This is a genomic window from Pseudomonas sp. (genome assembly GCF_017744435.1).
GTDB lineage: Bacteria > Pseudomonadota > Gammaproteobacteria > Pseudomonadales > Pseudomonadaceae > Aquipseudomonas.
Map to the genome: position 1 here is coordinate 1 of NZ_JAGIBG010000041.1, position 55,222 is coordinate 55,222.

General features: G+C 62.1%; 59 protein-coding genes and 2 tRNA genes (1 of these 61 cut by a window edge). 24 read left to right on the plus strand and 37 right to left on the minus strand.

The window, feature by feature from the left end:
* Positions 1–38: 38 nt before the first annotated feature.
* Positions 39–839, minus strand: a complete 801-nt coding sequence (locus J7573_RS22705; protein ID WP_294340539.1) for a LuxR family transcriptional regulator — start codon at positions 837–839, stop codon at positions 39–41.
* Between the two features lie 193 nt (positions 840–1,032).
* Here J7573_RS22705 and J7573_RS22710 point away from each other — a divergent pair, with 193 nt between their 5' ends.
* Both J7573_RS22710 and J7573_RS22715 read left to right on the plus strand, forming a co-directional pair.
* Positions 1,033–2,382 carry an APC family permease gene (locus tag J7573_RS22710; protein WP_294340542.1) on the plus strand — a complete coding sequence of 450 codons (1,350 nt, stop codon included), beginning with the start codon at positions 1,033–1,035 and terminating at the stop codon, positions 2,380–2,382.
* Between the two features lie 30 nt (positions 2,383–2,412).
* Positions 2,413–3,516: a P1 family peptidase gene (locus J7573_RS22715; RefSeq protein WP_294340543.1), complete on the plus strand. Its 1,104-nt coding sequence runs from the start codon at positions 2,413–2,415 to the stop codon at positions 3,514–3,516.
* 46 nt (positions 3,517–3,562) lie between these two features.
* On the opposite strand, the gene xenA is transcribed toward J7573_RS22715, so the two are convergent.
* Positions 3,563–4,654 carry a xenobiotic reductase XenA gene (gene xenA, locus J7573_RS22720; protein WP_294340545.1) on the minus strand — a complete coding sequence of 364 codons (1,092 nt, stop codon included), beginning with the start codon at positions 4,652–4,654 and terminating at the stop codon, positions 3,563–3,565.
* Positions 4,655–4,702: 48 nt separating this feature from the next.
* Between xenA and J7573_RS22725 the strand changes: the two genes are divergently transcribed.
* On the plus strand, positions 4,703–5,038 hold the full coding sequence (locus tag J7573_RS22725; protein WP_294340546.1) for a helix-turn-helix domain-containing protein: 336 nt from the start codon (positions 4,703–4,705) through the stop codon (positions 5,036–5,038).
* 121 nt (positions 5,039–5,159) lie between these two features.
* Here the strand turns inward: J7573_RS22725 and J7573_RS22730 are convergent, their stop codons facing one another.
* The 3 genes from J7573_RS22730 to J7573_RS22740 all read right to left on the minus strand — a co-directional run bounded on the left by J7573_RS22730 (position 5,160) and on the right by J7573_RS22740 (position 7,448).
* Positions 5,160–5,777 (minus strand): MarR family transcriptional regulator, encoded by a 618-nt coding sequence (locus tag J7573_RS22730; protein WP_294340548.1) that lies wholly within the window; start codon positions 5,775–5,777, stop codon positions 5,160–5,162.
* Entirely contained in the window at positions 5,777–6,421 is a 645-nt protein-coding gene (locus J7573_RS22735) for a hypothetical protein (protein ID WP_294340550.1), read from the minus strand. The genes J7573_RS22730 and J7573_RS22735 overlap by 1 nt, the downstream gene beginning before the upstream one ends.
* Before the next feature lie 157 nt (positions 6,422–6,578).
* Entirely contained in the window at positions 6,579–7,448 is an 870-nt protein-coding gene (locus tag J7573_RS22740; RefSeq protein ID WP_294340551.1) for a LysR family transcriptional regulator, read from the minus strand.
* 204 nt (positions 7,449–7,652) lie between these two features.
* On the opposite strand from J7573_RS22740, the gene J7573_RS22745 reads away from it, so the two are divergent.
* Genes J7573_RS22745 through J7573_RS22765 form a run of 5 tightly spaced genes read left to right on the plus strand, consistent with a single transcriptional unit; the run spans position 7,653 to position 10,332 of the window.
* Positions 7,653–8,399 carry a 2OG-Fe dioxygenase family protein gene (locus J7573_RS22745; protein WP_294340553.1) on the plus strand — a complete coding sequence of 249 codons (747 nt, stop codon included), beginning with the start codon at positions 7,653–7,655 and terminating at the stop codon, positions 8,397–8,399.
* Positions 8,383–8,865: a GNAT family N-acetyltransferase gene (locus tag J7573_RS22750; RefSeq protein ID WP_294340554.1), complete on the plus strand. Its 483-nt coding sequence runs from the start codon at positions 8,383–8,385 to the stop codon at positions 8,863–8,865. The genes J7573_RS22745 and J7573_RS22750 overlap by 17 nt, the downstream gene beginning before the upstream one ends.
* Positions 8,862–9,563: an AzlC family ABC transporter permease gene (locus J7573_RS22755; RefSeq protein WP_294340556.1), complete on the plus strand. Its 702-nt coding sequence runs from the start codon at positions 8,862–8,864 to the stop codon at positions 9,561–9,563. Before J7573_RS22750 ends, J7573_RS22755 begins: the two co-directional genes overlap by 4 nt.
* Entirely contained in the window at positions 9,542–9,862 is a 321-nt protein-coding gene (locus J7573_RS22760; RefSeq protein ID WP_159411700.1) for an AzlD domain-containing protein, read from the plus strand. Before J7573_RS22755 ends, J7573_RS22760 begins: the two co-directional genes overlap by 22 nt.
* A gap of 26 nt (positions 9,863–9,888) precedes the next feature.
* Complete coding sequence (locus tag J7573_RS22765; protein ID WP_294340558.1) at positions 9,889–10,332, plus strand: hypothetical protein; 444 nt, start codon at positions 9,889–9,891, stop codon at positions 10,330–10,332.
* 48 nt (positions 10,333–10,380) lie between these two features.
* Here J7573_RS22765 and mqo read toward each other — a convergent pair whose 3' ends face one another.
* Positions 10,381–12,018 (minus strand): malate dehydrogenase (quinone), encoded by a 1,638-nt coding sequence (gene mqo, locus J7573_RS22770; protein ID WP_294340559.1) that lies wholly within the window; start codon positions 12,016–12,018, stop codon positions 10,381–10,383.
* Between the two features lie 350 nt (positions 12,019–12,368).
* Here mqo and J7573_RS22775 point away from each other — a divergent pair, with 350 nt between their 5' ends.
* On the plus strand, positions 12,369–13,421 hold the full coding sequence (locus J7573_RS22775) for a proline racemase family protein (RefSeq protein WP_294340561.1): 1,053 nt from the start codon (positions 12,369–12,371) through the stop codon (positions 13,419–13,421).
* 61 nt (positions 13,422–13,482) lie between these two features.
* The gene (locus J7573_RS22780) at positions 13,483–14,352 is read left to right on the plus strand and encodes a LysR family transcriptional regulator (RefSeq protein WP_294340563.1); all 870 of its coding nucleotides are present in this window, start codon (positions 13,483–13,485) and stop codon (positions 14,350–14,352) included.
* Positions 14,353–14,428: 76 nt separating this feature from the next.
* Here the strand turns inward: J7573_RS22780 and J7573_RS22785 are convergent, their stop codons facing one another.
* Positions 14,429–14,620 carry a DUF4223 family protein gene (locus J7573_RS22785; protein WP_027918621.1) on the minus strand — a complete coding sequence of 64 codons (192 nt, stop codon included), beginning with the start codon at positions 14,618–14,620 and terminating at the stop codon, positions 14,429–14,431.
* A gap of 260 nt (positions 14,621–14,880) precedes the next feature.
* Between J7573_RS22785 and J7573_RS22790 the strand changes: the two genes are divergently transcribed.
* The 4 genes from J7573_RS22790 (at position 14,881) to J7573_RS22805 (ending at position 18,753) form a co-directional block, all read left to right on the plus strand.
* Positions 14,881–15,225 carry a hypothetical protein gene (locus tag J7573_RS22790; RefSeq protein ID WP_294340566.1) on the plus strand — a complete coding sequence of 115 codons (345 nt, stop codon included), beginning with the start codon at positions 14,881–14,883 and terminating at the stop codon, positions 15,223–15,225.
* A 109-nt stretch (positions 15,226–15,334) separates the two neighbouring features.
* Entirely contained in the window at positions 15,335–15,952 is a 618-nt protein-coding gene (locus J7573_RS22795; protein WP_294340568.1) for a LysE family transporter, read from the plus strand.
* A 126-nt stretch (positions 15,953–16,078) separates the two neighbouring features.
* Positions 16,079–16,528, plus strand: coding sequence for a DUF2846 domain-containing protein (locus tag J7573_RS22800; protein WP_294340569.1), 450 nt, complete (start codon positions 16,079–16,081; stop codon positions 16,526–16,528).
* 473 nt (positions 16,529–17,001) lie between these two features.
* A complete protein-coding gene (locus tag J7573_RS22805; RefSeq protein ID WP_294340571.1) occupies positions 17,002–18,753 on the plus strand; it encodes a hypothetical protein in 1,752 nt (583 codons plus the stop codon).
* Between the two features lie 71 nt (positions 18,754–18,824).
* Here J7573_RS22805 and J7573_RS22810 read toward each other — a convergent pair.
* The 5 genes from J7573_RS22810 to dapA form a co-directional block, all read right to left on the minus strand.
* Positions 18,825–18,914: transfer RNA gene (locus tag J7573_RS22810), tRNA-Ser, on the minus strand.
* A gap of 91 nt (positions 18,915–19,005) precedes the next feature.
* Positions 19,006–19,716 (minus strand): phosphoribosylaminoimidazolesuccinocarboxamide synthase, encoded by a 711-nt coding sequence (gene purC / locus J7573_RS22815; protein ID WP_011535129.1) that lies wholly within the window; start codon positions 19,714–19,716, stop codon positions 19,006–19,008.
* Positions 19,717–19,745: 29 nt separating this feature from the next.
* Positions 19,746–20,504 (minus strand): MBL fold metallo-hydrolase, encoded by a 759-nt coding sequence (locus J7573_RS22820; protein WP_294340579.1) that lies wholly within the window; start codon positions 20,502–20,504, stop codon positions 19,746–19,748.
* Complete coding sequence (bamC, locus tag J7573_RS22825; RefSeq protein WP_294340580.1) at positions 20,505–21,623, minus strand: outer membrane protein assembly factor BamC; 1,119 nt, start codon at positions 21,621–21,623, stop codon at positions 20,505–20,507.
* A gap of 15 nt (positions 21,624–21,638) precedes the next feature.
* A complete protein-coding gene (gene dapA / locus J7573_RS22830) occupies positions 21,639–22,526 on the minus strand; it encodes a 4-hydroxy-tetrahydrodipicolinate synthase (protein ID WP_294340581.1) in 888 nt (295 codons plus the stop codon).
* A gap of 260 nt (positions 22,527–22,786) precedes the next feature.
* Here dapA and J7573_RS22835 point away from each other — a divergent pair, with 260 nt between their 5' ends.
* Together J7573_RS22835 and J7573_RS22840 are read left to right on the plus strand one after the other, a co-directional pair.
* Complete coding sequence (locus J7573_RS22835; protein WP_013973793.1) at positions 22,787–23,347, plus strand: glycine cleavage system protein R; 561 nt, start codon at positions 22,787–22,789, stop codon at positions 23,345–23,347.
* 11 nt (positions 23,348–23,358) lie between these two features.
* A complete protein-coding gene (locus J7573_RS22840; protein WP_110637178.1) occupies positions 23,359–23,832 on the plus strand; it encodes a peroxiredoxin in 474 nt (157 codons plus the stop codon).
* Positions 23,833–23,949: 117 nt separating this feature from the next.
* On the opposite strand, the gene J7573_RS22845 is transcribed toward J7573_RS22840, so the two are convergent.
* Positions 23,950–25,020, minus strand: coding sequence for an AI-2E family transporter (locus J7573_RS22845; protein WP_294340587.1), 1,071 nt, complete (start codon positions 25,018–25,020; stop codon positions 23,950–23,952).
* 19 nt (positions 25,021–25,039) lie between these two features.
* Complete coding sequence (locus J7573_RS22850) at positions 25,040–25,279, minus strand: sulfurtransferase TusA family protein (RefSeq protein ID WP_294340588.1); 240 nt, start codon at positions 25,277–25,279, stop codon at positions 25,040–25,042.
* Between the two features lie 118 nt (positions 25,280–25,397).
* On the opposite strand from J7573_RS22850, the gene J7573_RS22855 reads away from it, so the two are divergent.
* On the plus strand, positions 25,398–26,834 hold the full coding sequence (locus J7573_RS22855; RefSeq protein ID WP_294340589.1) for a M48 family metalloprotease: 1,437 nt from the start codon (positions 25,398–25,400) through the stop codon (positions 26,832–26,834).
* Between the two features lie 130 nt (positions 26,835–26,964).
* Here J7573_RS22855 and nadA read toward each other — a convergent pair whose 3' ends face one another.
* Both nadA and J7573_RS22865 read right to left on the minus strand, forming a co-directional pair.
* Positions 26,965–28,023 carry a quinolinate synthase NadA gene (gene nadA / locus J7573_RS22860; RefSeq protein ID WP_016711984.1) on the minus strand — a complete coding sequence of 353 codons (1,059 nt, stop codon included), beginning with the start codon at positions 28,021–28,023 and terminating at the stop codon, positions 26,965–26,967.
* Positions 28,024–28,257: 234 nt separating this feature from the next.
* A complete protein-coding gene (locus J7573_RS22865) occupies positions 28,258–29,766 on the minus strand; it encodes a YdgA family protein (protein WP_294340594.1) in 1,509 nt (502 codons plus the stop codon).
* Positions 29,767–30,217: 451 nt separating this feature from the next.
* Between J7573_RS22865 and J7573_RS22870 the strand changes: the two genes are divergently transcribed.
* The 3 genes from J7573_RS22870 (at position 30,218) to J7573_RS22880 (ending at position 34,809) form a co-directional block, all read left to right on the plus strand.
* Positions 30,218–31,570 (plus strand): APC family permease, encoded by a 1,353-nt coding sequence (locus J7573_RS22870; protein WP_294340595.1) that lies wholly within the window; start codon positions 30,218–30,220, stop codon positions 31,568–31,570.
* 66 nt (positions 31,571–31,636) lie between these two features.
* On the plus strand, positions 31,637–33,703 hold the full coding sequence (locus tag J7573_RS22875; RefSeq protein WP_294340597.1) for a methyl-accepting chemotaxis protein: 2,067 nt from the start codon (positions 31,637–31,639) through the stop codon (positions 33,701–33,703).
* 146 nt (positions 33,704–33,849) lie between these two features.
* A complete protein-coding gene (locus J7573_RS22880; protein WP_294340599.1) occupies positions 33,850–34,809 on the plus strand; it encodes a cation transporter in 960 nt (319 codons plus the stop codon).
* Positions 34,810–34,899: 90 nt separating this feature from the next.
* Here the strand turns inward: J7573_RS22880 and J7573_RS22885 are convergent.
* From J7573_RS22885 to J7573_RS22970, 18 genes are all read right to left on the minus strand, one after another.
* Positions 34,900–34,975 (minus strand) — tRNA-Lys (locus J7573_RS22885).
* 61 nt (positions 34,976–35,036) lie between these two features.
* Positions 35,037–35,711, minus strand: coding sequence for a 7-cyano-7-deazaguanine synthase QueC (gene queC, locus J7573_RS22890; RefSeq protein WP_079229346.1), 675 nt, complete (start codon positions 35,709–35,711; stop codon positions 35,037–35,039).
* Between the two features lie 16 nt (positions 35,712–35,727).
* Positions 35,728–36,375 (minus strand): 7-carboxy-7-deazaguanine synthase QueE, encoded by a 648-nt coding sequence (gene queE, locus J7573_RS22895; RefSeq protein WP_079229347.1) that lies wholly within the window; start codon positions 36,373–36,375, stop codon positions 35,728–35,730.
* 159 nt (positions 36,376–36,534) lie between these two features.
* Positions 36,535–37,350 (minus strand): tol-pal system protein YbgF, encoded by an 816-nt coding sequence (gene ybgF / locus J7573_RS22900; RefSeq protein ID WP_294340604.1) that lies wholly within the window; start codon positions 37,348–37,350, stop codon positions 36,535–36,537.
* 6 nt (positions 37,351–37,356) lie between these two features.
* Positions 37,357–37,854, minus strand: coding sequence for a peptidoglycan-associated lipoprotein Pal (gene pal / locus J7573_RS22905; protein WP_023381906.1), 498 nt, complete (start codon positions 37,852–37,854; stop codon positions 37,357–37,359).
* Between the two features lie 55 nt (positions 37,855–37,909).
* Positions 37,910–39,190, minus strand: a complete 1,281-nt coding sequence (tolB, locus tag J7573_RS22910; protein WP_177334267.1) for a Tol-Pal system beta propeller repeat protein TolB — start codon at positions 39,188–39,190, stop codon at positions 37,910–37,912.
* Between the two features lie 17 nt (positions 39,191–39,207).
* Entirely contained in the window at positions 39,208–40,284 is a 1,077-nt protein-coding gene (gene tolA / locus J7573_RS22915; RefSeq protein WP_294340609.1) for a cell envelope integrity protein TolA, read from the minus strand.
* Positions 40,284–40,736, minus strand: a complete 453-nt coding sequence (gene tolR / locus J7573_RS22920) for a protein TolR (protein ID WP_008090221.1) — start codon at positions 40,734–40,736, stop codon at positions 40,284–40,286. Before tolR ends, tolA begins: the two co-directional genes overlap by 1 nt.
* Positions 40,737–40,750: 14 nt before the next feature.
* Positions 40,751–41,446 carry a protein TolQ gene (gene tolQ, locus J7573_RS22925; RefSeq protein ID WP_054883398.1) on the minus strand — a complete coding sequence of 232 codons (696 nt, stop codon included), beginning with the start codon at positions 41,444–41,446 and terminating at the stop codon, positions 40,751–40,753.
* A 2-nt stretch (positions 41,447–41,448) separates the two neighbouring features.
* Positions 41,449–41,901, minus strand: coding sequence for a tol-pal system-associated acyl-CoA thioesterase (gene ybgC, locus J7573_RS22930; protein ID WP_294340610.1), 453 nt, complete (start codon positions 41,899–41,901; stop codon positions 41,449–41,451).
* A 125-nt stretch (positions 41,902–42,026) separates the two neighbouring features.
* Positions 42,027–43,073: a Holliday junction branch migration DNA helicase RuvB gene (gene ruvB / locus J7573_RS22935; RefSeq protein ID WP_103445278.1), complete on the minus strand. Its 1,047-nt coding sequence runs from the start codon at positions 43,071–43,073 to the stop codon at positions 42,027–42,029.
* A complete protein-coding gene (gene ruvA, locus J7573_RS22940) occupies positions 43,070–43,687 on the minus strand; it encodes a Holliday junction branch migration protein RuvA (RefSeq protein WP_027919956.1) in 618 nt (205 codons plus the stop codon). Before ruvA ends, ruvB begins: the two co-directional genes overlap by 4 nt.
* Before the next feature lie 109 nt (positions 43,688–43,796).
* Complete coding sequence (ruvC, locus tag J7573_RS22945; protein ID WP_060510186.1) at positions 43,797–44,321, minus strand: crossover junction endodeoxyribonuclease RuvC; 525 nt, start codon at positions 44,319–44,321, stop codon at positions 43,797–43,799.
* A gap of 140 nt (positions 44,322–44,461) precedes the next feature.
* Positions 44,462–45,208 (minus strand): YebC/PmpR family DNA-binding transcriptional regulator, encoded by a 747-nt coding sequence (locus J7573_RS22950; RefSeq protein WP_103445279.1) that lies wholly within the window; start codon positions 45,206–45,208, stop codon positions 44,462–44,464.
* 109 nt (positions 45,209–45,317) lie between these two features.
* Positions 45,318–47,093 (minus strand): aspartate--tRNA ligase, encoded by a 1,776-nt coding sequence (gene aspS / locus J7573_RS22955; protein WP_294340611.1) that lies wholly within the window; start codon positions 47,091–47,093, stop codon positions 45,318–45,320.
* A gap of 94 nt (positions 47,094–47,187) precedes the next feature.
* Positions 47,188–47,409, minus strand: a complete 222-nt coding sequence (locus J7573_RS22960) for a zinc ribbon domain-containing protein (RefSeq protein WP_027919960.1) — start codon at positions 47,407–47,409, stop codon at positions 47,188–47,190.
* 92 nt (positions 47,410–47,501) lie between these two features.
* Positions 47,502–47,828 carry a ribbon-helix-helix domain-containing protein gene (locus tag J7573_RS22965; RefSeq protein ID WP_294340612.1) on the minus strand — a complete coding sequence of 109 codons (327 nt, stop codon included), beginning with the start codon at positions 47,826–47,828 and terminating at the stop codon, positions 47,502–47,504.
* Positions 47,829–47,978: 150 nt separating this feature from the next.
* A complete protein-coding gene (locus J7573_RS22970; protein WP_110637208.1) occupies positions 47,979–48,452 on the minus strand; it encodes a Dps family protein in 474 nt (157 codons plus the stop codon).
* 277 nt (positions 48,453–48,729) lie between these two features.
* Between J7573_RS22970 and J7573_RS22975 the strand changes: the two genes are divergently transcribed.
* On the plus strand, positions 48,730–49,323 hold the full coding sequence (locus tag J7573_RS22975; protein ID WP_294340613.1) for a cold shock domain-containing protein: 594 nt from the start codon (positions 48,730–48,732) through the stop codon (positions 49,321–49,323).
* A 39-nt stretch (positions 49,324–49,362) separates the two neighbouring features.
* On the opposite strand, the gene J7573_RS22980 is transcribed toward J7573_RS22975, so the two are convergent.
* Positions 49,363–49,569, minus strand: a complete 207-nt coding sequence (locus J7573_RS22980; protein ID WP_294340614.1) for a SlyX family protein — start codon at positions 49,567–49,569, stop codon at positions 49,363–49,365.
* Position 49,570: 1 nt separating this feature from the next.
* The gene (locus tag J7573_RS22985; RefSeq protein ID WP_294340615.1) at positions 49,571–49,990 is read right to left on the minus strand and encodes an HIT domain-containing protein; all 420 of its coding nucleotides are present in this window, start codon (positions 49,988–49,990) and stop codon (positions 49,571–49,573) included.
* A 739-nt stretch (positions 49,991–50,729) separates the two neighbouring features.
* On the opposite strand from J7573_RS22985, the gene J7573_RS22990 reads away from it, so the two are divergent.
* The 3 genes from J7573_RS22990 to J7573_RS23000 all read left to right on the plus strand — a co-directional run bounded on the left by J7573_RS22990 (position 50,730) and on the right by J7573_RS23000 (position 54,854).
* On the plus strand, positions 50,730–52,004 hold the full coding sequence (locus J7573_RS22990) for an OprD family porin (RefSeq protein WP_294340616.1): 1,275 nt from the start codon (positions 50,730–50,732) through the stop codon (positions 52,002–52,004).
* A gap of 160 nt (positions 52,005–52,164) precedes the next feature.
* On the plus strand, positions 52,165–53,880 hold the full coding sequence (locus tag J7573_RS22995) for a proline--tRNA ligase (protein ID WP_294340617.1): 1,716 nt from the start codon (positions 52,165–52,167) through the stop codon (positions 53,878–53,880).
* Positions 53,881–53,900: 20 nt separating this feature from the next.
* Entirely contained in the window at positions 53,901–54,854 is a 954-nt protein-coding gene (locus J7573_RS23000; RefSeq protein WP_294340618.1) for a hypothetical protein, read from the plus strand.
* A 33-nt stretch (positions 54,855–54,887) separates the two neighbouring features.
* Here J7573_RS23000 and dinB read toward each other — a convergent pair whose 3' ends face one another.
* Positions 54,888–55,222 carry the final stretch of a DNA polymerase IV gene (dinB, locus tag J7573_RS23005; protein ID WP_294340619.1) on the minus strand. It continues 724 nt past the right edge of the window, so 335 of the gene's 1,059 nt are visible here — the last part of the coding sequence; its start codon lies off the right edge, out of view; the stop codon is at positions 54,888–54,890.

A 55,222-nucleotide genomic window follows, 5' to 3' on the forward strand; every position in this document is an offset into this window, starting at 1 on the left:
GCCGGCAAGCGCGGCTCCCACAGGGGCATGCGCAGCAATCAGGGGTGTTGGGGATCGTGCCCCAACGATTGCAGGAACAGTGAAAACAGCTCTGGCTGTGAAGAGATATCCAGCTTGGCATACAGGTGGCGACGATGAACCTTGATCGTCTCAGGTGAAATCGCCAGGCGCTCGGCCATGGCCTTCGAGGAAAACCCGCGCAAGATCAACCGGGCAATCTCCAGCTCGCGTTCGGACAACACACCCGCGCCGAACTGGCTCAGGGCATCGCGCACCTGCACCGCCACCGGTTCGTCCTGCGCCAGCACGCGCTTGCTACCGGCCTGCCAGTGTTGCTGCATCAGCGCCAGCACCCACGGGCAGAGCATCGCCAGCAGGCCGCACTGCTCGGCATCGAAGGCCTCCCCCCGCCCCAGCGACAGGCTCAGCGCGCCCTGGCCCGGGAGCTGCAGGATGAACTGCACCTCATCCGCCAGCACATGGGCCTGGAACCAGCTGATGTAGTACTCGCTCTGGTGAAACTGGTCCGGCGCCACCTCGTCGAGCCGATACAAGCCACTGCCCACACCGTCCTGGCACGCGAGGTAGAACGGGTCGAGCTGATACAGCCCGCTCAGGTACAACGACATCGCCACCGGCCCTGCCTGCGGCGTTGCATCGTGCTCTTCCAGCACCACCGGGGTACCGCTGCCGGGGTAGTACGCCGCCAGGGCGTTATCGAACGGCAACCAGCGATGCAGCAACAGGATCAGTTGCTTCCAGAAGCGTGGCTGACCGATCTGTTCGATGGTGCGGCCAAGATTGGCATGCATGCCGACTTCATGAAAAACGTTGTGCACCGTGCCGGCTCCCCTGAAAAGGTGATGCGATTTCCCTCCTTTGCAGCGCCCACGTCAAGGGGCGTAACCCCAAATGGTAATTGGCCGGCCACTGCGCCAGGCCTAGATTGCAGCCCATGCAGCACCCCATCCGCAGGGTGTTCGCGCCCTTCGTCACTGCCTCAACCCCCAATAACAATTCGAGGAAAACGACATGCACGACAGTGCGCTAAAGCCCAGCCTGGGCATGCTCGATGTGGTTGCGATCACCGTTTCGGCGGTGACCCCGGCCAGTTCCGTGTTCGTCATTGCGCCATTCGCCATTGCCCAGGCCGGCAGCGGCGCGGTGCTGGCTTTCGTGCTGGCGGCAGTGCTGGCGCTGATGTTCGCCTGGTGCTATGCCGAGCTGGGCCGGGCCCACAGTTCTGCTGGCGGCGAGTATGTGTATGCCAAGCGCGTGTTCGGCGGCCTGGCCGGCTACGCCACCTTCCTCACGGTGCTGGTCTCGCTGCTGTTCATTCCACCGGTGCTGGCCACCGGGGCCGCCACCTACCTGAACAGCGCCCTGGGCACGGCCTTCGATACCCAGACCGTGGCCCTGGCGATCGTCGCCGGCAGTTACGCCCTCGGCATCCTCAACATCCGCCTCAACGCCTGGGTCACGGGCGTGTTCCTGTTGTGCGAAATGGCGGCAGTGCTGGTCATCGTGGCGCTGGGCCTGGGTAACGTGAGCCAGCCGCTGAGCGTGTTGATTACGCCCCAGCACATGGACCACGGCCTGCTGAGCGCCGCCCCCTGGACGCTGGTATTCGCCTCGATCGGCACGGCACTGTTCGCCTACAACGGCTTCGGCGCCGCCGTGGTGCTGGCCGAAGACATGAAGGACGGTGGCCGCAGCACCCATCGGGCAGTGCTCTGGTCCCTGGCGCTGGTGGTGGCCATCGAACTGGTGCCCATTTGCGCGCTGTTGCTGGGCGCGCCATCGCTGGAGGCGCTGCTGGCCAGCAGCGACCCGATCGGCTACCTGCTCACCGCCCACGGCAACCCGACGCTGTCACGGCTGGTGAGCGCGGGCATTTTCCTCTCGGTGTTCAATGCCATCATCGCCATCGTCATCCAGTCCGGCCGGGTGATCTTCAGCAGTGGCCGCGATCAACTGTGGACGCCTACCTTGAACCGCCTGTTCACCCGCATCCACCCTCGCTGGGATTCGCCCTGGCTGGCCACCCTGCTGCTGGCCATACCGTCTGCCGCCCTGAGCTTCAGCTCCGATCTGGAAGAGATGACCTCCTTCACCGTGCTGCTGCTCCTGATGGTGTACCTGGCGGTCGCGCTGTGCGCGCTGTTCAGCCGCGTGCTGCGCAGCGACCGCGAACACCCCTATCGCATGCCCTTGTGGCCGTTGCCAGCGTTGCTGGCGGTGGTCGGCGCGGGTTATCTGCTGCTCAGCGGCCTGCTTGGCGCGCCCCTTCGCGACATCCTCATCATTCTTGCGTTGCTGGCCGTCTCGGTGATGCTCTACAGCACCTACGGCAAGTTCAGCCCAGCCTTCCAGAAACTCTGACCCACAACGCTCTGACCCACAGGAGTCCCTATGCGCGCTCGTCAACTTGGTATCACCCTGGGCCATGGCTTGCCCGGTCAATTCAACGCCATCACCGATGTACCCGGCATCCGAGTCGGCCACAGCACCTTGATGGCCGACAGTGCCGACAAACAGGTCCGCACCGGCGTGACGGTGATTCAGCCACGCCCGGCAGCGGCCCGCCTGGCGCCTTGCTTTGCCGGGGTCCACGTACTCAACGGCAACGGCGATGCCACGGGCCTTGAGTGGATCCGCGAAGCCGGCCTGCTCACCACCCCGATTGCCATCACCAACACCCACAGTGTCGGGGTGGTGCGCGACGCGCTGATCGCCGCAGAACGCGACACCCTGGCCGACCCGTCGGTGTACTGGTGCATGCCCGTGGTGCTGGAGACCTACGATGGCCTGCTCAACGATATCTGGGGCCAACACGTAGGGCCCGACCAGGTGAACGAAGCGCTGGCCCGCGCCGAGTCCGGGCCGGTTGCCGAAGGTGCGGTGGGCGGCGGCACCGGTATGATCTGCCATGAGTTCAAGGGCGGTATCGGCACGGCTTCACGGCGCCTGCCACCTGACCAGGGGGGCTGGACGGTGGGCGTGCTGCTGCAGGCCAACCACGGCCAGCGGCAGGAGCTGCGGGTCGATGGCTACCCGGTCGGCCGGGTGCTCGACGATATCCCCTCACCCTTCGCCGAACGGGGTGAGCCGGGCATGGGCTCGATCGTGGTGATCATTGCCACCGATGCACCGTTGCTGCCCCACCAGTGCCAGCGTCTGGCGCAGCGGGCCTCGATCGGCATCGCCCGGACCGGGGGCGGTACCGAAGATGCCAGCGGCGATCTGTTCGTGGCGTTTTCCACTGCCGACCAGCAACTGCCGCCTGCGGCCTATGGGCGCAAGGGGGTGCCATTCAGTCAGCCGGTGCAGATGCTCGCCAACGACCATATCACGCCGCTTTTCATGGCGGCGGCGGAGGCGGTGGAGGAAGCCATCGTCAACGCGCTGGTAGCAGGCGAAGACATGCTTACAGCGGATGGCGTGTTGGTGCCGGGGCTGGGTGGGCAACGCTTGCTGAGCGCGATGCGCCAGGTGGGCTGGCGCATCGGCGAGTAACCTGCGCCCCACAGGCGCGCTAGCGTCTGTGGGGGCGGCTCAAGGCTCAGCGATAACGTTCGAGCCAGTGCGCATAGGGTGCCGGCAAGGTCCAGGAGGCCTTGTCCACGCCCAGCTCCTTGGCTGCGAAGTACGCCCAGTGCGGGTCGGCCAGGTGCGCACGGCCAACCGATACCAGGTCCAGCTGACGTGACTGCAGTGCTTCCTCGGCGAGTTGCGGTGTACCAAAGCCCCACGCCGAAGTCACCGGCAGCCCTGCCTCACGACGAACGCGCTCGGCAATCGGGCCCATGAATGCAGGGCCCCATGGAATGTTGGTTTCGGGAATGGTGAAACCGACACTGACGCTCAGCAGGTCCAGCCCGCCCGCTTTGAAGCGGCGCGCCAGCTCGATCGATTCTTCCAGGGTCTGCTCATCGCGACCGTCATATTCCAGCACCCCAAAGCGCGCGGTCAGCGGCAGGTTCTCCGGCCAGACTTCACGCACGGCGGCCAGGGTTTCGAGCAGGAAACGGCTGCGGTTGTCGAAGCTGCCCCCATAGGCATCGGTGCGCTGGTTGGAGTGCTCGGAGAAGAAGCTCTGCCCCAGGTAGCCGTGGGCGAAGTGCAGCTCGATCCACTCGAAGCCGGCATCACGCGCACGGCGCGCGGCGTCGACGAAATCCTGCTTGACCCGGGCGATGTCGCCCAGGGTCATCTCGCGCGGTACTTTCGGCAGGTGTGCGCCAAAGGCGATGGCCGACGGCGCGATAGTGTCCCAGCCGCGGGCATCGTCGCCGGCGATGTGGTCGTCACCTTCCCACGGGCGGTTGGCGCTGGCCTTGCGCCCGGCGTGGGCAATCTGGATACCCGGCACCGAGCCGGCAGCCTTGATCGCCTGCACCACCGGCACGAAAGCCTGGGCATGGGCGTCGCTCCAGATCCCGGCGCAACCGGGGGTAATGCGCCCTTCCGGCGCCACCGCGGTGGCCTCGACCACCAGCAGGCCGGCACCGCCCCGGGCCAGGCCGGCCAGGTGCACATGGTGCCAGTCGTTGATCATGCCGTCCTCGGCCATGTACTGGCACATCGGCGGGATGGCGATGCGGTTGCGCAAAGTGACATCTTTGAGGGTGTAAGGTTGGAACAGGGCAGACATGGGCAGCTCCGGATCATCTGGATACGATTGTTCGATCATAATCGAACTATGGCAATTGATGAAACCCCCGTTATCATGTCGGCCATGCGAGCCTACCAACACCCCAACCCTGAAGACCTGATTCTCGAGCGCGTGCTCTACGCACTGAGCGACCCGGTGCGCCTGGGCATCGTCCGCCACCTGGCCGGCGTGGCCGAGGCCAGCTGCGGCGAGCTCGATGGCGGGCGGCCGAAGTCGAGCATGTCGCACCATTTCCGCGTGTTGCGTGATGCGGGGTTGGTGCATACCCGCAATGTCGGGACCACCCACATGAATTCGCTGCGCAGCGAAATGCTGGGCGAGCGGTTTCCCGGGTTGCTGGACTGCATTCTGAAACAGATCTGATTTCGGCCTGTGCCGGCCTCTTCGCGGGCACGCCCGCTCCCACAGGTACGGCGTCGCCCGCAGGCTTGGTGCTATCCCTGTGGGAGCGGGCGTGCCCGCGAATGGGCCGGTACAGGCAACCTCAATGCTGATCCTTGCGCAGTGCAAAGCGGCACACCTGCCCTCCCCTGAGCATGCACTCCTCATGGCTGACTTCAGCGCCGCCGAGCGTGCCGATCAAGGCCAGGTCCAGCTCACACACCACCGGATGCGCCTTGGCCAGATGATGGAACACGCAATTGTGCGCCACGATCTGCGGCTCGCCTGAAGAACGGAAGAACACTTCGGCCTCATACCCTGCCGCATTCATGTGCTCGACGATCCGCCCCTCATCCACCACCTCAGCCTCCAGGTCCGTCGCCAGCTTGCGCCCCAACTGCCGCATCAGCGCCAGCAACGCCTCCTGCCCCATCAAGCCCGCCACTTCACCAATCAGCAAATTGGCCAGCAGTGGATACTGCCGAGGGAACAGTTCGCGGCCATGCTCGGTCAGCTGGTGCAGTTGCTCCGGCCGACGCCCGGTGGGACGGGTAGCGCCGCGCTTGACCAGGCCGTCACGTTCCAGCGCGGCCAGGTGCTGGCGCACTGCCGTACGGGTAACGGCCAGGGCCTGCGCCAGTTCGTCGATGCTCATGCCGGCCGGCTGATGCAGCAACGCGTGGAGCAGGTCCTGTTGGGTACGGCCAAGGCCTTCGAGCATCAGAACTTGTCCGGGAACTGCTTGACCAACGCCGCCGTGAGGGCGTCGGACAAAGTCAGGATATGCTCGCGCATCATCGCCCAGGTGCGCGCCTCACCCGCGTAGTCACCGGCCGCCAGCTGGTCGATCTGCGCCACGTGATGGCCACCGTGGGCGCTGAGCAAGGTCAGCAAGGTCTGCTCCGGCAGGTTCGGGTTGGCCTTGGCCAGGAACGCGGCGATGGCCTTGGCATTGCTGCCCAGGTCGTTGACGGCGGCTTGCTGCCCCTTCTTGTCCTTGGCCACGGTGGCATCGCTGTAGTGCTTGATCGCGCCCCAGTGGCCGGCGAGCAGCTTGAGCAGCTGATCGGCGGCGGGCTGGCCATACAGCGGGGCGATGCTATTGGCGATTTTGGTGGCGTCGGTCACCACCTCATTGGCCGCGACTGCGGCTTGCTTGGCGTTGCCGGCCTGGTTGGCGACGGCATAGTTGCGAACCCAGAAAATGTGCTCGACCCACAGGTCGCGCAAAGCCATGCGCGTGGTCATTGCACCGGATTCGGCGGGTTTGGCGGCGGGGGTTGCAGAGGAGTAGGAGTAGCTTTGGCTCCATGCCGGCTGGGCGCACAGGGCGAGCAGCAACAAGGCGGCAATCTTGATGTTCATGACGGCACCCTCCTGGAGGGGATCGGCTGACAAGATTAATTTAAGCATCAAAATATGTTTTTATTCGGCCGCCGTCGGAATTCCGATCAATGGTTTGCCCATTGAAAACAGCAGCCACGGGAGGCTTCCCGTGGCTTATGCGCCCGGCGCTGCAAGGTCAGGCGCTGATGGCGTCCAGGCTGCGGATGGGCGTGGGGACCGCGCAGAACAGCGGGAACTCTTCCTCGATGATCCACGGCTCCTTCATGACCAGGTAAACATCGAGAAAGTCGGAGAAACCCGGCCAGATGCACAGGTCATTGGCCTCGGCAACCGCCCGCGACAGCACGCCCACGCCGCCGAAACTCTTGATCATCGATACGCTGACGATCTCGCTGCCGGAATGGAACACGGTTGCCGCGTCCAGCATGCCTGGCCGGCGCTCGGCGAAGCGGGTAAAGATCGAATGATACGGGCATTCAGGCAAAGGCTTGATCACCGCGCAGGGCGCTGAGCGGTCATTGCTGGTTGACGAGGCAACGACTTCGATACGCAAGCCCTTCAGCGGCACCGAATGATAGTTTTCGCCGATGCTGTCGCCGAGCACCACCACCATGTCCGCTTCGTCCTTGGCCAGCTTGACCAGGTTGTCGGGCGACTCCGAGCAACTGAAGATCGGGTTGTAGCCGGACAACTTGCTGACCACGGCGCCCATGATCTGCTGGTTGATTTCCATCGACAGCGTGCTGTTCAAGGCAACCCGCAACGGCAGGCGCTGGTTGCGGCTCTGGCGCAACTGGTTGATCTTCAGCTGCATGCGCTCGGATGAACGCACGATTTCCAGGACATGCGGCAGGATGCCCATGCCCTCCTGGGTCAGCGATACCCCTTTGTTGGTCCGGTCGAACAATTTGAAGCCGCAATGATCTTCGAGCTTTTTCAACTGAGCAGCCAAGGCCTGGACCGTGACGTGTACCTGTTCGGCCGCATCGGTGATCGAGCCCGTGCGGGCTACGGTCACGATGTTTTTAAGCACCTTGATGTCCATTCACTTCCCCTCCCCGTTCCGTTGACGCAGGCCGTCAACGAAAGGCATGAGGATATCGCACAACCGCCGGCACTGTCTGCCCGATAACGGTGCATGCCGTCTGGGTAGCAAGCAACGGTTGAGGCACGTCAAAAAAAAGTGAAGTTTCGGCGGACGATTCAACTGTTAGATTTTTGTCAGCGTTTACATAAAAAGAGATTTGCCATGCTGACACTGAATAGAAATATCGATACTGCCCTGCGGCAAAACAAGACGGTCAATGTCATGGGCAGTGATTATGCGTTGAACGGCGGCTTCAAAGAGTTTGTCGAGTTTTCCAAAAGTTGGGAAACCATGGGCGTCGACCGCTATTACGGCCAAGCCGACAAGGGCACGCGGTACCGCCGTTACAGTGACTTCGACTTCAACCCGGTCACCGGCGAACTGTGCCAACTCAATCACCGCGCCTACGAACAGTCCGAGGCGCACAACAACTATGTCGGCGGCATGGCGCGTCATTTCGAAGACATCAGTGCCGATGTGTTCAACTCACCGATTCTGCGCGCGTTGATTCGCCTGGATTTCGACGTGTACAAGGCGGTATTGCCTGAAGAACTGCACACGGTCACCTGGCAGTGCCAGGTGCACCAGATTCGTATCGAAATCAAACCGGGGGCGCAGATCGAGATAACCCCTGAAGGTATTCACTGCGACGGTTATCCGTTCAGCGGCGTGCACTTCTGGGGCCGTCACAACGTCGAGGGTGCTACCAGCAACATCTACGACAAACAGTCGAATGTGATCGACTCCGGCACCTACCTGAACATTCTCGACACCACGTACTTCCTCGACCGCGAACTGCAACACTATGTCACTCCGGCGATCAACCCAAGCCCTTCGGAAATGGGCTATCGGCAGATCATTGCAATTTCCTTCTCTCGACCGGGCAGCGAGCATGACATTATCGACTAGTTACATCGGCCCGGCGCCGAAGTTGTTTCCGCGCGAACACATCAACGGCCTGAGCATCAAGAAAGCCACGCCCTTCCATGCCCGCAAGATCGTCGATTTCTTCCGTCGCTTCGAGGAGACCTCGTTCTGCGACTGGCAGGACGAAGGGCTGCTCAAAGGCTTGCTCGGCTCGGAGCATACCTATTGCTACATGGCCGAAAACAACACCGGCACCATCGTCGGCGCGGTTGCGGGAGGCTTGATGGGCACACGCGGCACCATCAATCACATGGCGGTGGCGCCGGACTATCGGCAGAGCCGGATCGGCACTTCACTGGCCAATTCGATCCTCAGCGATTTCCGCCAGCATGGCATTCGCCGGGTGTTTCTGTTCGTTGAGCATGACAACGCCAACGCACTGAGCTTCTGGAAGAAACAAGGCTTCCTGCAAACCCGCGGTGAAATCACCTGCGAGGTCGACCTGTGACCTCGTCGGTGCTGCTAACCACCTCGCGCAAGGAAAGCCTGGTCGATGCCCTGCCGATCGTCACCGGCTACTTCGTCGTCAGCTTCGTGTTCGGCGTCATGTGCATCAATGCCGGCCTGCCCTTGTGGCTGCCGGCTGCCATGTGCCTGTTCGTCTATGCCGGGGCGGCGCAGTTCGCCGCACTGGCACTGATGACCAGCAGCGCGCCGCTGATCACCATTGCGTTGTCGACATTGCTGATCAATTCACGGCACATGCTGATGGCGATGTACATGTCCAAACGCAGCGCGCAACTGCCGATCAGCAAGCCGCAGAAGTTGCTGTACGCATTCGGCCTGACCGATGAGTCCTTTGCCTTTCACAGCCAACGCCTGGAGAACGGCAGGCCGACCTCGCCTGGCTATCTGCTGCAGTTCAATACCTACTGCCATGCCAGCTGGATCGCCGGTGCGGTGTTTGGCGCGGTGGCATCGGATGCCTTGAACCGGTTTTCCCAGTTCAAGTTGGACTATGCCCTGACGGCCATGATGATCTTCGTGCTGATATCGCTGTGCAGCACCTTCACCAAAGCCGTCATCGCCCTGGTGGTGATCGTCACCACCTGCCTGTTGAACCTGTATGCGCCCTCGCCCTTGAACGTATTCATCGCAACCGCCGTTGGCTGTGGAGCAGGGTTATGCCTGAAAAGAACTACCTGATCGCAGCGGTGATGCTGATGGCTGCCATCACCTACCTGACCCGCGCGACACCGTTTCTGCTGAAGATGGAGAAGTCCCCCAAGTGGTTCAATGACGTCATTGAATACCTGCCGGTGGCAATCATCGCCAGCATCACCGTACCCGCCCTGCTGGTGGCCAAGGACGGCTCGCTGCTGGGCCTGAATGCCGACCTGCTGGCAGCGATTCCGGTGGTCATTGTCGCGTACTGGTCGCGCAGCCTGATCTACAGCGTATGTGCCGGTGTCGCCGGGCACGTGGCGATCACGCTGCTGGCTTGAGGCCCGGATCTGAGAAGGAAACCGCTATGAGCCTTGCCCGCCGGAAAATCACCCTGACCAACCTGAGTGAGTTTTCCCGCCTGATGCCCCAGGTTCCACGTGACCGGGTGATCGACGAAATGGCTGACCTGTCGCTGGAATGCTCGCTGGCCTATGCCTTGAGCAAGACGTTTCTGCGCGATGGCTGGATTGCCGAGTATCGCCACCTGCATGCGGCTGCACACTTGAGCCCGGGCAACGACCTGCTGCTGTTCGCCACCTCGGGCAGCTTGAAGCTGGAAATGGCCGATGGCTCGGAACTGCACGTCATGCACGGCGACCAAGTGGTGCTCAGGGCCGCCACCGAGGCGAAGATGTTTCCCGTCAGTGACGAGGGAGACGTGAGTTTCCTGGCGCTGGCGGTGGACCTCGACCTGAGCGAGGTGTTGCAGGAGTTTGCCTTCGACAGCGAGCTGCCGAAACAGCAATAAAAAAGCCACGGGGGTTACCCGTGGCTTTCTCGAACCCACATCGCCTGGTTACAGCGCCATGTCGTTCTCTGGCTTGCTTTCAACCGGCTTGCTCGGCGCCACGGTGGTGCCGACGCTGTCGTCGATCACCGGTGGCTTCTCCAGCTGCAGCACTTCAGCGGTGTAGTTCCACTCTTTCTGGGTGGCCGCCGCCGAGTCGTTCAGCTTGGTACCGTAGCTCGGTACGATTTCCTTGATCTTGGCCTGCCACTCAGGGGTAGCGACCTTTTCCTTGAACACGGTTTCCAGCACGTTCAGCATGATCGGCGCGGCGGTCGAAGCACCTGGCGAGGCGCCCAGCAGGCCGGCGATGGTGCGGTCCTGGGAGGCCACCACTTCGGTGCCCAGCTTCAGCACGCCGCCCTTCTCTTCGTCACGCTTGATGATCTGCACGCGCTGGCCAGCCTGCCACAGTTTCCAGTCTTCCTTCTTGGCGTTCGGGAAGTAGGTGCGCAGGGCTTCGAAGCGATCGTCATCCGACAGCATCAGCTGGCCGGCGAGGTACTCGACCAGCGGGTACTGGTCGATACCGACCTTGGTCATCGGCCACACGTTGTGGGTGGTGGTGCTGCTCAGCAAGTCCAGGTACGAACCGTTCTTCAGGAACTTGGTCGAGAAGGTGGCGAATGGGCCGAACAGGATCACGCGCTTGCCGTCCAGCACGCGGGTGTCCAGGTGCGGTACCGACATAGGTGGCGCGCCGGTCGAGGCGATGCCGTAGGCCTTGGCCATGTGCTGCATGGCAATGGTCGGGTTTTCGGTTACCAGGAACGAACCGCCCACCGGGAAGCCTGCATATTCCTTGGCTTCAGGAATGCCCGACTTCTGCAGCAGCTTCAGCGCGCCGCCGCCGGCACCGATGAACAGGAACTTGGCGTCGGTGGCCGACTCGGTACCGTCCTTGAGGTTCTTGTACTCGACGTGCCAGGAGCCGTCTTTGTTGCGGGTGATGTCCTGCACTTCGCTGGACAGCTTCAGGTCGAAGCCTTTCTGGGTCTGCAGGTGGCCAACGAACTGGCGGGTGATTTCGCCGAAGTTGACGTCGGTGCCGATCGGCGTCCAGGTGACCGCGAGCTTCTGGTTCGGGTCACGGCCTTCCATCATCAGCGGGACCCACTTGGCGATCTGCGCGTGGTCCTCGGAGTACTGCATCGGGCGGAACAGCGGGCTTGCCTGCAGCGCGTCGTAACGTTTCTTGAGGAACTTGATGTTGTCATCGCCCCAGACGAAGCTCATGTGCGGGGTAGTGTTGATGAACGAGTGCGGGTTCTTCAGCACGCCCTGGCGAACCTGCCACGACCAGAACTGGCGGGAGATCTGGAAGGCTTCGTTGATTTCGATGGCCTTGGAGATGTTGACGTTGCCGTCTTTGTCTTCAGGGGTGTAGTTCAGTTCGGCCAGCGCGGAGTGGCCGGTACCGGCGTTGTTCCAGCCGTTGGAGCTTTCTTCGGCGACGCCGTCCAGGCGCTCGACCATTTCCATCGACCAGCTTGGCTCCAGCTCGTGCAGCCACACGGCCAGGGTGGAGCTCATGATGCCGCCGCCGACCAGCAGCACATCGACTTTCTTGGTTTCTGCGGCGTGCGCTTGCATGAAGCTCGCAGCGACAGCCAGACCCAGCAAGGTCTTGCCAGCTTTCTTGAACATTGATCAATTCCAGTCAGTAGAACGGAGGGTGGGCCTGTGGCTGGCCCAGCGTATTCCTTGTTCTTCAGCGCAGGCTTGTTGTAGATGATTGTTCAGCAGCCAGAGAACCAGAAAACGACCCAGGCTTTTGTCGAATTGACCGACAAGGCTGAATCGTTTCGCCGATTGTAACCGAAATGCCAGCACAAACAAATTGCTGGGCGGGGGTCAACGCGGCGGGTTGTCTCAGTTTGTTTCTCCATTCAGAAAGCCGATCACCCGATCGGAATTATTCGCCTTACAGCCCCGCCCAGCCCCTTTATCCTGCGCCCCAGACCCCGCTCAAACACCACAATAGAGGGCCGCCCCGCATGTCATTCAAACGCACTATCCACGCCGTCGACACCCACGCCGGCACGCCCATGCGCGTGATCACCGGCGGGGTGCCGCACATCCCCGGCGACAGCGTGCACACCAAGATGAAGTGGCTTGAAGCCAACGACGACCAGCTGCGCAAGCTGATGCTGCGCGAACCCCGCGGCTACCCGGCGCACTGCTGCAATATCATCGTCCCGCCCAGCCACCCCGAGGCCGACGCCGGTTACATCATCATGGAACAGATCGAGTACCCAGTGATGTCCGGCGGCAATACCATCTCGGTGGTCACCGTGTTGCTGGAAATGGGCATGCTGCCAATGCGCGAGCCCCTCACCGAACTGGTGCTGGAGGCGCCAGCCGGGCTGATCCGCATCCAGGCGCAATGCGAAGGCGGCAAGGTCAAGGCAGTCACCTTCCAGAACGTGCCGGCGTTCGCAGCCCATATCGACGCCGAAATCGATGTGCCGCACCTGGGCAAGGTACGCGTGGACGTGGGCTGGGGCGGCATGTTCTACGTGATCGCCGACGTGCGCCAGTTCAAGGGCTTGCAACTGATCCCCGAGCACGGTGGCGAGATTGCCCGGGTATCGTCGATGATCCGCCAGGCCGCCATCGAGCAGTTGCCGGTTGCCCACCCTGACTACCCTGGCATTGGCATCACCATTTCCCAGTTGTCCGGCCCCAGCGAAGACCCCAACGCCGACTGGAAGAATGCCGTGACCATGGCCAGCGGCGCGTTTTCCTGGGACGACCCGAGCACCTGGACCGGGGCCCTGGACCGCTGCCCCTGTGGCACCGGCACCTCGGCAAAAATGGCCACGCTGCACGCCAAGGGCGAACTGCCGCTGCACCGCGACTTCCGCCACCAGGGGCTGCTGGGCAATGTCTACACCGGCCGCCTGATCGACGAAACCCGTATTGGCGACAACAAGGCGGTGGTGCCGACCATCACCGGCAAGAGCTGGATCTACGGCCTGAACACCTTCGTCCTCGACCACGACGACCCGTTCCCGGAAGGCTTCACCATCGGCGACATCTGGGCCTGAGTGCAGCTAGTATCGGCGAGTCGGGCCAGCCGGCTCGCCCTCTGACGACGGTCGCATTTTCATGAACATCGAGCACCTGCGAGCTTTCATCGAAGTGGCCGCCAGCGGCAGCTTTCACAAGGCCGCCGAACGCCTGCATATCACCCAGTCTTCGGTCAGCGCACGGATCAAGGCCCTCGAAGATCGCCTCAATCGCCCGCTGTTCAGCCGCAGCCGCCACGGCGTCACCCTGACCTCCGGCGGCAATCTGTTCTACCGCCATGCGGTGTCGGTGATCAGTGCCTGGGAGCGCGCCCAGCATGACGTGGCCTTGCCGACCGATGTACGCAGCTCGGTCAGCCTGGGGTTACCGATGAACCACTGGGGCAACATCACGGCCGACTGGGTGGCGTGGATGGAGCGGCACCAGCCACGTGTCGCCACCCAGGTGCAGTCGGATTACTCGATCCTGCTGATGAACGAACTGCGCGAAGGCTTGCTGGACCTGGCGATCCTTTACGAACCGCACCACTGGCCAGACGTGGTCCTCGAACCCTTCCTCGAAGAACCGCTGCAACTGGTGTCGACTCAGGCCGACACCGTGTTCGAGGGCCATGGCGAGGGGTACGTGTATATCAGTTGGGGCCGCTCGTTCACCGACCAGCACAATGCGGCCTTCCCCGGAGCCAGGCGTCATCGCCTGTCGATCACCCAGGAAACCATTGCCCGCGACTACATCCTCAGGCACGGCGGTTCGGCGTATTTCTCGCAGTTCATGGTCAAGGACCTGCTCGCCGAGGGGCGCCTGCACGTGGTGGCCGCTGCGCCGGAGCTCAGTGTGCGTACCTACCTGGCGTTCTCCACCTTGCGTGAACGGTCGCCGGAAACGCTGAAAGCGGTCGAGGGACTGCAATCGATCCCCTTCTACACCCAGGGCAAGCGCTTCAGTTAACAAAAACCCCCGGCCATTTGCATGACCGGGGGCTTCGGATCAGGCCGCTAGCGACGAGATCTGGGGTTCACCAGGGTTACTGCTGCTGAGGCAGCTTATCGATCGGGCCGCAGCCACCGATGACCTTGGAGATGGAAACCGAAGGGTGGAACAGGTAGTCGTACGAGCAGTTTTTCTGCTGGTTGTAGACTTGGCCAGTGCAACCCGACAGCAGGGCAACGCCGGATACTACAGCAACGGCGACAGTGGCCTTGAACAGCTTTTTCATACTAAGTCCTTTAAATGCTTCATCTTCGGCCATCTTTCTGATGGCGGCGGGATGATACAGAACTCAGGCATTGGATCCAAGTCGCAATAAGCCATCGACTACATTCGCCGGCCCCGTGAACTGCCTCACAGCGGCGGGCCACCCACGTATTGAAAACGTGAACTCCTCAGCGCGGTGGGTTTGCCATGAACTGCCAGGCCTCTATACCTGAATGCGCAACATGCCATTTCGGCACCCACTCAGTTTCAAGGAGAATTTGCATGGAAGCCTATTTCGCACTGACCACCGCTGATCACGCACCGGAGTTCATCTTCAGGCTGACCAACCCGGAACGCATCGAGGAGGCACGCCGCATCCTGTCCGGCGAGGAGAAGAACAAGATTCACGTTCATGGCCGTCTGATCAAACGCCCGCAGCCCTACAACCCGCGCTGGAGCTTCTACCTGGACCCGGACACCATCAACTTCTTTGAAGTGGCGATCGAGGTGTGTGATGCCACTACTCAATATGTGGAGGATCACCTCGACGAAGCTGGCGGCGCGTTCCTGCCGGGTGGCCACTGGTGCCCCTGGTCTTCGCGCCTTGTCCGCGAGATCAAGGAATAACCTGCCGAGCCTGTAATTGGGGCCGCTGTGCGGCCCCAATGTTTTTACCGACAATGCAAAGCGCGATAGTCTACGAGCCTGCCTTCGCACTGACCAACAGGAGTTCCCCATGCTCGGTGTCACCGACTACGGCGCGTTCGTCATCGCCTTCATCATCGTCCTGGCCATCCCCGGCCCGGGCAACTTCGCCCTGATCACCGCCACCGGCAAGGGCGGTATCAAGGCCGGCATGGCGGCAACCTTCGGGGTGATCCTCGGTGACCAGGTGCTGTTGTGGCTGGCCGTGGCCGGCGTCGCCACCCTGCTGGCCGCCTACCCCGCCGCCTTCCACGTGGTGCAGTGGGCCGGCGCCGCCTACCTGGCCTACCTGGGCCTGCGCATGCTGCTGAGCAAACCCGGCGGCGCTCCCCGCGCCAGCCGCATGGACAACGGCCACTACCTGCGCCAGACCATGATGATCACCCTGCTCAACCCCAAGGCGATCATGTTCTACATGGCTTTCTTCCCGTTGTTCGTCGACCCGGTGAAGCACCAGGGGCTGCTGACCTTCGGTTTCCTTGCCGCCACCGTGGCAGTGGTGACCTTCCTGTATGGGCTGATCGCTGTGGTGTTGACGCATTTGCTGGCGGAGCGCATGCGGGCCAATCCGCGGATCGCCAACATGTTCGAGCGGGTGGCCGGTGCTTGCCTGGTCGGGTTCGGTATCAAGCTGGCAGCGATGCGCTGAGAGCAGCCGTTCATTTACCGATTCAAAGGACAGTCAAGGGTTCGGATACGCAAGTTGTGGCACAATGCCACCACTGAGAAGTGGAATCTTCTCATCTGCGCATTCAACCCATCGAAAGGACTGTCCATGCTCACCCGCTTGAAGATGCTCGCCGTTGCCGCCGGTTTTGCTGTTATGACTGGCTGCGCATCCGTACCCATGGAGTCGGCCGAAGCTGATGCCGCGCTCAAGACCTTCGCCGCACCGCCTGCCGACCAGGCCGGGCTGTACATCTACCGCGACAGTTTCGCCGGCAAAGGCCTGAAGAAATCCGTCACGGTGGACGGCAAGGTGATTGGCGAAACGGCGAACAAAGTCTACTTCCACAAACTGATCACCCCGGGCAGCCACAAGATCGGCACCGAATCGGAGTTCAGCGACAACGTGATCGACCTGATGGCCGTAGGTGGCAAGAACTACTACGTGCGCCAGTCGATCAAGGTGGGCGTGTTCGTCGGTGGCGCGAAGCTGGAGGTGGTCCCGGAAGCCGAAGGCCAGGCCGACCTGCAGAAGTGCACGCTGGCAACCTCGCTGTAAACAAGACAGCAGACAGAGCCCCTGGAAACTGATGGTTTCCAGGGGCTTTTTATTGCGAAAAACTTCCTTGGAGATCCACTGCGTTCAGGCCCCGATTGGCCACGCACCCACCACCCAATTCTGGCGTTGCGCCCCCACAACTGGGTTGCCCATTTCGTGAACACTTGAGTTGTTAATACATTTTTTACAATTGGTAACAGTTTTCCGGGGCTCGCCATTCCAACCTGGCACTGGCACAACACGTGCTTTGACCGTTATGGCTCAAGGAAGTCCCTCTCGCGACCATGTCCGGAACCGGCCAGTACATCGCCGCTCGAGATCGATGGAATTCCCGTAATTCGGTATTCCAGGTCGAGCCGTTTATTCGATATCCGTATCGCTCCGTAGTTATTGCACAGGCCTTTGTGCAATACGAGCCCTGTGTCGGTAGGTCGAATGCTTGCAACGAGGCTGGCAGCATTTCGGAGACCATTATGAGCATACCTGCAGGATTCAAAACTTCAGCAGCAGTCCCCGCTCAAACGCAGCTCAGCACGCGCTTCGTCCGCCCGGCGCTGCTTGCCGGGGCAGCCGTCGCCGCACTGGCGTTGAGTATTGCCGGGCCTGGCGATGCCTGGGCCAAGGGCGGCACCGACAAGCCGGTCAAGGGGACGCCATCACCTTTCACAACGCCTACCTTACCCGACCCGATCTTCGTCAACCCATTGGCCATTCACGGCTTCGACATCACTGGTTTCATTCAGGACATGACCGTCGACAGCAGCAACAGCAACTGCCCGAATACCAGTAACCCGAACCGCCTGGGCGGTACTGTAGTGGTCAACGGCACAACAATTACCGTGCCCTGCAACTCAGTCATCCAGATGCCCGCCAATACACTCACCTGGGCGGAGTTCGTACAGGGCGGCCCCCTTGGCCTTAAACAACTACCGGCCACTTACCCTTCATTTGAAGTGCATGTTGTCGGCAACACGGTCGCCGGCAAACAGATTGCCGGGCTGATCTTTGTCTCACAGCAATCGGCCCAGGTCGGCAGTGGCTACATTAGCAGGATTGACCAGACCACTGGGAACATAGAAGTGACCAGTACCAACTCGCCGCAACCGACCGTCTTGCAGATCAACGACCCCAACGGGCGTTTCGGCCGGGCCCAGAGCCCCGATGCGCGCTTCTCGGTGGATGACGCCAACCCGACCATTCACGCGGCCACGGGCTACCCGATGTGCGTCCCGCGTACCGGTGACGACCCGCTTTGCCCACAGAAAAACCGGCCTAAAGTGGTGACACCGACCACGACCAACAACTGCCGCAATTTTGCCCAGGCCGGCGTGGCACTGCCTGCGTCTGGTGAATTGACACCGCCGAAGGCAGGCCAGCTGTATTGCAGCCAGTTCGTCATGAAACGCTTCAGTGACCCGACCCGGAGCGCAACCGACCCGGACCCGACGCAACAAGTACCCTTTGAAGTCGGCGACTTCATCAGCTACTCCGGCACGCTGTTCAAATCGACCACGGCCGGTGTGCCGGACTTCATTTCCGCCCATACCATCGAGGCCAACCTCGGCATCTACACCCAGCCGGGCAGCCAGCCCAGCTACCTGGCCATTGGCGAGTTCGGCGTCGGCACTGCTGACCCGGCTGCAACAGCGGTAAACGGTGCAGCCCAGGAAACCCAGGACCGGATCTTCCTCGAAGCCGAGACTACCGACGTAAAGACCCCGGTGGACATCTACCTGATCGATGTCGACCCAGCCACCGGTGTGCAGCGCAACCGCTGGATCACGCCGTTTGAAATGACCGGCGAATGTGACCCTGCCAGCGTGCTGGCGGCTACCTGTGCCGGCGCTTCCGGCGGAATCACCACGCAAAACGTTGGCCCCCAGCCACAGCGCGCACGGTTGCGTGCGTCCAAGGCACCGACCGGCCTGCTCAGCCAGCCAAGCCGTACCTTGCGGGTGGTCGCTCGCTCACTGTGCGTGCCCACCAACACCCTGCCGCAACCTGGCGTCGATAGCTGCCTGCAGAACGCCGGCCGCCTGACCGTGGCCAACGGGCTGACTGCCGGCCAGTACGTGGCACCGGTGTTCGAGTTCATCTTCCCGGAAAACGTCAAGCCAGGGGACGAGATTGTGCCCAATGACTTCTGGCACCTGCCGTTCCTGCGCAATGGCGAAGGCAGCACCACCCCTACCGGGGTCGGCGCGCTGGAACCAACGCCTTGGTGAGTTGAATCGAAGATAAAACGCCAGAAACGAAAAAGCCCCGCAGACGTTAATCTGCGGGGCTTCATCTTGTATGGCGGAGAGATAGGGATTTGAACCCTAGGTACTGTTGCCAGTACAACGGATTTCGAATCCGTCCCGTTCGACCACTCCGGCATCTCTCCAATGCCGCGCATCATACCAGCGTTTTCTTGAAACGCAAACTTTTTTTCAAAAAAAATCGCGTGGTATCAGGCGCTTGCGTGAACGTGCGCCTTACAGCGGCACGCCCAGGCGCTTGGCAACTTCTTCGTAGGCTTCGATCACGTCGCCCAGACCCTGGCGGAAGCGGTCCTTGTCCATCTTCTTGCGGGTTTCCTTGTCCCACAGGCGGCAGCCGTCCGGGCTGAACTCGTCACCCAGGACGATCTGGCCGTGGAAGACACCGAATTCCAGCTTGAAGTCGACCAGCAGCAGGCCGGCGTCATCGAACAGCTTGCTCAGCACTTCGTTGACCTTCAGCGACAGCTTCTTCATCTCGACCAACTGCTCGGCGGTGCCCCAGCCGAAGGCGACAACGTGGGATTCGTTGATGAACGGGTCACCCTTCTCGTCGTTCTTCAGGAACAGCTCGAAGGTGGACGGCTCCAGCTTGATGCCCTCCTCCACGCCCAGGCGCTTGACCAGGCTGCCGGCGGCGTAGTTGCGCACCACGCACTCGACCGGGATCATGTCCAGCTTCTTCACCAGGCACTCGTTGTCGCCCAGCAGCTTGTCGAACTGGGTCGGCACGCCGGCTTCTTCGAGCTTCTGCATGATGAAGGCGTTGAACTTGTTGTTCACCATGCCTTTACGGTCGAGCTGTTCGATGCGCTTGCCGTCGAACGCCGAAGTGTCGTTACGGAACAGCAGGATCAAGCGGTCGGCGTCGTCGGTCTTGTAAACCGATTTGGCCTTGCCGCGGTAGAGTTCGTCGCGTTTTTCCATGATTGGGCTCCGCTTGCTGAGGTGTTGGGCTAGGCGATTTCGCGCCAGTCGAGCCCGTGTTCCTGATTCGCCACCTGGAGCCAGTCCGGGTCGCACCCGAGGGTGTCGACGAAGCACTGGCGGGCCAAGTGTGGCAGGTTGTTCTTGCTGCTGAGGTGGGCCAGCACCAGGTGCTGCAGGTTGTTCCAGCCCAACTCTTGCACCAGGCGCGCGGCCTGGTGGTTGTTCAAATGTCCTTGCATGCCACCCACCCGCTGCTTGAGGAAAGCCGGGTAGTGGCCGCGTGCGAGCAGGTCGCGGCAGTGGTTGGCTTCGATCAGCAGTGCGTCCAGGCCCTGGTAGCGCTCGAGCAGCAGCGCATCGTACGAACCCAGGTCGGTGAGCATGCCGAAACGCCGCTTGCCGTCGCTGAACACGTACTGCAGCGGCTCGTAGGCGTCGTGTTCGACCCGCGCCGCGCTCACTTCCAGGCCGCCAATCTGCAGCCGCTCGCCACAAGCGAGAAAACCGGCCACCTCCACCGGCTTGCGCATGCCGCGCAATGTGCCTTGGCTGAGGTAGACCGGTACATTGTAGCGCCGCGACAGCAACCCCACCCCATGCACGTGGTCGGCATGTTCGTGGGTGACCAGCACGGCGCTCAGTTGTGACGCCGACACCCCGAGCAGCGCCAGGCGCCGCTCGGTTTCACGCAGGGAAAAGCCGCAATCGACCAGGATGAACGTGTCACCACTGGCGATCAGCGTGCCATTTCCCTGGCTGCCGCTTCCGAGTACCGCGAAGCGCACTTAGCCCAGGTGGTCCTGAATGGCGCTCAGCACGCGGCGGGCGACATCGGCCGGGGCCACGGTGTTGATGTTCTTCTCGACGGTAACCTGCACGCTCTCGCCGACCTTGCTCAGGCGTACCTGATAACGCTCGGCACGGGCTTCACGCTCTTCCTTGGTCGGTTCGCTGCCGAACATACGGCCGAAGAAACCAGGCTCGTTGTGCTTGTCTTCAGGCTTTTCCGACAGGTTGATGTAGTACAGGCCCAGGCTGCGGTTGATGTCCTCGACACGCCACTGGCCGCTCTGCTCCAGCGCACGGCCCACGCCGGACCAGGCACGGTCCAGGTCCGAGCCGAGGAACAGCACCGGGTTGCCGCTGCCGTCTTCGCTCAGGCTGACACGGCTAGGGGCGTCGAAGTCACGCGCAGCCAACAGCGATACCGAACCGCCTTTCTCGGCGCTGCGGCTCATGCTGGCCAGCATTTCGTCGACCAGCAGCGCGTCGGCGCCGGTGTTGGCCGAAGTGGACGGGAACGCCGTGTCGGCAGTGCTGCCGGCCGGGCGCTCGACGCTGACGATGTACACCTCGGAAGTGTTGCGCTGCACGCCGGGCTCGATGCGCACACGCACACGCACTTCGCTGTCGCCACTGCTGGCAGTGCTCGACAGACGCTGGCCGAGCGATGCCGACAGTTCGTCGAAGCGCTGCCAGGTGGTGTTGAATTCACCGGTCTGCGGGCGTTCTTCAGCGATGCGGAAGCCGTTGTCCTCGAAGAACTGGTGCGCCACCGGCCACACTTCGGCCGGCGAGTGCTGGGCCAGTACCCAGCGGCTGCTGCCACTGCGCTGCAGGGTGTAGTCGCTGGCTTCGGCGCCGGCAGTCAGGGGTTGCGGGCGCGGCACCTGGAACTCGCCAGTGGCGTGATCGTCGGCGACGTTGCGCGGGATCGGCAGCAACGGGTCAAGGCGCTTGGCCTTGCCGGCGTCCGGCGGCAGCTGCATCGGCGCAGTCGGGTGCGCCTGCAGGTAATCGCTGCCGCGGTCGCGGAAATAGCCATCCTCGCCCCACAGCCAGCCACACCCACTGGTGCTGGAAATGATCAGGGCGAGCGCGGAAAGACCAGCCAGTCGCTTCATGCGGTGTACTTCCTCTTAAACCAGTACGCCGGACTGGCGCAAGGCAGTACGGACTTTTTCGTGGCAACCTTCGCTCAGCCAGGTCAGTGGCAGGCGAATGCCTTTGTGCATCAGGCCCATTTCCACCAGCGCCCACTTCACGGGGATCGGGTTGGCTTCGCAGAACAGGTCTTTGTGCAGCGGCATCAGTTTTTCGTTGATTGCGCGGGCCTTCTCGGCATTGCCCTCAAGGGCGGCCTCGCACAGGTCGGCCATTTCGCGCGGGGCGACGTTGGCGGTGACGGAGATGTTGCCCTTGCCGCCCATCAGGATCAGCTCGACGGCAGTCGGGTCGTCGCCGGACATGACGATGAAGTCCTTGCTGACGCCATCGAGGATCGCCTTGGCACGGACCAGGTCGCCAGTGGCTTCCTTGATGCCGATGATGTTCGGCACGGTCGACAGGCGGATCACGGTCTCGGCCTGCATGTCGCAGGACGTACGGCCCGGCACGTTGTAGAGGATCTGCGGAATGTCGACGGCTTCGGCGATGTGCTTGAAGTGCTGGTACAGGCCTTCCTGGGTCGGCTTGTTGTAGTACGGCACCACCAGCAGGCAGGCATCGGCGCCGGCATTCTTGGCGTTCTGGGTCAGGTGCACGGCTTCGGCGGTGGAGTTGGCACCGGTGCCGGCGATGACCGGGATCGGCTTCTTGCTGTGCTTGACGCGCTCGACCACATGCTTGATGACCAGGATGTGTTCTTCGACATCCAGCGTGGCCGACTCACCGGTGGTGCCGACAGCGACGATCGCGTGGGTGCCGTTTTCCAGGTGGAAGTCTACAAGTTTGTCGAGGCTGTCCCAGTCCAGACGCCCTTGTGCATCCATGGGTGTGACCAACGCCACCATACTGCCCGCAATCATGTAACTGCTCCTGCCGGAAAAAGAGAGCGGTAATGGTACTGGGGGCATCGGCCTTGCACAAGCGAAGCAGGCGGGCGGAGCATTCCCCTCGGCGCCTTATTTCGCTACCCTTGATCCTTTGATCGGTGCAGCGCGGCCCGCCGGGCCGTCGACCCTGCTCCCCGGCCAGCGTCCACGTCCTCGCATGCGAGCCCCGGGCCCTGCCGACAGGAGGCTTTCGCCCGTCCTGCACCGACCGCTCATCGCTTTAGGAATGCTGCATGTCCACCCCCACCGTCCGCGAACAATTCCTTGTCATCAGCGCCCTGGGCCCCAACCCCATGGAGCTGGCCAACGTCCTCAGCCGCGCCGCCTTCGAAAACCGCTGCGCGGTGGTCACCTCGCGCCTGAGCCGCCACGGCGAGACCAGCGCCCTGGTGCTGCAGGTAGGCGGCAGCTGGGATGCCCTGGCGCGCCTCGAAGCCATGCTGCCGGGCCTGGGCAAGAAACACGGCCTGACCCTCGACGTGGTGCGCAGCGCCGACCAGGAAGTGCGCCCGCAGGCCCTGCCCTACGTGGCATACGTCAGCGCCGCCTATCGCCCGGACATCATCAACGAACTGTGCCAGTTCTTCCTCGACCACCGCGTCGAGCTAGAAGCCATGACCTGCGACACCTACCTGGCGCCGCAGACCGGCAGCAGCATGCTCAACGCCCAGTTCACCGTGATCCTGCCGGCCGGCACGCAGATCAGCTGGCTGCGCGACCAGTTCCTGGACTTCGCCGATGCCCTGAACCTCGATGCCCTGATCGAGCCGTGGCGTCCACAGAACCCCATGTAAGGAAACCGACCATGGCAGTAGCACTCGACCAACCCGTCGCCGATTTCCAGGCCCAGGCCACCAGCGGCCAGACCGTCAGCCTGGCCGAGCTCAAGGGCCAGCAGGTGGTGGTGTACTTCTACCCGAAGGACAGCACCCCGGGCTGCACCACCGAAGGTCAGGGTTTCCGCGACCAGCATGATGCCTTTGCCGCCGCCAACACCGTGGTGTTTGGCGTGTCGCGCGACGGCATCAAGTCGCACGAGAACTTCAAGGCCAAGCAAGGCTTCCCGTTCGAGCTGATCAGCGACAAGGACGAGGCCCTGTGCCAGCTGTTCGACGTGATCAAGCTGAAGAAGCTGTATGGCAAGGAATACATGGGCGTCGACCGCAGCACCTTCCTGATCGACAAGGACGGTGTGCTGCGCCAGGAATGGCGTGGGGTGAAGGTGCCTGGGCATGTGGATGCCGTACTGGCAGCGGCCCAGGCCTTGAATAAAGGCTGAATTTGATTGGGGCTGCTTTGCAGCCCTTCGCGGGCACGCCCGCTCCCACAAGGACCTGCACGATTCCTGTGGGAGCGGGCGTGCCCGCGAAGGGCCGCAAAGCGGCCCCAATTACATTCACAACATCGGTGAGACGCTCGGCTCCTGCCGCGGCCAGGCATCCAGCACGGCCTTGATCAAGGTCGCCAGCGGGATCGCGAAGAAGATCCCCCAGAATCCCCAAAGCCCGCCAAACAGCAACACCGCACAGATGATCGCCACCGGGTGCAGGCTCACTGCCTCGGAGAACAGCAACGGCACCAGCACGTTGCCATCCAGCCCCTGGATGATCGCGTAGACCGTCATCAGGTAGATGAACTGGTCGCCCCAGCCCCACTGGAACAGCGCAATCAGCGTTACCGGCACGGTCACCACCACAGCGCCCACATAGGGCACCACCACCGACAACCCTACCAGCAGCGCCAGCAGCGCGGCGTAATTGAGCCCCAGGCTGATGAAGGCGATGTAAGTAGCAATCCCGCAGATCAGGATTTCGATGCCCTTGCCGCGAATGTAGTTGGCGATCTGCCGGTTCATCTCGCTACCCACCCGGTTCAGCAAGGTGCGCTGACGCGGCAGGTAACTGCTGACCCAGCGCCCGATCAGTACCCGGTCCTTGAGGAAGAAGAACACCAGGATCGGCACCAGCACCAGGTAGATCATGGCATTGACCAGCAGCGGCAAACTCGACAGTGAGAAGGTCAGCGCCCATTGGCCGAACTTGCCGATCTCGCCTCGCACCGACTCGATCGCATGCAACACCTGCTCGTCCGACACCAGGTGCGGATAACGCTCAGGCAGCAGCAGGAGCAGCGACTGCCACTTGCCGAGCATCCCCGGCAGCTCGTTGAACAGGGTAATCAGCTGGTGCCAGAGCAGCGGCACCAGCACCAGCAGGAACACTGCCAGCGCCCCCATGAACAGGGCGAACACCAGCGTCACCGCAACACGGGTCGGCACGCGCAGGCGCTCCAGGGCATTGACCAGGCCCTGCATCAGGAACGCCAGGACCATGCCCGCCAGCACCGGCGCGAGCATGCCTCCGAGGGTGAGTACCGCGGTAAAGGCGAGGAACAGCAGGACCGCCAACACCACCGCTTCCTCATCGGAGAAGTAGCGCTCTATCCAGTCGCGAAGCACTTTGAACATTGACGATCCTTGGGTTAACTCAGGCCTTGCGTAGCCAGTAGGTGTAGATACCGGCCTCGGCCGTTTCCTGCAGCAGGGTATGACCGGCAAGCTGGGCGAAAGTGCGGAAGTCGCGCTGCGAACCTGCATCGGTGGCGATGACTTTCAGTATCGCCCCGCTGGCCAGGCGGTTGAGTTCCATCTTCGCCTTGAGCAGCGGCAGCGGGCAGTTCAACCCGCTGGCGTCGAGTTCAGCGTCGCAGGTCAGGGTGTCACTCATCGGGCGCGTCTCCAGGGCGGGGCGGATAGTCTTGGGTAAAGCTCGGTAGCATACCGCCACTGGTCGGCTCCGCGCGACCCGGCTACAGTAAGGCTTTTTGATCGACGCGAGCTTCTGCATGAATCTACTGCGCCCCACCCTGCTGGCGCTGGCCTGCCTGATGGCCCTTCCCGGCCATGCCGACGACCTGCCGTCACTGGGCGACGCCAGCTCCGCAATCGTCTCGCCGAAACAGGAGCACGACCTCGGCCGCGCCTGGCTGAGCCTGCTGCGCGGCCAGGTCAACCAGCTCAATGACCCACAGCTCAAGGATTACGTCGAAACCACCGTGTACCGGCTGGCCGAAACCAGCCAGCTGCAGGACCGGCGCCTGGAATTCATCCTCATCGACAGCCGCGAGCTCAACGCCTTTGCCGCACCTGGCGGCATCGTCGGGGTCAACGGTGGCCTGTTCCTCAACGCCCAGACCGAAGGCGAGTACGCCTCGGTACTGGCGCACGAACTGGCGCACTTGTCGCAACGCCACTTCGCCCGCGGCGTCGAGGCCCAGCAGCGCATGCAGCTGCCGATGATGGCGGCACTGCTGGCCGGCATCGTGCTGGCGGCAGGGGGTGCTGGCGATGCCGGCATCGGCATGATCGCCGGCACCCAGGCGGCGGCGATCCAGGAGCAACGGCGCTTCTCGCGGCAAAACGAGCAGGAAGCCGACCGCGTCGGCATCCAGAACCTGGAAAGGGCCGGCTACGATCCGCGCAACATGCCGACCATGTTCGAACGCCTGGCGCGCCAGTACCGCTATGACGCCAAGCCGCCAGAGTTCCTGTTGACTCACCCGGTAACCGAATCGCGTATCGCCGACACCCGCAACCGCGCCGAACAGGCGCCCAAGGGCGGCATCGAGGACAGCCAGCGCTACCAACTGATCCGCGCCCGTGTGGCACTCACGTACGAGGGCACCCCAGGCCTGGCAGCCAAGCGCTTCCGCGCCCAGCTCGACGAAGACCCGAAACTGGACGCTGCGCGCTATGGCCTGGCCCTGGCGCAGATCAAGGGTGGCCAGTTGAACGATGCGCGGGAAAGCCTCAAGCCGCTGCTGGCCAAGGCCCCCAACGACATCACCTACAACCTGGCGCAGATCGACCTGGACATCACCAACAACCGCCTGGCCGACGCACAGCAACGTGCGGAGCGCATGCAGGGGCTGTACCCGGGTAACTATCCGCTGAAACAGGTGCGTGCCGACCTGCTGGTCAAGCAGAACAAGCCGGCTGAGGCAGAGAAGGTGCTGGACGACCTGCTCAAGAGCCGGCCGGATGACCCGGACGTCTGGTACGACATGGCTGAAGTGCGCGGACTGTCGGGCAACACCATCGGCTTGCATCGCGCGCGTGCCGAATACTTCACGTTGGTGGGGGATTTCGACCAGGCGGTACAGCAGCTGGATTACGCCAAGCGTCGGGCAGGCAGCAACTTCCCGCTGGCCTCGCAGATCGACCAGCGCCAGCGCGAGATCATGGAACAGAAGCGCATGGTTCAGGAAATGATGGGCCGCTAAGCGTTACCTGTTCAGGCCCATTCGCGGGGCAAGCCCGCTCCCACAGATATTCCATCAGCCCCTCGGCCTATGCAGTACCTGTGGGAGCGGGCTTGTCCCGCGAAAGGGCCGCAGAGCGGCCCCAGCAATCTCAGGCGTTACCGGAGAGCTTCAGGCGAGCCGCCTGGGTAAAGTCCAGCATGCGGTTCAGCGGCTTGATCGCCTTCGGCACCAGCGCCGGATCAACGAAAATCTCGTCCCCGCCGTTGCGCAAGCAATGCAGCACCCGCTCCAGGGTATTCATCGCCATCCACGGGCAGTGCGCGCAGCTGCGGCACGCCGCGCCGTTACCGGCGGTCGGCGCTTCGACGAATTCCTTGTCCGGGCACAGCTGCTGCATCTTGTAGAAGATGCCGCGGTCAGTGGCGACGATGAAGGTCTTGTTCGGCAGGGTCTGCGCCGCCTTGATCAGTTGGCTGGTGGAGCCCACCGCGTCGGCCAGCTCGATCACCGCTTCCGGCGACTCCGGGTGTACCAGGATGGCGGCATCCGGATACAGCGCCTTCATGTCGGCCAACTGGCGCGACTTGAACTCTTCGTGAACGATACAGGCACCGTCCCACAGCAGCATGTCGGCACCGGTCTGCTTCTGGATGTAGCGGCCCAGGTGCTGGTCCGGGCCCCAGATGATGGTCTCGCCGTTGTCCATCAGGCTTTCGACGATTTCCAGCGCACAGCTCGACGTCACCACCCAGTCGGCCCGTGCCTTCACCGCAGCGGAGGTGTTGGCATAAACCACCACGGTGCGCTCAGGATGCTGGTCGCAGAAGGCCGAGAACTCTTCGACCGGGCAACCCAGGTCAAGCGAGCAGGTAGCCTCCAGGGTCGGCATCAGCACGCGCTTTTCCGGGGTGAGGATCTTGGCGGTTTCGCCCATGAAGCGCACACCGGCGACGATCACCGTCTCGGCCGGGTGATTCTTGCCGAAACGGGCCATTTCCAGCGAGTCGGACACGCAGCCGCCGGTTTCTTCGGCCAGCGCCTGGATGACCGGGTCGCAGTAATAGTGGGCTACCAGCACGGCATTCTGCGCTTTCAGCTCAGCAGCAATGGCCGCACGGTATTCGGCCTCCTGCTCGGCGGTCAGCGGGTTGGGCTGCTTGGCGTCAAGGTGGGCCTGAACCAACAGGCGTTCGGAAATCTGGGTCATGATCGCTGGACCTGCAGGCGCGCGTGCGCGTCAAATCGAGTGTATCACCCGGCCCTGGCAGATCGGCTAGGGGTGCCGGACGGCAGGCGTGCCGCCACGGCCCTCTGCGGGCGCGGATTATTATCGGACGCCGAAGGCTACAGACAATCAGGGGAATTCTAAAGTGGTTTTTGTGGTGCCTAGGCCGGCCTCTTCGCGACTGAAGCCGCGAAGAGGCCGGCTCAGGTCAACCCATCAACCCTGCGGCTGCATCGCGGCAAAGTGCGCCGCCAGCAGCATGGCGAACGCTTCAACAGTCATCTTCTTGCCGTTGAAGTCGACCATGCCGTCGGCGTAATGAAGGCTCGACACTACGTCGTTGCCCTGCACGGTGGCCATGCCGCTCTGCACCGCCATCATGCCGACCATCTCCCCAGCCTGGCTCGACTGCGAAGCAATCGCCTGGGCATCGGTCTGCCCTTCAAGCAGCGCCTGCAAGGTCGCCAGGTCGCCGATCATCGGCTTGGACAACGACAGCTTGCTCTTCACCTCGGTGATCAGTTGCTTGCTCAACTGGTCAGGCGGCAGGTCGAACGAGGCCGGGTTGGAGAAATCCATCGACAGGTCGAAACGGCTCTCGCCATTGGCGGTGCGGAATGCCAGGTTCTCGATGGCCAGCTTGGGCTTGGAGGCCAGCAACTGTTGCAGGTCGCCGTGGAACCTGGCCTTTTCCGCCTCATCCATCTGGATTTCCGGCACCGGTTGGCCGGCAGCCTGGGCTGCTTCGAACTCCGGCAGGTGGGCCTGATACCACTTCGACAGCGACTGCAACGCCGGGGCATTGAGCGACTTGAGGGTCACAGCCATCTGCGCGTTACCGACCGCGCGGCCATCCCAGGTGATGTCCGCTACCCGGTAATCCACGCGGCCACCCACGGTGTCCGGGCCATCCAGGGTTTGCAGGAGGTTCTGCTCAAGGCCCTTGAGCACCAGCACCTGCTGCTTGTCACCCAAGGTCGCCTTGGCCTCGGCCAGCAGCAGGTCGACATTGCCGACGTACACGGCGTCATGCTTGCTGGCCGCCAGGTTGCCACCCACCTTCAACCCCGAGAGCTCGAGGGTGGCCGGCGGATGATCTTCGCCGACCAGCTTCATCACGAAGTGATCCGCGCTGCCATGGAACTTCGAAGCCTTGCCTTCCTGGTCACCGCTGACCTCCAGCGTCATCCCCGAGAAGTCCAGGCTGCTGCCGTCGGCCTCGGTGCGCTTGAGCGGTGCCACGGTGATGTTGCTGTCGACGTTGCCCGAGAAGCCCAGGCTGGTGTGTGCACTGATCGGCGACTGCTCGCCTGCGGCAGCGAACCACGGCGCGGTGAGGTCATCCTTCTGCAGGCTGCTGCTGCTCGCGGCCAACACCGGCACCAGCTTCAGTGCCTTGACCCGCGACCATGGGAACGGGCCATGCTCGATCTGATCGGTCATGCCGAGGTCGAAACTGACCACTTCGCCGTGGCCAAGGTTGATGTCCTTGGCCTTGAGCCGGTACTGCGCAGTGCTGCTGAAGAAATGCTGATCGAGCGAGACCAGTTCGACGGTCATGCTGCCGCCGTAGTTGGTCAGGGCCTTCTTGAGCTGTTCGTTGCTGCGGCTGACGGCGTTGTCCAGCTCCCCGGGCAGCTGTTTGCCGGTGTACCAGGCGCCAGCGGTGGTCACGACGGCGATGGCGATGGCCAGGCCGGAAAGGATGCCTACTGATTTCTTCATGAATAGAACCGATCGATGTCCATATGGGCAGGGTGCCAAAGGATATCACTGCGGTGACAGGCGGGTGACGACGCCTGGGCAGAAATGGCGGATTTGGGAAATGTCCGACAATCCAGCAGATCGTTAATTTTTACGAACATTCAAGTCGATCGAAACCGCAAAAAAACGCGCAAAAACCGAACATTCAGGCCGTTTAACCGATAAATATTTCAATTTCGCAACATCTTGTCATGTTTAACTTGACGCCTTCCTATCAATCGTTTTTTATTTTCACCACCTCGCCCAGCGCCCGATCCACGAAGAAGAAAAAGTCGCGCCGTCATGATGCTCGGATGCCCCTGCCCGCACGCTTCAACCTCCTCGCCAAGGCACTGCCAGCCTGACGTCGGCGCCTAGCACGCGCCTATCTCTGCTCCAAACAAAAAGGTGAACAACATGGAGCCACATCAGCATGCAGCCTGACCACAACGCCACCGGCAACGGCCAATTCCGTAAATCCCTGCGCCTCTGGCACGTGGTCATCATCGGTCTGGCGTACCTCACGCCCATGACCGTGTTCGACACTTTCGGCATCGTGTCCGGCGTGACCAACGGCCACGTTCCCAGCGCCTACCTGCTGGCCCTGGCCGGCGTTCTGTTCACTGCGGTGAGCTACGGCACGCTGGTCCGCCGCTTCCCCCAGTCCGGCTCCGCCTACACCTACACCCAACGCGCCATCAACCCGCACGTGGGCTTCCTGGTCGGCTGGTCTTCGCTGCTGGATTACCTCTTGCTGCCCATGGTCAACGCGCTGCTGGCCAAGCTCTACCTCTCGGCCATGTTCCCTGAAGTGCCAGCGTGGATGTGGGTGGCCGGCTTTGTCACCCTGATCAGCCTGATCAACATGCGCAGTATCAACCTGGTCGCGCATTTCAACCTGCTGTTCGTGGTCGTGCAGCTGATGATCATGTCTGTGTTCATCTACCTCTGCGTTCGTGGCCTGGACCAGGGCGAAGGGCTGGGAACCACCTGGAGCCTGCTGCCGTTCGCCGACTCGCATACGCAACTCAGCGCCCTGGCTGCCGGCGCAACCATCCTGTGCTTCTCGTTCCTGGGCTTCGACGCCGTCACCTGCCTGTCCGAAGAAACCAAGGACCCGGGCAAGATCATCCCGCGAGCGATCTTCCTCACTGCCCTGATCGGCGGCGTGGTGTTCATCGCTGTGTCGTATTTCATGCAGGCGTACTTCCCGACCAATGCACGCTTCCAGGACCCGGAAGCGGCTTTGCCTGAAATTGCCCTGTATGTCGGTGGCAAGCTGTTCCAATCGATCTTCATTGCCTGCACGGTGATCAACACCATCGCCTCGGGCCTGGCTTCGCAGACCAGCGTGTCGCGCCTGCTGTACGTGATGGGCCGTGACAATGTGATCCCGAGCAGCGTGTTCGCCCGCCTGCACCCGCGCTACAAGACCCCGATCGTGAACATTGCCGTGGTTGGCGTCATCGCCCTTTCGGCAATCTTCTTCGACCTGGTCACCGCCACCTCGATCATCAACTTCGGCGCGCTGGTCGCGTTCAGCTTCGTCAACCTGTCGGTGATCAACCACTGCTACCTGCGCGAAGGCAATCGCCAGGGGCTGGCCAACAAGATGAAGTACCTGGTCCTGCCGACCATCGGCTTCTGCATCATCGCCAAGCTCTGGCTCGACCTCAACGAGAACTCGTTGATCTTCGGCGGCCTCTGGGCAATGGCAGGGCTGCTGCATCTGGCCTGGCTGACCAAGGCCTTCCGGGTCTCGCCACCCAACTACGTCGCTGATTGACTCCAGCCACCGACAACGCCCGCGCCTGAACGCGGGCGTTGTTGTTGAACGATAAGGAAAGTCCTCATGCTGCTGCGTCGCCTGTCCATCCAGTGGAAGATCACCCTGCTCACCGGCCTCTGCCTGCTGGTCATCGTCGCCTTGCTGGTCGCCAGCTCACTGACCCAGTCGCGACGTAGCGCGGTGCTGGTCAACCAGGCCAGTACCGAAATGCTCGAACACAGCGCGCGCCTGCGCCTGCAGGCCCACGCCGAAACCCAGGCGCTACGCATCCAGCGCTACTTCATGGACGCCTACCAGTACGGCAACGGCTTCGCCCGCCTGGTACAGGTGCTCAAGGCCAAGGGCGGCAGCGACCTGCGCGCCGAATTGACCCGCCAGGCCCACGCCAGCCTGGCCGGCAACCCGGACGTGATCGGCCTGTACCTGGTGTTCCAGCCCAATGCGCTCGACCACCTGGATAACCAGTTCATCGGCCAGGAGACCAGTGGCAGCAACGAAAGCGGGCGCTTCTCGCTGTATTGGTCGCAACCTCGTCCAGGCACCCTGGACCTTGAGGCGATGCCCGAATCGATGCTGAACGACAACAGCCCTGGCACCAATGGCCTGGCCAAGAACCGCTGGTTGACCTGCCCGCAGGAAACCGCGAGGGCCTGCGTGCTCGAGCCTTACCTCGACGACGTCAATGGCCATCAGGTACTGATGACCAGCATCGCCCTGCCCCTGCTGGAAAACGGCAAGGTGGTCGGCGTGGTCGGCCTGGACATCGGCCTGGACAACCTCCAGCAACTGAGCCTGGATGGCCGCCAGGAACTGTTCGACGGCCAGGGCCAGGTCAGCATCGTCAGCGCTGCCGGCCTGCTTGCCGGGCACAGCCGTGACGCCAGCAAGCTGGGCCAGCCGCTGGACAAGGAGGTGGATCAGGGCCTGCTGCGCGTGACACGGCCGTTCGCGCCGATCCCTGACGCCACCCCCTGGCAGGTGCAACTGGAACTGCCAGAGGCGGTACTGCAAGCGCCAGCCCTGGCCCTCAACCAGCGCCTGGACAGCCATAACCAGAGCGCCAACCTGACCAGCCTGCTGATCGGCCTGGGCGCAGCCATCATTGGCCTGCTGCTGGTCTGGCTGACCGCGCGTGGCGTTACCCGGCCGATCCTGGCCGTGGCCGCCCGCCTGGAAGACATCGCCAGCGGCGAAGGCGACCTGACCCGCCGCCTGGACTATGCCCGCCAGGACGAACTGGGCCAGTTGACGGGCTGGTTCAACCGCTTCCTCGACAAGCTGCAGCCGGTGATCGCCCAGGTCAAAGGTTCGCTGCTCGAAGCCCGCGGCACTGCCGACCAGTCCGCCGCCATCGCCAGCCAGACCAGCAATGGCATGCAACAGCAGCAACGGGAAATCGAACAGGTTGCCACCGCCGCCAACGAAATGAGCGCCACCGCCCAGGATGTCGCCCACAACGCCGCCCAGGCAGCCCAGGCAGCACGCGGTGCCGATCAGGCCAGCCGTGAGGGCTTGCAACTGATTGCCAGCACCCGCCAGACCATCGACCAGCTGGCCACCGGCATGGACACCGCCATGGACGAGGCCCGTGCACTGGAGCAGCGCAGCGAGCAGATCGGCTCGGTGCTCGAGGTGATCCGCGCGATTGCCGAGCAGACCAACCTGCTGGCCCTCAACGCCGCCATCGAAGCCGCACGCGCAGGCGAGGCCGGGCGTGGTTTTGCCGTGGTCGCCGACGAGGTGCGCAGCCTGGCCCAGCGCACCCAGGTGTCGGTGGAAGAAATTCGCCAGGTGATCGAAGGGCTGCAGCAAGGCACCCAGGACGTGGTCGGCGCCATGCATGAAGGACAGCGCCAGGCCCAGGCCAGCGCCACGCGCATGGAGCAGGCACTGCCGGCGCTGGAGCGCATTGGCGAGGCCGTGGCGGTGATCAGCGACATGAACCTGCAGATTGCCTCGGCGGCCGAGGAACAGAGTGCCGTGGCCGAGGAAGTGAACCGCAATGTGGCCGGGATACGCGACGTGACCGAATCGCTGTCGGGCCAGGCCGATGAATCGGCACGCATCAGCCAGGCGCTCAATCGTCTGGCCAACCAGCAACAGGCGCTGATGGAGCAGTTTCGCGTCTAGCCTGTAAGGGCCTGTTCGCGGGCAAGCCCGCTCCCATAGGAATAACGCAAGCCTTGTGTATTGCGCTACCCCTGTGGGAGCGGGTTTACCCGCGAAGAGGCCGGCACAGCCAACACAGCAACATCGTTATTGACCGAGCAAAGCACATGCAAACCGCAACCCGATCTTCTTTCTTCGACATCACAAGCGAACAGGGCCTGTTACGCACCTCGATCGCCGTCACCCTGTTCATCGCCACCATCGGCATCGGCTTCGGCCTGGCCTCCGGCTCGTTCTCGATCGTCTTCGACGGCGTCTACTCGCTGGTCGATGCCAGCATGAGTGGCCTCTCGCTGGTGGTAGTCAAATTGATCACCTCCCACGCCACCAGCCTGCAACTCTCGCGCAAGCTGCGCGAGCGCTTCACCATGGGCTTCTGGCACCTGGAGCCGATGGTCCTGGCACTCAATGGCATCCTGCTCAGCGGCGTCGCCATTTACGCGCTGATCAACGCGGTCAGCAGCCTGCTGCAAGGCGGTCGCCACCTGGAGTTCGGCATCGCGATGGTCTATGCGCTGCTGACCGTGGTCGCCTGCGCGACCATCGCCGTGGTCGAAAACCGCGCCAACCGCAAGCTGAAGTCGGACTTCGTGCGCATGGACGTCAAAGGCTGGGTGATGTCGGCCAGCATCACCGCCGCGCTGTTGATCGCCTTCTGCTTCGGCTACGCAGTGCAAGGTACTCAGTGGGAGTGGGTATCGCCGTACATCGACCCGGCGGTACTGGCATTAGTGTGCCTGGTGATCATTCCGCTACCGCTGTCGGTCGTGCGCCAGGCACTGTCGGAGATCTTCCTGGTGACACCGGGCGACCTGAAGTTGCACGTGGACGAGGTGGCGCGCGCATTCGTGGCGCGGCACGGCCTGCAGTCGTACAGAGCCTATGTGGCCAAGGTCGGGCGCTCGCGGGAGATCGAGCTGTACTTCATCGTGCCGAAGACCATGGCGGCGAAGACCATCGATGAATGGGATGCGTGGCGCAATGAGATCGGCGATGCGGTAGGCGGCGAAGGGCCGGATCGCTGGATTACCGTGGTGTTCACCGGGGACCCAGAGTGGGCTGAGTAACCAGGAGGGGCGCCCTGCGCCCCGCACCGGCCAGCCATGAACGACAAAGCCCGCGACCATGACTGGTTGCGGGCTTTGTCTTACTGCATATGGTGGGTCGTGTAGGATTCGAACCTACGACCAATTGGTTAAAAGCCAACTGCTCTACCAACTGAGCTAACGACCCGCTGGATGGCGCGTATAATACTGATTTCTAACGGGAAATCAATACCTGAGCCAACCTTTTGTCAGAAGTAGCGAGTCGGGTCTGCTACACCCGCCGCCTTGAAACCATCAGCGCGCAGGCGGCAACTGTCGCACTTGCCACACGCCTGGCCTTCATCGTTGGCCTGATAGCAGGAAACTGTCAGGCTGTAGTCCACGCCACGGGCAATACCCGCCTGCACGATCTGCGCCTTGCTCATGTTCTGCAGCGGCGCCTGGATGCGGAAGCCCTGCCCTTCGACTCCCGCCTTGGTGGCCAGGTTGGCCATGCGCTCGAACGCTTCGACGAACTCCGGGCGGCAATCCGGGTAACCGGAATAATCCACGGCATTGACGCCGATGAAGATGTCGCGCGCCTCCAGCACTTCCGCCCAACCCAGCGCCAGCGACAGGAACACGGTGTTGCGGGCCGGCACATAGGTCACCGGAATACCCTCGCCCGGGGTCTCCGGTACATCGATGCTGCTGTCGGTCAGGGCCGAGCCGCCGATACCATCGAGGTTGAGGCCAATGACCTTGTGCTCGACCACGCCCAGGTCACGGGCGACGCGGGCAGCGGCATTGAGCTCGGCACGATGGCGCTGGCCATAGTCGAAGCTCATGGTGTAGCAGCTGTAGCCTTCGGCCTTGGCCATGGCCACGACCGTGGCTGAATCGAGGCCGCCAGACAGCAGGATTACCGCGCGTTTCTCAGTCATCTCTTTTACTCCTCAATCAACGTCCGGGTTCGTCGTTCCACAGCAGCTTGTGCAGCTGCATCTGGAAGCGCACGGGCAGGTTGTCGGCGACGATCCAGTCGGCCAGGTCAGTAGCGCTCACCTGGTGGTGGCTAGGCGAGAACAGCACTTCGCCCGCACGTTCGGCCAGGTTGTACTGGATCAGCTTGGACACCGCCCAGTCATAGTCCTCGCGGGAGCAGATGACGAACTTGACCTGGTCGTTGCGGGTCAGTTGTTCGATGTTCTCGTAGCGGTTGCGGTGCGACTCTTCCGACCCTGGGGTCTTGAGGTCGACCACACGGCTGACGCGCACATCGGTGCCGGAGATATCGAGGGCACCGCTGGTTTCCAGCGAGACCTCGTAACCGGCATCGCACAGGCGCTGCAGCAGCGGCAAGGCATTCGGCTGGGCCAACGGCTCGCCGCCGGTGACGCAGACGTAACGCGGCTTGAAGCCGGCCACCTGCTCAAGGATCGAATCGAGGGTGCGAATGGTGCCGCCGGTGAAGGCGTAGGCACTGTCGCAGTACTGGCAGCGCAGGGGGCAACCGGTCAGGCGCACGAATACCGTGGGCAGCCCAGCCGTTCGTGTTTCACCCTGCAAAGAGTAAAAGACTTCGGTGATGCGTAATGTGTCTTGCATGCTCGCCACGGGCGTGACAGCTAAACAGGCTGTCCGCCTCCGTCAGGCACTGTCGCGGACTCGACATGGCGTTATCCGCTACAGCGTGTTTATAAAAAAAGGGCAGTGATTCTAACGAAAAAACCCGCGACAGGCGCGGGTTTCTTGCAAAGGTGCAACTTAGAGCTTCTGCAGGTCGCGTTGCGCCAGCTGCGCGGCGGAAGTGCCGGGGTACTGGGTGATGACCTGCTGCAGGATGCCCTTGACCTTGTCGGTGTGGCCCATGCGGCGCTCGACGTCAGCCAGTTTGTACAGCGAATCTGGCACCTTGCTGTGCTTGGGGTACTTCTGACTGACCTGGGCGAAGGCCTGGCTGGCCGCTGGCAGGTCGCCCTTGGCCAGGTTCACCTCACCCAACCAGTACTGCGCGTTGCCGGCGTACTGGCTGTTCGGATACTTGCGCAGGAAGGCGTTGAACGCCTGGCTGGCCTTGTCGAAGTCCTTTTGCTTGATCAGGTCGAAAGCGGCGTCGTAGTAGAGCTTTTCTTTCGCCGGATCACCGGGCTCGCTGCTGGCGGCCGGCTGTTGTGCAGCTGCGCCAGCGGCGCCTGCTGCTGCACCGACGGCGGCATTGGATGCACCACCGGTGGAGGAATTGTCGGGGGTCGCGGCAGGCGCGCCACCACTGTTGATGCGACGATCAAGATCCTGGTAACGCTCCAGGTTTTCCTGCTTCATGCGCGACACATCGTTTTGCAGCTCTTCGATGATGCCTTGCTGACGGGAAAGTTGATCCTGCATCTGTTGCAGCTGCATGAACAGCTGGCCCTGTGCCGAGGCAGGGGTCGAAGCCCCTGCGCCGGCATAGGCGCCGCTCGTGCCATAACCGGAAGGTGGGTAAGCACCCCCGTTGTCATCAACTACAGGAACCGCAGCCCACGCCGAAAGCGGCAGGCTGAGTGCGAGGACGGTTACAGCACGACGGCACATACGCATAAGAACTTACTTACGCAGTTCTACGCGACGGTTCTGAGCCCAGGACTGCTCGTCGTTGCCGGTGGCAACTGGACGCTCTTCGCCGTAGGAGACCAGTTCCAGCTGAGCAGGGGAAACGCCCTGCAGAACCAGGTAGCGCTGAACGGCTTTCGCACGACGCTCACCCAGAGCCATGTTGTACTCGCGGGTGCCGCGCTCGTCGGTGTTGCCTTCCAGGACAACGCGGTTGCCGTTGGCTTTCAGGTCCTTGGCGTGAACGTCCAGAGCGCGCATGGCTTCTGGCTTCAGGTCCGAGCTGTCGTATTCGAAGTAGAAGGTGGTGATTGCGCGCAGGGCGGCTTCTTCGCTCAGGGAACCGTCAACAGCGCCAGTGTTGGCACCGTAGCCAGCGTTCGGATCAACAGCGCCTTCACCAGCGTTGTCACCGCCTTTCGAGGAGCAACCTACAGCTACGGCCATGGCCAGAGCCAGCGCAGCAAATTTACCAAACTTCAGCATTTCCATCGTGAAACTCCTAATGAAACCCCAGTGTGTTAAGCAAAAACGTATTACGCCGCAATCAGTTCAGGTAAGGGGACCAGGACGGTTCTCTGACTTCGCCTTGAGCGGTAGGAAGTGGGAGCCTCACACGGCCGTTAAGCGACACGAGCATCAAGACTCCCCGGCCCTGCTGGCGGGTGGCGTAGATTAGCATGGTGCCGTTAGGCGCGACAGTGGGCGACTCATCAAGACTCGTTTCCGAGAGAATCTTTACACTTCCGCGTTGCAAGTCCTGTGCCGCCACCTTGAAGTTGGTGAAGCCCTGCTGACGGTGGATCATGACCAGGGTCTTTTCGTCCGCCGACAGTTTCGGGTTGGCGTTGTAGTTACCCACGAATGTCACACGCTCGGCACCACCGCCACTGACCGACTGCTTGTAGATCTGTGGCTTGCCGCCACGGTCGGAGGTGAAGTACAGGGTGTTGCCATCCTTGCCCCAGAACGGTTCGGTGTTGATGCCGGGGCCGGCGGTAACGCGGCTGATCTGGCGCGAGGCCACGTTCATCACGTAGATGTCCGGGTTGCCGTCCTTGGACAGCACGAACGCCAGGCGCGAACCATCAGGCGACCAGGCTGGCGCGCCGTTCAGGCCTTCGAAGTTGGTCACCTGCTCGCGGCGGCCGGTATCGATGTTCTGCACGAAGATGCGCGGGCGCTTCTGCTCGAACGAAACATAGGCGATACGCTTGCCATCCGGCGCGAAGCGTGGCGACAGGATCGGCTCGCGCGACTGCAACAGGGTCACCGCACGGGCACCGTCGTAGTCCGAACGCTGCAGGGTGTAGCGGGTGTTGTTGACCGAGAAGCGCTCGGCAGTCACGTACAGCATGCGGGTAGAGAACGCACCCTTGATGCCGGTGAGCTTTTCGAACGACTGGTCGGCAATGTAATGCGCCATGTCGCGTAGCTGGTCGGTGCTGCCCGCCACGCTACCGGTCAGCACTTGCTGCTCGGTGGCGACGTTGAACAGCGCGTACTGCACCTGCAGGCGACCGCCCGACGGCACGATGCTGCCAACCATCACGTACTGGGCACCCAGCGCTTTCCAGTCACGGAAGATGACTTCGCTGGCCTGGGTAGGCTGACTGATCATGTTCTGACGCGGAATCGGCGAGTAGTAGCCCGAGTTGCGCAGGTCGTTGCCGATGATGTCGGCCATGTCTTCTGGCAGCACACTGCCACCCTGCAGACCGAACGGCACTACCGCGATGGGCGTGGCCCGATCGCTGCCGCTGGTGACCAGGATGTTCTTTTCCTCTGCCATGGCCATGCCAGCCACGCAGCAGAGCATGACCAGCATTCCTCGAAGGAGTTTAATCACAACGCTAGATCCTCAGGAGTAAATGTCATCTTGAACGAACGATAACGATTGAAATCGCTCGGCTTCATACCCTGCATCTCGGTCAAACGACCGATATTCTTCACTGCCGCCACCGCCGAACTGTCGAACGGACCGTCGCCACTGGACTTGATCACGCTGACACCGGTGACGGTACCGTCCGGCAACATGTTGACCTGCAGGGTCACCGTCATGCCCTTACGCGCGGAAGGCGGACGTGCCCAACCCTCGGCTGCGCGCATGCGGATCAGGTCGTCGAAGTCGCCGGCCACCTGGTCACCCTGCTCGTCAGCCAGGGCCTGCTGCCGCTCGGTGGTGTCGGACAACAGCTCGGCCAGGGCCTGGGCTTTCTTGTCTTCCGCCGACTTGCGGGCCGCTTCCTGTGCCTTCTTCTTCTGAGCATCTGCAGCGGCCTTTTTCTTGGCCTCTTCAGCTGCCTTCTTCTTCGCTTCCTCGGCCACCGCTTTCTTCTTGGCGTCCTCGGCTGCTTTCTTCTTCGCGTCCTCGGCGGCCTGCTTCTTGGCCTCCTCGGCTGCCTTTTTCTTGGCCTCTTCCTCAGCCTGCTTCTTCGCCTCTTCCTCGGCCTTCTTCTTGGCGATGTCGGCCTGCTGCTTCTCGGCGGCCTTCTTCGCCTCTTCGGCTTTCTTGGACTCGGCGGCTTTCTTGGCTTCAGCAGCTTTCGCAGCTTCCTCGGCCTTCTTGGCTTCGGCGGCTTCGCGTGCTTCTTCAGCCTTTTGAGCGGCGTCGGCTTTCTTTTGTTCCGCGGCCTTGATGGCCTCCTGCTCGACCTTCTTCTGCTCCAGCTGCTCGACTTCGGTCTGGCGCGAGGCGGTTTTCTTCGCTTCCCCGGCAATCTTCTGATTGGTCTGGGTAGTCGCCTGGCTCTTGGACTTGAGCTGATACAGGGTAGCCTGAACGATCGGCTTGGAAGGCGGCAGTTCAGGCGTCATGGCAAAGCTGACGAACAGCAGGGCGAACACCAGCACATGCAGGCCGACGGCCCAGACACTGGGCCAGAAGTAGCTTTCCGAGGCGGATGGCTCTCGCTGTTGCATCAGGGCGCCTCGGTAATCAGGCCAACGTTACCGACACCGGCCTTCTGCAACCCGCCCATGGCGCCCATGACGGCGCCGTAGTCGACAGCCTTGTCGCCACGAATGAAGACCTGGGTCTGCTTGCCCTGGTCGCGACCGGCGGCAATGATCTTGGTCACTGCGCTGGTCATGTCCGGCAAGGTCATGGCCTTGTCCATCTGCTTGTCGGTGTCGACTTCGCTACCGAGGTTCCAGTAGTAGGTCTTGTCGGCCTTGATGGAGATGGTGAGGATCTGGACGTTGTTGTCCTGCGGCAAGGCTTCGCTGGAAACCTTGGGCAGGTCGACCTTCACGCCCTGGTTGAGCATGGGCGCCGTCACCATGAAGATGACCAGCAGCACCAGCATCACGTCGATGTAGGGCACCACGTTCATCTCGGCGACGGGCTTGCGTTTGTGGCGAACTCGGGCCATGGGCTTCTACCTGATTACTCTTCGCTGGTGTGCACTTTGCGGTGCAGGATCGCCTGGAACTCGTCGGCGAAGGTGTAGTAACGGCCGATCAGCACTTCGCTGCGCGCCGCGAAACGGTTGTAGGCGATAACCGCCGGAATGGCCGCGAACAGGCCGATGGCAGTGGCGACCAGCGCTTCGGCGATACCCGGGGCCACGGTGGCCAGGGTGGCCTGCTGGGCACTGGCCAGGCCGCGGAACGAGTTCATGATGCCCCACACGGTACCGAACAGGCCGATGTACGGGCTGGTCGAACCGACGGTGGCGAGGAACGGCAGGCTCTGCTCGAGCTTTTCTTCTTCACGGGAGATGGCCACGCGCATGGCACGCGCCACGCCTTCCATGACCGCGTCCGGGTCAACGCCCTGCTGCTGGCGCAGGCGCGAGAACTCCTTGAAGCCGGCACGGAACACCTGCTCCACACCGGAATCCGGGTCCGGGTTGCTGCCTGCCTGACGATACAGCTTGGACAGGTCGATGCCCGACCAGAAGCGCTCCTCGAAGGCATCCAGCGCACGACGACCGGCGCGCAGCATGGTGCTGCGCTGGAAGATCATGATCCATGAGGTGACCGAGGCGGCCACCAGGGTCAGCATTACCAGCTGTACCACCACGCTGGCATTGCTGACCAGACTCCACATGGAGGTATGGTCGACGACGTTAGCTTCCACGCTTATTCTCCTGCGTTCGATTGATTACCCGAGCCGTCCGCCACAAAGGCGTCGCGCAGCTGGGGGGGTATGGCTCGGGGTTTGAAAGTGTCGGCGCGCACGGCGGCCACCAGGAACTGCCCTTCGCAGAGCAGCGTTTCATCTTTTTCCCGCCAGACCTGCTGCACGAAGCGCAGGCTGGCGCGATTGAGTTCAAGTACTTGCGCTGTGACCCTGAGCTCGTCGTCCAGGCGTGCCGGCGCGTGATAGCGGGCTTCGCTGGAATGAACCACGAACAGCAGGTTGTCCTCGGCCAGCTGCGACTGGGAAAAACCCAGATGCCGCAGGCGCTCGGTGCGCGCGCGCTCCATGAATTTCAGGTAATTGACGTAATACACCACGCCACCGGCATCGGTATCCTCGTAATAGACGCGACAACGGTGTGCGAACGGTTCCAGGCCATTTTGCGCGCGCATACTCTAGTGCTTACTCCTCAGCTTGCCAATCCGCTGCGGCAACTGTTTTTTCTTCATTAATGTCGAATTGCCAGCGCGCCATCGGCATGCCAGCGGTAGGACCACGAAAAGCCGGTTTTGATCTGTCATTCATCGCCTGGCTCGGAAAATTCACCTGCGCCTCCCAGGCTGCCAGGCACATTCAAGCCAAAGTGCAGGTAGGCATGCCGGGTGACCACACGGCCGCGCGGCGTGCGCATGATGTAGCCCTGCTGGATCAGGTAGGGCTCGAGCACATCCTCGATGGTGTGGCGCTCCTCGCTGATGGCTGCCGCCAGGTTGTCCACGCCCACCGGGCCACCGTCGAACTTCTCGATCATGGTCAGCAGCAGGCGGCGGTCGGAGTGATCGAAACCGCGCTCGTCGACGTCCAGCAGGTTCAGCGCCATGTCGGCCACGGCCTTGGTGATCTGGCCCTTGCCGCGCACCTCGGCATAGTCGCGCACGCGGCGCAGCAGGCGATTGGCAATCCGTGGCGTGCCGCGGGCGCGACGAGCGATCTCGTAGGCGCCGTGATCCTCGATGGCCAGGCCAAGGATGTTGGCCGAGCGGCTGACGATGGTTGCCAGGTCCTTGTCGCTGTAGAACTCCAGGCGCTGGACGATACCGAAGCGATCACGCAACGGATTGGTGAGCATGCCGGCGCGGGTGGTGGCGCCGACCAGGGTGAACGGTGGCAGGTCGAGCTTGATCGACCGGGCCGCGGGGCCTTCGCCGATCATGATGTCGAGCTGGAAGTCCTCCATTGCCGGATACAGCACTTCCTCGACCACCGGTGACAGACGGTGAATTTCATCGATAAACAGCACATCGTGCGGCTCGAGGTTGGTCAGCATCGCCGCCAGATCGCCCGGCCGTTCGAGGATCGGCCCCGAAGTGCTCTTGACCGAAACGCCCATCTCCTGGGCGATGATGTTGGCCAGGGTGGTCTTGCCCAGCCCGGGCGGACCGAAGATCAGCGTGTGGTCGAGCGACTCGCCGCGCCCGCGCGCAGCCTGGATGAACAGCGCCATCTGCTCGCGCACCACCGGCTGGCCGATGTACTCGTCCAGGCGCAACGGGCGGATCGCACGGTCCTGGACTTCTTCTCGGTCGCGGCCACTGGCGGCAATCAGGCGGTCGGCTTCGATCACTTGGTAATCATCCCTTTAAGGCTGCGACGAATGAGTTCTTCGCTGCTCAGGCCGGCCTTGTCCTTGATCGCGGCAATGGCCTTGCTCGCCTCCTGCGGCTTGTACCCCAGGGACACCAGGGCGCTGACCGCGTCAGCCTCGGCAGAAGACTCGCTGGCCACCGGCAGCGGGCCATCGGAGACCAGGGTGAACATGGCTGGAGAGGTTTCCCAGGCCTTGAAGCGGTCCTTCAACTCGACCAGCAGGCGCTCGGCGGTTTTCTTGCCGACACCAGGCACGCGCACCAGCACCGAGGCGTCCTGGGCCTGCACGCAGCGCACCAGTTCGTCCACTTCCAGGCCGGACATCAGTGCCAGTGCCAGTTTGGGACCCACGCCATTCAGGCGGATCAGTTCACGGAACAGCTCGCGCTCGCGCTTCTCAGCAAAACCATAGAGCAGGTGGGCGTCTTCGCGCACCACCAGATGGGTATGCACGGTCACCGGCTCGCCGACCTTGGGCAGGCGGTACAGGGTGGTCATCGGCACTTCCAGCTCGTAGCCCACGCCGTTGACATCGATAATCAGGTGCGGCGGCTGTTTCTCCGCCAGGGTGCCGCGCAAACGTCCAATCACGTTCCGATCCTTTCTCTCGGGGAGCCGGTCGAAGACCGCTCAACCCTATCAGCAAATGCACCGGGCGAACGTTTCACCCGAACAAAATGTGTATCAGCGCATGAAGCGCTCAAAGACGCAAGCGCCCGCCACGCCGCCGCGCCGTGGCCAGGCCGTGGGGCACCAGGCTGGAACGGGTATGGGCATGGCACAGGGCGATGGCCAGGGCGTCCGAGGCATCGATCTGTGGCTTCTGGGTCAACTTGAGCAGGTGCATGACCATCAACATCACCTGTTCCTTATTTGCCCCACCGCTGCCGGCGACGGCCTGCTTGACCTGGCTGGCACTGTATTCGGCGATTTCCAGGCCGGCTTCAGCGGCAGCAACGATGGCGGCGCCGCGAGCCTGGCCCAGCTTGAGCGCAGAATCGGCGTTGCGTGCCATGAACACCCGCTCGATGCCCATGGTCACCGGGCCATGCTGGGCGATGATCTCGCTGACGCCGCGAAAAACAATCTGCAACCGCTCAGGCAGCTCGCCGCTGCCGGTACGGATGCAGCCCGACGCCACATACTCGCAACCACGGGCGGTCTGGCGGACCACACCATAACCGGTGATGCGCGAGCCGGGGTCGATACCAAGAATCAGAGTCATAGCGCCTGCATGTTCAAAATGTACCGGCCTATTCGCGGGCAAGCCCGCTCCCACAGGGACCGCACCAAACCCAAGCCTGATGCAATACCTGTGGGAGCGGGCTTGCCCGCGAATAGGCCGGTACATTTTGAACAAGAACCTTAGCCGAGTTTTTCCATGATCTCGTCGGAGATCTGCGCATTGGAGTAGACGTTCTGCACGTCGTCCAGGTCTTCGAGCATGTCGATCAGCTTGAGTACCTTCTCGGCGCCTTCCTGGTCCAGTTCGGCGCTGGTGGTCGGCTGCATGACGATTTCCGCGTCGGCAGCCTTGAAGCCTGCCTCTTCCAGCGCGTTACGCACGGCGTAGAAGCTGTTGAACGAGGTGAACACCTCGAACGAACCATCGTCGTTGGCCACCACGTCGTCGGCATCGGCCTCCATCGCGGCTTCCATCAGGGCATCTTCATCGACGCCCGGGGCGAAGCTGATCTGCCCCTTGCGCTCGAACAGATAGGCCACCGAGCCGTCGGTGCCAAGGTTGCCGCCACACTTGGTGAAGGCATGGCGCACGGCGGCGGCAGTCCGGTTGCGGTTGTCGGTCATGGCCTCGACCATGATCGCCACGCCACCCGGGCCGTAGCCTTCGTAGCTGAGCTCTTCGACGTTGTCGCTTTCGTTGGTGCCAGCACCACGGGCCACGGCGCGATCGATGATGTCACGGCTCATGTTGGCGCCCAGGGCCTTGTCCAACGCCAGGCGCAGGCGCGGGTTGGAGCCTGGGTCGGCACCACCCTGCTTGGCCGCGACGGTCAGCTCACGGATCCACTTGGTGAAGATCTTGCCTCTCTTGGCATCCTGGCGCTCTTTGCGGTGCTTGATGTTCGCCCACTTGGAATGACCAGCCATAACGACTCCGAATCCTTGAAACAGAAACAGGTTCCGCCCCGAAGGGCGGAACGTGGGAATACTGCGCCGAAGCGCCGGGGCGCACCCGCCGGGATGCGCCCGGGGCCGATTACTCGACCTTGGTCTGCTCGCGCAGACGGATGTGCAGCTCGCGCAGGGCCTTGGCGTCGACCATGCCAGGGGCCTGGGTCATGACGCACGCGGCGCTCTGGGTTTTCGGGAAGGCGATCACTTCACGGATCGACTGGGCGCCGGTCATCAGCATGACCAGGCGGTCCAGGCCGAAGGCCAGGCCACCGTGCGGCGGTGCACCGAACTTCAGGGCGTCGAGCAGGAACCCGAACTTCTCTTCCTGTTCTTCTGCCTCGATGCCCAGCAGGCGGAATACCGCTTGCTGCATCTCTTTGCGGTGGATACGGATCGAACCGCCACCCAGCTCGGTACCGTTCAGGACCATGTCGTAGGCACGGGACAGCGCGGTGGCCGGGTTGGCCTCGAGCTCTTCCGGGGTGCACTTCGGCGCGGTGAACGGGTGGTGCAGCGCGGTGAAGCTGCCGTCTTCGTTCTCTTCGAACATCGGGAAGTCGACGACCCACATCGGCGCCCACTCGCAGGTCAGCAGCTCGAAGTCGTGACCCAGACGGATACGCAGCGCGCCCAGGGCCTCGCTGACGACCTTGAACTTGTCGGCACCGAAGAACACGATGTCACCGTCGACAGCACCAACGCGGTCGAGGATGTTGTTGAGGTTGACCTCAGGGATGTTCTTGACGATCGGCGACTGCAGGCCTTCGACGCCTTTGGCGCGCTCGTTGACCTTGATGTAGGCCAGGCCCTTGGCACCGTAGATGCCGACGAACTTGGTGTACTCGTCGATCTTGCTGCGCGGCATGCTGGCGCCGCCTGGCAGGCGCAGGGCGGTGACGCGGCACTTCGGATCGTTGGCCGGGCCGGCGAAGACCTTGAAGTCGACATCCTTCAGCTGGTCGGCAACGTCGACCAGTTCCAGCGGGATTCGCAGGTCAGGCTTGTCGGAACCGTAGCGGCGCATGGCCTCTTCGAAGGTCATGTGCGGGAATTCGCCGAATTCCAGGTCCAGCACTTCCTTGAACAGCTTGCGGATCATGCTCTCGGTGAGGCCCATGATCTCGGCTTCGTCGAGGAAGCTGGTCTCGATGTCGATCTGGGTGAATTCCGGCTGGCGGTCAGCACGCAGGTCTTCGTCGCGGAAGCACTTGGCGATCTGGTAGTAGCGGTCGAAACCGGCAACCATCAGCAGCTGCTTGAACAGCTGAGGCGACTGCGGCAAGGCGAAGAAGCTGCCGGCGTGGGTACGGCTCGGCACCAGGTAGTCACGCGCGCCTTCTGGAGTGGCACGGGTGAGGATCGGGGTTTCGACGTCGAGGAAGCCGTTTTCATCGAGGAATCGACGGATGCTGCTGGTAATGCGCGAACGCAGGCGCAGCTTGTCGGCCATTTCCGGGCGACGCAGGTCGATGAAGCGGTAGCGCAGGCGGGTTTCCTCGCCGACGTCGGAGTATTCGTTCAGCGGGAACGGTGGGGTTTCCGCTTCGTTCAGCACGTTCAGCTGGTAGCCGAGGATCTCGATGGCACCGGACGCCATGTTGGCGTTCACTGCGCCGTCCGGGCGCTTGCGCACCTTGCCGGTGATCTGCACGACGTATTCGCTGCGCACGCGGTCAGCGGCGGCGAAGGTTTCGGCGCGATCCGGGTCGAACACGACCTGGGCCATGCCTTCGCGGTCACGGATGTCGAGGAAGATCACCCCGCCGTGGTCGCGGCGACGATGGACCCAGCCGCAAAGGGTGACTTCCTGGCCGTCCAGGCTCTCGTTCAGTTGGCCGCAATAATGGCTGCGCATCATGATGGTGGTTTCGCTTCTCGTGATTCGTGTATTCGTTGGAGGCCTTGGCCGCCCGGAGGGCTAATACTGCAAGACCCGGCTACTGCAATTCAACTCAGTCGGCCTTGTCGCCGCCTGCCAGGTTCTTTTTCGCCCCGGTCTTGAAGTCGGTTTCGTACCAGCCATTGCCGCTCAGGCGAAAACCGGGGACCGACAGCAGTTTCTTCAATGCCGGCGCCTGACAGGCCGGGCAGTCGGTCAGCGGCGCGGCGCTGATCTTCTGCAGCGCCTCCATCCGGTGATCGCAGGAAGCACATTGATAGTCATAAAGGGGCATGAACGTCTCTCGTCAACCACAACGCTGGCTGCCGGGGCAGCAAAAAGCGGGATTATATATGGTTAACCGACACTGCGCAGCCCGCCGGGCGATCAGCGTGCACTTGGCGGATCGCGCAACCAGGCAACACAGATAACCCGGATCAGCCCGCTGAAGTTGCGCACCCCGCCCTGGCGCAAGTGCACCTCGCGATCGACATAGGACAGCACGGCGCTGACCGAGCACTGGTTCGCTACGGCAATCTGCTCGAGGATACTCCAATACACCGCCTCCAGGCGCAGGCAGGTGGAAAAACCGTTCAACCGCACCGATCGCGATACAGGCTGAGTCTGCAACATATCGAAATCGGCCTTGAACGGGTCGATGCACTGCTTGCCAGGCCAGTGCCCCACCCTCACCGCACGCTTGATTGCTTGCATCGCGCCACTTCCTCAGTTCATTCAACTGGGGCTCAATGAAGCGCTGAGCGAGGCGCCCAAAGCAGCGGCAAAGCCTTCCTGCACAGACGAAAAGGCCCGGCTGGAATGGATTCAGCCGGGCCCTCGGACAAGTCTTACACGACTAGCCGATCAGTTACCGTCGAGCAGTACTCGCAGCATCCAGGCTGTCTTTTCATGCACCTGCATGCGTTGGGTCAGCAGATCAGCGGTCGGCTCATCGCTGACTTTGTCCACCACCGGGAAGATGCTGCGGGCAGTACGCACCACGGCCTCTTGCCCCTGCACCAGCTGGCGGATCATTTCATCGGCATGAGGTACACCCTCTTCCTCCTTGATCGAGGAGTGTCGCGCATAAAAGGCATACGAGCCTGGTGCCGGGAAGCCCAGCGCGCGGATCCGCTCGGCGATCGAGTCGACCGCCAGTGCCAGTTCGTTGTACTGCTCCTCGAACATCAGGTGCAGGGTGCGAAACGACGGACCTGTGACGTTCCAGTGGAAGTTATGGGTTTTCAGATACAGCACGTAGGTATCCGACAACAGGCGGGAAAGCCCTTCGACGATGGACTTGCGATCTTCTTCACTGATACCGATATCGATTGCCATGAAGTTCCCCTTTCCATAAGGCTTGATGATCAAGCGGGCCCGACACACTGTATCAATACTTGGCGCAACGTGCCCGTGACACAGGGCAAGCCATCGGCACCTGCCGCCTGCGGTTTGAGAAGCCCCCGCCTTTGCTGTTAAATAGGCACGGTGCCACCCGTGCGGACTGTCATTGCCGGGTGCATAGGCTGGCCTCCACGTGTTCGCGCTTTACACCTCATGCGCACCGTGCCGCCAGCTCTTCCTGTGATCGGCCTTATCAACTGTGAGCCAACCCATGTTCAAGATCGTCCATCTGGTGACGGGCGTTGCGGCTTTGCTGCTATCGCTCATGCCCAGCCTCAAACCCGACGCAACACCCTTCCTGCAGCAACCCGACGCGGTCTATCTGACCCTGCTCGGCCTGCTCAACCTGCTGCTGGCCCCGGTTGTTCCGCTGTATTACCGCGGTGCGCGGCAACAACTGCAATACCTGGCCTGCGCCCTGCTGGTGGTGGCGGTGGTCCTGCAGACCCTGACCCTGCTGGCGCGCCCGGAAATGGGCAACCTGGCGGCACTGGTCTGCGCCGCGCTGGCCGTCGCCCTGCACCTGGTGGCCGGCTTTGCCCGCAGTGGCAAGAAGGCCCGCGCCAGCCAAGGTGCGCCACTGGAAGCCGGCAAGCGTGATACCGGCACCGTGAAGTGGTTCAACACCTCCAAGGGCTTCGGTTTCATTTCCCGTGATTCGGGCGACGACATCTTCGTCCACTTCCGCGCGATCCGCGGCGAGGGCCACCGCATTCTGGTCGAAGGCCAGCGCGTGGAGTTCTCGGTGATGCACCGCGACAAAGGCCTGCAGGCCGAAGACGTGGTCGCGGTGAACCGCCGTTGACCCTGCGCCGCCCTGGGGCAAGCCCAGGGCGGCGACTTGTCAATAATGAGGTGGCGGCGCCTCTTCCCCTTCACTGCTGTACTGCCCGACCATCTCTTCATAACGCTTGATCAGCTCGGCCACCTGCAGTTGCAGGCGTTCGATGACCCGCCCCTGCTCGACCACCACATCATTCAGCGCCTGGATTGTGTCGTCCTGGAATGCCTGACGGGTTTCCAGTTCGATGATGCGCGACTCCGCTGACATGTCAGGCCTCCTGGTAGTCATGAGTCAGCAGCGCACGCAGACGCTGACGAATGGCACCTATCTGCTCCGGCGCATACCCGACGGCCGGCACTTTGCCCCAGACCGGCGCTGGCCAGGCTGCATCGCCGTGGTGGCGAACGATCACATGCATGTGCATCTGGCTGACCACGTTACCCAGTGTGGCAACGTTCATCTTGTCTGCCGCGAACTCGCGCTTGAGCGCTTCAGCCAGGTAGGTGGTTTCTTTCCACAACTGCGCCTGGTCTTCCTGGCTCAGGTCGAACAGCTCACTGACACCTGCGCGCCTGGGCACCAGGATGAACCACGGGTAATTGGCATCCTTGCTGAGCAGCAAACGGCACAGCGGAAAGTCACCCAGCACCAGGGAGTCCTGCTGCAAACGCGAATCCATATCAAACACGATCAATCTCCAACAATAACCATATGCGCCAAGGATACCCTGCTTCGCCCCCGCCAGCATGCGCCAGACGCGCGGCTGCACGCCTTAAGCTCATGAATCTCCACGAGTTGCACAAAGGCGGTAACACAGCGCTACTTTTCGCACCAAAATGAGGCCACAAAAGTGTGCGGCACTACACTTTTACCCACATCAATGACTCAGGATCAACAGTTGTCGGTAACACATTGACTTTTATGGCAGCTTTTTCTTTTAGCCTGCCCATTGAAGTTGGCACACCATCAGACAACTCTCACCCCGTGTTTTCGGCACTTTCCGACCTTTGGCAGCAGGCTTTGTGAAAATTTCATGAAGCGTTGTTAATTTTGAGCACGCTTGTTGCATTCCTTTCACGCCAAGTCGGCACGACACCTGCATTGACCGGGTGACGCGACAAATAACAACAGCGAGATTGGGTACACCAGGGAGTTTCCCCAGCCGGAATCTGTAGTTACAAAACCGTTACGGCAATGGAACAGCGCTGGCGTTGTACGACCCGGTTAATCGGGACGTGATTTGCGACATGGAAATACCTAAAAGCGACATGACAATAAAGTTCCCGAAAGGATGATTTTTGCCATATCGCCAACAACAGTCAGCGTGCTATACATTTCCGCCGACATAACAAGAAAGAGCTGCTCCATATAACTAAAAGACTTGGACGCAGCGGTACTCTTCCTAAAAACCAAAGGAGCAAATCACGATGCGCGTGATGAAGTGGAGCATGATCGCCCTGGCCGTTGCGGCAGGGACCTCGCAGATGGCAGTGGCCTCGTCCCAGGACGATTCCAAGGGTTTCCTCGAAGACAGCAAGCTGAACGTCAAGACTCGCATGCTGTACTTCAGCCGCGACTTCCGTAACAACGAGCCAGGCACCCAGAGCCGCGTTGAAGAAACCGGCCTCGGCTTCCTCGGCACTTACGAGTCGGGCTTTACCCAGGGCGTGATCGGCGTGGGCGTCGATGCCATCGGCATGCTCGGCGTTAAGCTGGACAGCGGCAAAGGTCGCCACAGCACCGGCCAGTTCCCGACTGACTCCGACGGCCGCGCGCAGGACGAGTTCTCCGAAGCCGGCGGCGCGGTCAAACTGCGCATCTCCGATACCGTGCTGAAGTTCGGCGACCAGTTCACTGCCCTGCCAGTACTCGCAACCGATGACAGCCGCCTGCTGCCAGAAGTGGCCCAAGGCACGCTGATCACCAGCAACGAAATCAAGGGCCTGACCCTGAACGCCGGTCACTTCACCGCGCTGAACGCTCAGTCCGAGACCTTCCACGACAGCCTGCACCTGAAGCAGGCCGACGTTGTCGGTGGCACCTACGCCTTCACCGACAACCTGTCCACCAGCCTGTACTACTCCAAGGTCGAAGACTACTGGCGCAAGTACTACGCCAACCTGAACTGGGCGCTGCCGCTCTCGGACAAACAGGGCCTGGTGTTCGACTTCAACATCTATGACACCAAGAGCGATGGCCAAGGCCTGCAGCGCGCCGAGAAAGATGGCGTGACCAAGCTCGACAACCAGGCCTACAGCCTGTCGGGCGCCTACAACATCGGCGCACACACCTTCACCCTGGCCTACCAGAAAGTCCACGGTGACGGCGACTACGGCTACGGCGTGGACGGTGGCGGTACCATCTTCCTGGCCAACTCCGTGGCCCGTTCCGACTTCAACGCTGAAGACGAGAAATCCTGGCAGGCTCGCTACGACCTGAACTTCGCCGAGTTCGGCGTACCAGGCCTGACCTTCATGACCCGTTACGTGCGTGGTAGCGATGCCAACACCGGTTCCACCAGCAATGGCAAGGAATGGGAACGCGACGTGGACGTGAAGTACGTACTGCAGGAAGGCCCGGCCAAAGACCTGAGCTTCCGCGTTCGTCAGGCCACCTACCGCTCCAGCGATGGCGTCTACTACGGTTCGAGCTCGATCGACGAACTGCGCCTGATCGTCGAGTACCCGCTGAGCATCCTGTAAGCCTGGCTTGCAGCGCCCCGCACCTGAAAAAGCCCGGCACACTTGCCGGGCTTTTTCTTGGCTGACAACTGCCACGCCCTGGGGCATTCTGTACGCCTTCGTTTCGCCCCCGTACAATGCGGGGCTATTTCAACGTCTTAGGCAATCGACACGGCTAACCATGCGCACCAGTCAATATTTGCTCGCCACCCAGAAAGAAACCCCTGCCGACGCAGTGGTCATCAGCCATCAGCTCATGCTGCGTGCCGGCATGATCCGCAAACTGGCCTCCGGCCTGTACACCTGGCTGCCGATGGGCCTGCGGGTGATGCGCAAGGTCGAAAACGTTGTGCGCGAGGAAATGAACGCCGCCGGCGCCCTGGAAGTGCTGATGCCAAGCATCCAGCCTGCCGAGCTGTGGCAGGAATCCGGCCGCTGGGAACAATACGGCCCTGAGCTGCTGCGCCTGAAAGACCGCCACCAGCGCGATTTCTGCGTCGGCCCAACTCACGAAGAAGTGATCACCGACCTGGCCCGCAACGAGCTGTCCAGCTATAAACAGCTGCCGCTCAACATGTACCAGATCCAGACCAAATTCCGTGACGAGATTCGCCCACGCTTCGGCCTGATGCGCGGCCGCGAATTCATCATGAAGGACGCCTACTCCTTCCATGCCGACCAGGCTTCCCTGCAGGAAACCTACGACCGCATGCACCAGGCGTACACCAACGTCTTCACCCGCCTGGGCCTGGACTTCCGCCCAGTGCAGGCCGACACCGGCTCCATCGGTGGCAGCTACTCCCACGAATTCCACGTCCTGGCCGAGTCGGGCGAAGACGACGTGATCTTCAGCGACAGCTCCGACTACGCCGCCAACATCGAGAAGGCCGAAGCCATCCCGCGTGAAACCGTGCGCCCTGCTCCTACCGAGGAACTGCGCCTGGTCGACACCCCGGAAGCCAAGACCATCGCCCAGCTGGTGGAAAACCACGGCCTGGCGATCGAAAAGACCGTCAAGACCCTGATCGTGCGCGGCGCCGAAGAAGGCAAGCTGGTCGCCCTGATCGTCCGTGGCGACCACGAGCTCAACGAAATCAAGGCCGCCAAGCTGGAACAGGTTGCCGACCCGCTGGTCATGGCCACCGACGCCGAACTGCGCGAGGCCATTGGTGCCGGTGCCGGTTCGCTCGGCCCGCTGAACCTGCCACTGGAAATCGTGATCGACCGCTCGGTCGCCCTGATGAGCGACTTCGGCATCGGCGCCAACATCGACGACAAGCACTACTTCGGCGTGAACTGGGAACGTGACCTGCCCGTTCCACAGGTTGCCGACCTGCGCAATGTCGTCGAAGGCGACCCAAGCCCGGATGGCCAGGGTACCCTGGTGATCAAGCGCGGCATCGAAGTCGGCCATATCTTCCAGCTCGGCACCAAATATAGCGAGGCACTCAAGTGCCAGGTCCTGGGTGAGAACGGCAAGCCGGTAACCCTGTCCATGGGCTGCTACGGCATTGGTGTGTCCCGCGTGGTCGCCGCCGCCATCGAGCAGAGCTACGACGACAAGGGCATCATCTGGAACGACGCCCTGGCACCATTCCAGATCGCTCTGGTACCACTGCGTTACGAAACCGAGGTGGTGCGCGAGGCAACCGACAAGCTGTACGCCGAACTGACCGCAGCCGGCTACGAGGTGCTGCTGGACGACCGAGACAAGAAGACCAGCCCCGGCATCAAGTTCGCCGACATGGAGCTGATCGGCATTCCACACCGCATCGTCGTCAGCGACCGCGGCCTGGCCGACGGCAACCTGGAGTACAAGCACCGCACCGAGTCGGAAGCCCAACAGCTGCCGCTCAATGAAGTGCTGACCTTCCTGCAGGCCCGCGTTCGCCGCTGATAATCAATGCACGAGTAATCATGTCCAAGCGAAGTACCTATACCCTGGGGGGCGCCGCACTGTGCGGCGCCCTGCTCGCCAGCGGTTGCGCCAACCAGATGTCCCAGCGCAGCGATCATGAGGAGCGCGTCGAGCGAAAACTGCTCGAACACACCCTGCAGATCGATGTCGGCGAGCCGAAGGTGATGGAGCTTCCGCAACGGCGTGTGCGCATTCATGAGCAGAAGCGTTTCGAGGTCACCGAATACGAGGTCACCCGCCGCTACGACCGCTATACCCCGTACCAACCGTGGCGGGAGATCTACGAGATCCCGCTCGGCGCGGTAGCCGTGGTGGCCGGTATCGGTGCCAACGTGGTCAACGTGTTCGCCCTCGGCAACCTGCCGCAGAGCATGACCCACGACTGGCTCAGCTATGGCGTGGATGGCCTCAATCCATTCATGAATACGCCGTCCAATGGCCGTGCCCAGCAGAACCTGGCGGGCATCAGCGAAGTGCAGAAGGACAAGCGCGAAGAGTTCACCAGCGTGCCCTGGAGCGAACGCCTGGTCGAAGTCAAAGCAGGCAAGATGACCCACGAACTGACTACCGACAGGAACGGCGTGTTGCGCCTGAACCTGCTGGACAGCCCGTTCTCGGAGCAGCACCTGAACCACGTCGGCACCTTGCACCTGCAGGTGGTCGATGAGGACAACGCGATCCGTGGCGATGCCAGCCTGCTGGTCAGCGCCACCTTGCGCAACAAGCTGCGCGAGGCCCATGAGCTGATCTTCGATGACCTCGAGGATGACGATGTCGGCCAGTGGGTACACCGGGTCAAGCGCTTGTCCGAGCTGGGTCTTGAAGAAGAAGCCAGCGAGATGGAGCAGAGCCTGATCGAGCTGACACGCAACGATCCGGAGCTGCAACAGGAATTCCTCGCAGCACTGACCAAGGCCACTGGCCGATTGGTCGCTGATCCCGGCGTGCAGTAACTATAAAGAAGGGGCCGTTTTTACGGCCCCTTTTCAATTCCCTGGGAACAGCTCCAACTGCTCATGTGCCCCGCGCAAATCCCGCAGCCTCACCCCTACCCCGAGCAAGCGCACCGGCTTGCTACCCCGGGCGAACGCCTGGCGCAACAACTGACGGTAGCTTTCCAAGTCCCTGCCCGCCCCGGCTTGCTCCATGGTGGTCTGGCTGAAGTCGTGGAACTTGACCTTGACGAACGGCTTGTCCGGCCGATAACTGCTGTCCATCCGGGCAATCCGCTCATTAAGGCTTTCGAGCAGTTCAGGCAACCGTTCGAGACAACTGGCCAAATCCGGCAGGTCGTTGTCATAGGTGTTTTCAACGCTGACCG

What these genes read in the sequence shown, in the direction of transcription:
- J7573_RS22710 (WP_294340542.1), top strand. Translation starts at nt 1,033, where the DNA reads ATGCACGACAGTGCGCTAAAGCCCAGCCTGGGCATGCTCGATGTGGTT.
- J7573_RS22715 (WP_294340543.1), top strand. Translation starts at nt 2,413, where the DNA reads ATGCGCGCTCGTCAACTTGGTATCACCCTGGGCCATGGCTTGCCCGGT.
- xenA (WP_294340545.1), bottom strand. Translation starts at nt 4,654, where the DNA reads ATGTCTGCCCTGTTCCAACCTTACACCCTCAAAGATGTCACTTTGCGC.
- J7573_RS22725 (WP_294340546.1), top strand. Translation starts at nt 4,703, where the DNA reads ATGGCAATTGATGAAACCCCCGTTATCATGTCGGCCATGCGAGCCTAC.
- J7573_RS22730 (WP_294340548.1), bottom strand. Translation starts at nt 5,777, where the DNA reads ATGCTCGAAGGCCTTGGCCGTACCCAACAGGACCTGCTCCACGCGTTG.
- J7573_RS22735 (WP_294340550.1), bottom strand. Translation starts at nt 6,421, where the DNA reads ATGAACATCAAGATTGCCGCCTTGTTGCTGCTCGCCCTGTGCGCCCAG.
- J7573_RS22740 (WP_294340551.1), bottom strand. Translation starts at nt 7,448, where the DNA reads ATGGACATCAAGGTGCTTAAAAACATCGTGACCGTAGCCCGCACGGGC.
- J7573_RS22745 (WP_294340553.1), top strand. Translation starts at nt 7,653, where the DNA reads ATGCTGACACTGAATAGAAATATCGATACTGCCCTGCGGCAAAACAAG.
- J7573_RS22750 (WP_294340554.1), top strand. Translation starts at nt 8,383, where the DNA reads ATGACATTATCGACTAGTTACATCGGCCCGGCGCCGAAGTTGTTTCCG.
- J7573_RS22760 (WP_159411700.1), top strand. Translation starts at nt 9,542, where the DNA reads ATGCCTGAAAAGAACTACCTGATCGCAGCGGTGATGCTGATGGCTGCC.
- J7573_RS22765 (WP_294340558.1), top strand. Translation starts at nt 9,889, where the DNA reads ATGAGCCTTGCCCGCCGGAAAATCACCCTGACCAACCTGAGTGAGTTT.
- mqo (WP_294340559.1), bottom strand. Translation starts at nt 12,018, where the DNA reads ATGTTCAAGAAAGCTGGCAAGACCTTGCTGGGTCTGGCTGTCGCTGCG.
- J7573_RS22775 (WP_294340561.1), top strand. Translation starts at nt 12,369, where the DNA reads ATGTCATTCAAACGCACTATCCACGCCGTCGACACCCACGCCGGCACG.
- J7573_RS22780 (WP_294340563.1), top strand. Translation starts at nt 13,483, where the DNA reads ATGAACATCGAGCACCTGCGAGCTTTCATCGAAGTGGCCGCCAGCGGC.
- J7573_RS22785 (WP_027918621.1), bottom strand. Translation starts at nt 14,620, where the DNA reads ATGAAAAAGCTGTTCAAGGCCACTGTCGCCGTTGCTGTAGTATCCGGC.
- J7573_RS22790 (WP_294340566.1), top strand. Translation starts at nt 14,881, where the DNA reads ATGGAAGCCTATTTCGCACTGACCACCGCTGATCACGCACCGGAGTTC.
- J7573_RS22795 (WP_294340568.1), top strand. Translation starts at nt 15,335, where the DNA reads ATGCTCGGTGTCACCGACTACGGCGCGTTCGTCATCGCCTTCATCATC.
- J7573_RS22800 (WP_294340569.1), top strand. Translation starts at nt 16,079, where the DNA reads ATGCTCACCCGCTTGAAGATGCTCGCCGTTGCCGCCGGTTTTGCTGTT.
- J7573_RS22805 (WP_294340571.1), top strand. Translation starts at nt 17,002, where the DNA reads ATGAGCATACCTGCAGGATTCAAAACTTCAGCAGCAGTCCCCGCTCAA.
- purC (WP_011535129.1), bottom strand. Translation starts at nt 19,716, where the DNA reads ATGGAAAAACGCGACGAACTCTACCGCGGCAAGGCCAAATCGGTTTAC.
- bamC (WP_294340580.1), bottom strand. Translation starts at nt 21,623, where the DNA reads ATGAAGCGACTGGCTGGTCTTTCCGCGCTCGCCCTGATCATTTCCAGC.
- dapA (WP_294340581.1), bottom strand. Translation starts at nt 22,526, where the DNA reads ATGATTGCGGGCAGTATGGTGGCGTTGGTCACACCCATGGATGCACAA.
- J7573_RS22835 (WP_013973793.1), top strand. Translation starts at nt 22,787, where the DNA reads ATGTCCACCCCCACCGTCCGCGAACAATTCCTTGTCATCAGCGCCCTG.
- J7573_RS22840 (WP_110637178.1), top strand. Translation starts at nt 23,359, where the DNA reads ATGGCAGTAGCACTCGACCAACCCGTCGCCGATTTCCAGGCCCAGGCC.
- J7573_RS22845 (WP_294340587.1), bottom strand. Translation starts at nt 25,020, where the DNA reads ATGTTCAAAGTGCTTCGCGACTGGATAGAGCGCTACTTCTCCGATGAG.
- J7573_RS22850 (WP_294340588.1), bottom strand. Translation starts at nt 25,279, where the DNA reads ATGAGTGACACCCTGACCTGCGACGCTGAACTCGACGCCAGCGGGTTG.
- J7573_RS22855 (WP_294340589.1), top strand. Translation starts at nt 25,398, where the DNA reads ATGAATCTACTGCGCCCCACCCTGCTGGCGCTGGCCTGCCTGATGGCC.
- nadA (WP_016711984.1), bottom strand. Translation starts at nt 28,023, where the DNA reads ATGACCCAGATTTCCGAACGCCTGTTGGTTCAGGCCCACCTTGACGCC.
- J7573_RS22865 (WP_294340594.1), bottom strand. Translation starts at nt 29,766, where the DNA reads ATGAAGAAATCAGTAGGCATCCTTTCCGGCCTGGCCATCGCCATCGCC.
- J7573_RS22870 (WP_294340595.1), top strand. Translation starts at nt 30,218, where the DNA reads ATGCAGCCTGACCACAACGCCACCGGCAACGGCCAATTCCGTAAATCC.
- J7573_RS22875 (WP_294340597.1), top strand. Translation starts at nt 31,637, where the DNA reads ATGCTGCTGCGTCGCCTGTCCATCCAGTGGAAGATCACCCTGCTCACC.
- J7573_RS22880 (WP_294340599.1), top strand. Translation starts at nt 33,850, where the DNA reads ATGCAAACCGCAACCCGATCTTCTTTCTTCGACATCACAAGCGAACAG.
- queC (WP_079229346.1), bottom strand. Translation starts at nt 35,711, where the DNA reads ATGACTGAGAAACGCGCGGTAATCCTGCTGTCTGGCGGCCTCGATTCA.
- queE (WP_079229347.1), bottom strand. Translation starts at nt 36,375, where the DNA reads ATGCAAGACACATTACGCATCACCGAAGTCTTTTACTCTTTGCAGGGT.
- ybgF (WP_294340604.1), bottom strand. Translation starts at nt 37,350, where the DNA reads ATGCGTATGTGCCGTCGTGCTGTAACCGTCCTCGCACTCAGCCTGCCG.
- pal (WP_023381906.1), bottom strand. Translation starts at nt 37,854, where the DNA reads ATGGAAATGCTGAAGTTTGGTAAATTTGCTGCGCTGGCTCTGGCCATG.
- tolB (WP_177334267.1), bottom strand. Translation starts at nt 39,190, where the DNA reads ATGCTGGTCATGCTCTGCTGCGTGGCTGGCATGGCCATGGCAGAGGAA.
- tolA (WP_294340609.1), bottom strand. Translation starts at nt 40,284, where the DNA reads ATGCAACAGCGAGAGCCATCCGCCTCGGAAAGCTACTTCTGGCCCAGT.
- tolR (WP_008090221.1), bottom strand. Translation starts at nt 40,736, where the DNA reads ATGGCCCGAGTTCGCCACAAACGCAAGCCCGTCGCCGAGATGAACGTG.
- ybgC (WP_294340610.1), bottom strand. Translation starts at nt 41,901, where the DNA reads ATGCGCGCGCAAAATGGCCTGGAACCGTTCGCACACCGTTGTCGCGTC.
- ruvC (WP_060510186.1), bottom strand. Translation starts at nt 44,321, where the DNA reads ATGACTCTGATTCTTGGTATCGACCCCGGCTCGCGCATCACCGGTTAT.
- J7573_RS22950 (WP_103445279.1), bottom strand. Translation starts at nt 45,208, where the DNA reads ATGGCTGGTCATTCCAAGTGGGCGAACATCAAGCACCGCAAAGAGCGC.
- aspS (WP_294340611.1), bottom strand. Translation starts at nt 47,093, where the DNA reads ATGATGCGCAGCCATTATTGCGGCCAACTGAACGAGAGCCTGGACGGC.
- J7573_RS22960 (WP_027919960.1), bottom strand. Translation starts at nt 47,409, where the DNA reads ATGCCCCTTTATGACTATCAATGTGCTTCCTGCGATCACCGGATGGAG.
- J7573_RS22965 (WP_294340612.1), bottom strand. Translation starts at nt 47,828, where the DNA reads ATGCAAGCAATCAAGCGTGCGGTGAGGGTGGGGCACTGGCCTGGCAAG.
- J7573_RS22970 (WP_110637208.1), bottom strand. Translation starts at nt 48,452, where the DNA reads ATGGCAATCGATATCGGTATCAGTGAAGAAGATCGCAAGTCCATCGTC.
- J7573_RS22975 (WP_294340613.1), top strand. Translation starts at nt 48,730, where the DNA reads ATGTTCAAGATCGTCCATCTGGTGACGGGCGTTGCGGCTTTGCTGCTA.
- J7573_RS22980 (WP_294340614.1), bottom strand. Translation starts at nt 49,569, where the DNA reads ATGTCAGCGGAGTCGCGCATCATCGAACTGGAAACCCGTCAGGCATTC.
- J7573_RS22990 (WP_294340616.1), top strand. Translation starts at nt 50,730, where the DNA reads ATGCGCGTGATGAAGTGGAGCATGATCGCCCTGGCCGTTGCGGCAGGG.
- J7573_RS22995 (WP_294340617.1), top strand. Translation starts at nt 52,165, where the DNA reads ATGCGCACCAGTCAATATTTGCTCGCCACCCAGAAAGAAACCCCTGCC.
- J7573_RS23000 (WP_294340618.1), top strand. Translation starts at nt 53,901, where the DNA reads ATGTCCAAGCGAAGTACCTATACCCTGGGGGGCGCCGCACTGTGCGGC.